This is a genomic window from Rhodococcus sp. IEGM1339 (genome assembly GCF_050321925.1).
Taxonomy (GTDB): domain Bacteria; phylum Actinomycetota; class Actinomycetes; order Mycobacteriales; family Mycobacteriaceae; genus Rhodococcus; species Rhodococcus pyridinivorans.
On the sequence record NZ_JBNQFT010000001.1, the window covers coordinates 228,579 to 285,541 of the forward strand.

Here is a 56,963-nt window from a genome sequence, read left to right on the forward strand (position 1 = left end):
ATCGTCGAGTTGTTCCGCGCCGTCCCGGTGCTGATCCTGATGATCTTCGCCTACCAGGTGTTCGCCGAGTACCGCGTCTTCAAGTCCGGATATCTCGCGCTCGCGGCGGTCATCACCGGCCTGACCCTGTACAACGGCTCGGTCATCGCCGAGATCGTGCGCGCGGGCATCCGATCGCTTCCGCGTGGTCAGAGCGAGGCCGCCTACGCGATCGGCATGCGGAAGAACCAGCTCATGCGACTGATCCTGCTGCCGCAGGCCGTGACGGTCATGCTCCCGGCAATCGTGTCGCAGATGGTGATCGCGCTCAAGGACTCCGCGCTCGGCTACCTCATCGGCTATGTCGAAGTGGTGCGTTCCGGCCAGCAGCTCGGCGCGTTCTTCCAGAACTACCTGCCGTCGCTGCTGGTGGTCGCGGCGATCATGATCATCCTCAACAGTGCGCTGACACAGTTCGCGATCTGGCTCGAGAAGCGTCTGCGATCCGGGAAGCGGAAGAAGGGTGCCGTGGCGGCCGAAGAGCCGCAGACGATGCCCACGATGTCGGTGCCAGGCCTGGACCTGAGCGGCGAGGGCCGCAAGTAACAGCAGCACTGCGGTTGCGAAGTTCGCAGTCGAGCCCAGGCGTTTCGCAGTCGGGCTCAGTCGTGCGGGAGGTCGCTCGCGTCGGCACCGAACGTCGCGAGTTCTTCCCGCACGACATCGAACGCCATCCCCTGCGCGTAGCCGCGCCGGGCCAGCATCCCGACCAGCCGCCGCACCAACTTGTCGCGTTCGGCCGCGATCTCGCGCCGATCCCCTTCGGTGGGCAGCGGCGGCTGGGTGCGGAGCTTCTTGCGGACCAGTTCGACCGCCCGTTCCCGTTCGTCGGCGGTGTCGATCTGTTCGAGGGCAGCCGCCGCGTCGTCGGCGTCGATTCCCTTGCGGCGCAGTTCGAGTGCGATCGCGCGCTTACCCTTCCCCGCGTGCAGATGCCGTGAACGTGCCCACTGGTTGGCGAAATCCGCGTCGTCGATCAACCCGACCTCGGTGAGACGGTCGAGGGCACGTTCGGCGACGTCGGACGCGAACCCCTTCTGCTCGAGCTTCGTCGCGAGCTCGGATCGGCTGCGTGCCCGATCGGTCAGCAGACGGAGACAGACGTCCTTGGCCTGCGCTTCGGTGCCGCCGCCGGGCAGTTCCTGCTCGGTGCGAGCCGAGCGCCGCCGTCCGCGTCGTTCGCGCCGAGCGTCGGGGCGTCGTTCCTCGGAGTCGTCCATGACGCGCACAGTAGCCGGACGCACCGACAGCGCGGCCGGGTGCGGATACGCCACGGGGGCACGGACGACGTGCGTCCGTGCCCCCGTGGGCGGTGACTAGAAGTCGACCGGCTCCTCGACATCACTCGGATCGGTGAGAACGGCACCGATGCCGAGCTTCTCCTTGATCTTCTTCTCGATCTCGTCGCGCACATCGGTGTTCTCGAGCAGGAACTTGCGGGCGTTCTCCTTGCCCTGCCCCAGCTGGTCGCCCTCGTAGGTGTACCAGGAGCCGGACTTGCGGATGAAGCCCTGCTCGACACCCATGTCGATGAGCGAGCCCTCCTTCGAGATGCCCTGGCCGTACAGGATGTCGAACTCGGCCTGCTTGAACGGAGGCGAGACCTTGTTCTTGACGACCTTCACGCGGGTGCGGTTGCCCACCGCGTCGCCGCCGTCCTTGAGCGTCTCGATCCGGCGCACGTCCAGACGCACGGAGGCGTAGAACTTCAGCGCCTTACCGCCCGTGGTGGTCTCGGGCGAGCCGAACATCACGCCGATCTTCTCGCGCAGCTGGTTGATGAAGATCGCGGTGGTGCCGGAGTTGTTGAGCGCACCGGTCATCTTGCGCAGTGCCTGGCTCATCAGGCGGGCCTGGAGACCGACGTGGCTGTCGCCCATCTCGCCCTCGATCTCGGCGCGGGGCACGAGCGCCGCGACCGAGTCGATGACGATGATGTCGAGCGCACCCGAGCGGATGAGCATGTCGGCGATCTCGAGGGCCTGCTCACCGGTGTCGGGTTGGGACACGAGCAGGGCGTCGGTGTCGACACCGAGCTTGCGCGCGTAGTCCGGATCGAGGGCGTGCTCGGCGTCGATGAACGCCGCGATGCCGCCGGCGGCCTGCGCGTTGGCGACCGCGTGGAGGGCCACCGTCGTCTTACCCGAGGATTCCGGGCCGTAGATCTCGATGACGCGCCCGCGCGGCAGGCCGCCGATACCGAGAGCCACGTCGAGTGCGATCGACCCGGTGGGAATGACTGCGATGGGCGGACGGACGTCCTCGCCCAGGCGCATCACCGAGCCCTTACCGAAGCTCTTGTCGATCTGCGCGAGGGCGAGCTCGAGCGCCTTCTCGCGGTCGTGAGCCTGTGCTGCCATCTTGGTCCCCTTAATAGAATCTCGTCCTTGTTGTCGACGACGTTAGAACCTGGCACCGACAAGTTCGCTGTCGCGACCGCGGAAACGCCGTATCTGTGGATGGAATCACCACCTGTGGACAACCCACCCGGCGTTCCCAGCATAGCCGAACACGTGTTCGAAATCCGGTCGCTTCGTGTACGCCAGGAATGGTCTCATCCCGGTCGGACAGAAAATCGATTCCGGCATCTACTCCTGCACCGATTCCGGTCGGGAACAGCCCCGACCGGCTCCGCGGCTACCGCCGCACGGGTGGGACGTCGAACTCGTCGCAGAGAGCGCGCCATACCTCCCGGGGCTCCTGTCCCGCCTCGATCGCCTCGGCCGCCGTCCGTCCACCGAGCGAAAGCAGCACGTGATCGCGCAGCAGGGCATCGCCGTGCATCTGTCCGAACTCGTCCCGGACCACCTCGTAGAACTCCGTCAACCGCACCCCGACCACGGTAGTCGCGCGCGGTGTGGCGCGACAGTCAGTCCGCTGCGGCCTCGCACACCGCGACCGGATCCTCCACGTCGCCGGCACCGTCCGCGGCCGCACGAGCCGCGGCGGCGAAGTCCGGCGACGACAGCACGGTGTCGATCGCGGAGCGGACCGCATCCGCGTCGAGCGGACGCACCACCACCGCACTCCCCTGCCGTGCGGCGCGGTTCGCCAGCTCCCACTGGTCGCCGCCCCCGGGAACGATCACCGCCGGAACCCCCGCACTCAGCGTCTTGGCGAGCATCCCGTGCCCACCCCCGCACACGACGACATCGGCCTGCCGGAGCAGGACGTCCTGCCTGCCGCGACCCGAGACGGCCCAGCTGGGGAGCGACTGCGGCGGAGGGTCGAGCATCGTCGCGGCGACTCGCATCCCGGCCCCGTCGAGTGCGTCGCAGACCGTCTCGACCATCCCGGTCACGCCGGTGACCGCGGTCGACGGCGCGACCATCACGAGAGGTCCGTCCCCTGGCGGCGGATCGAGGATCTCCACGGTGGGTTCCCACAGCAGCGGACCGACGACGTGCGCGTGCCCGGGCCAGTCGGGACGTGGCACCTCGAGTGCCGGCAGGGTGGCGATCAGCCGGGCCCGGGGCCCGGGATCGCGCGCCGGCAGACCGATCCCGACGCGTGCGGCAGAACGCTCGCGCTCCCCCTGCCGCAGCGATCTCGCGGTCATCGCTCGCAACGCGGCATCCCTCAACCGGCCCCGCACGCCCCTGCCCACATCGAGACCGCTGCCGATCGGCGGGAGCCCGCGCGACGGCAGGTACAACGGGTGCGGCGAGAGCTCGACCCACGGGATCCCCAGGCGCTCGGCGGCCATCCCTCCGCCGGCGGTGAGCACGTCCGCCACGACGAGGTCGGGTAGCAGGGCCCCGAGATCCGGGAGCATCTCGCTCGCGATATGGGCGGCGCGGGCGTGGATCTTCGCCCCCGCGTCGCCGTCGTCGTCCCCGAGCCGGGGCGCCAGCCCCTTCAACTCAGCGAACGTCACACCGGGCAGCTCGAGGCCGAGCCATCGTTCGCCCGTGAGGACGACCGCGTCGTGCCCGGCATCCGCGAGCCGCAGCGACAACGCGATCGCCGGAATCGCATGACCCGCATCGGGCCCGGCCACCACCGCCACTCGCACGCGCACAGCCTGCCACAGGCCACCGACGGCGGGACGCTTCCTATCCCGCGAAGGTGTACAACTCGAACCCGGAGGCGCGCTCGGCAGCGAATCCCGGCAGCGGCGCCGATGCGCGCTCCACCTGTTCGCGCGCTTGTGCCTCCACCGGCCTGTCGTCGAGAGCCTGCAGGTACAGACGGTGCGCCGCGAGGGACTCGACTGCCAGTTCGACCGTATCGGTCACGTCCACCGCGTGGGTCGGAGGCGAACCCGGACACACGGCAGCCCATCGCACGCCGTGCCACGGTTCCAGACCGCGTTCGGTGAGTTCCGGGAAGATCCATTCGTTCGCGGCATCGGAGACGGCGTCGAGGACGCTGATCCCGAGCGCCCGATGGTCGGCACTGTTGACCCAGCCGGGCCGGGGCGACAGCCCGAACGCGAGCGTGACCACCATCTCAGGACGATGACGTCGGATGGCGGAAGCGATGTCGCGACGGAGATCGAGACTCGGGACGAGTCGACCATCCGGGTGCCCGAGGAACTCGACGGTATCCACTCCGACGATCCGCGCGGACTCGCGCTGCTCCGATTCCCGCACCGGTCCGCTCTTCTCGGGCGGCAGACCGGCGATGCCCGCCTCGCCACTGGTGGCCAGAACGTAGGAAATCTCCTTGCCCTGTCGGGTCCACCGCGCGATCGCCGCCGCCGCGCCGTATTCGATGTCGTCCGGGTGGGCGACGACGACTAGTCCGCGTTGCCAGTTCTCCGGTACCGCCTCCACAGCTGCCCCCTTCGTCTACAGACGTGTCAGGTCGTGCTTGTCACCTCCCGATACTGCCTTGTACAGCAGGTATCCGCCGAAGATCACGGCGCCGAGTACGAGAAAGCCGAACAGGTTGTCGAGCAGGGCGCCGAGGACGGCGAGACCGACCCACACCACCGCGACGATTCCTACGATCTTCCAGAACATTGGGTACTCCCACCCTCGATGCCGACCTCTTCCGAGTCGGACTCCGTTTGCTCGGTACGCCTCGATCCTGACAGCTCGAGCAATGAAAAACAGCAGGTCAGCGCAGATATCAGGGAAAGATCAGGGGACACCCGGAGGCGCACCCCGGTGTGGCCCACGGGCACCCGGAGACGGGTCGGTGACCCGCGGCACGCCGGTACGGCTTAGGCTCTACGGGTTCGCCGTCCATACCAGAAGGCTGAGTAACCGTGTCCTCGTCCCCCCGTATCCCCGCGCGCGACCTCGCGCAGATCGCCGTCTTCGCCGCCCTGATCATCGCCCTGGGACTGCCCGGTCAGATCAGTATCGGATCGTCCGGCGTGCCCATCACGCTGCAGACCTTGGGCGTGATGCTCGCGGGTGCACTGCTCGGCGCACGCAAAGGTGTCCTGTCGGTGCTCACCGTGATCGTGCTGGGGCTGGCGCTGCCCGTACTCGCCGGCGGGCGCACGACCCTCACCTCGCTGGCAGGTCCCACGGTGGGCTTCCTCATCGGCTGGATCCCTGCCGTCGCCGTGATCGGCTGGCTGAGCATGAAGATGCTGCCGCGATACCGCACGTTGCCCGGTGTGGCCGTCAACGTCCTCGGTGGCATCGTCGTCCTCTACGCCTTCGGTATCGCAGGCATGGTCCTGCGCACGGATCTCACGGTGTGGGCCGCCGCCGCGGCCAACGTCACCTTCCTGCCGGGCGATCTGGCCAAGGCGGTCGTCGCCGCAGCGGTCGCCGCCCAAGTGCATCGCGCCTATCCCGCACTGGCGGCACCGCGCATCGCGCACCGCCCCGCTGCGGATCCCGCGCACTGACGCCGTCCGACCGTCGATGAGCGAGATCCGATTCCGGGAGGTGCGGCACGCCTACGGCGACCGCACCGTCCTCGACGGGGTCGACGTGGTCCTCACCGAACGACGCGTCGGCATCGTCGGAGCGAACGGCAGCGGCAAGTCGACGATGGCGCGCATGATCAACGGCCTGCTCGTCCCGTCGTCCGGCTCGGTGACCGTCGACGGCCTCGACACGGCGCGCAAGGGCCGGGAGGTCCGCAAGAAGGTCGGATTCGTCTTCACCGACCCGGACCATCAGATCGTCATGCCGACGGTCGCCGAGGACGTCGCCTTCTCGCTGCGACGCAGCGGACTCGGCAAGGAGGAACGCGAAGCCCGGGTAGGGCAGGTCCTCGCCGACTTCGGGCTCGCGGGGCATCACGACCACCCCAGCCACCTGCTCTCGGGCGGCCAGAAGCAGTTGCTCGCGCTCGCCGCGATCATGGTGACCGACCCGGCGGTGCTCGTCGCGGACGAACCGACGACCCTGCTCGACCTGCGCAATACGAAGCTCATCGCGCGCACCTTCGCGAGCCTTCCGCAGCAGGTGATCGCGGTGACCCACAATCTCGAACTCCTCGTGGACTTCGATCGTGTGCTGGTGGTCGACTCGGGGCGGGTCGTCGCCGACGACGAACCGGCGTCCGCGCTCGCGTTCTACCGGAATCTGATCGGGTGAACACGTTCGGCCTCTACCATCCCGGACGCTCCGTCCTGCACCGGCTTCCGGCGGGAGCGAAGCTGCTCGCGGTCGCAGCACTGATCCTTGCGCTGACCCTGTGGATCCGGCAACCCTGGCAGGTGCTTCCCGCCCTGGCCTTGGCCGTGCTCGCGTATGCGGCCGCGCGCGTACCTCCGCGTCTGGCGGTTGTGCAGCTGCGGCCGCTGGTGTGGATGCTGGCGATCATTGCAGCGTTCCAGGTGCTCGTGGCGGGGTGGGAACGGGCGGTGGTGATCTGCGGGTCGCTGCTCGTGGCGGTCGCCCTGGCCGCCCTGGTGACCCTCACGACGCGGACCACCGACATGCTCGACGCGATCGTGCGGGCGGCCCGTCCCCTCGCGCGCGTCGGGGTCGATCCCGACCGGGTGGGACTCGTGCTGGTGATGACCGTCCGCGCGATCCCGCTGATCGGCACCGTGGTCACCCGCGTGACCGAGGCACGCAAGGCGCGCGGTCTCGGATTCTCGTTGCGGGCGCTGGTGGTTCCGGTGGTGGTGGGAGCCCTCCGCACCGCGGAGGCGATGGGCGAGGCCCTCGCCGCTCGCGGTGTCGACGACTGAGAGGTGTCGACGACCGACGTGTTCGGCTCGCGGTGTCGATGATGGGGGTGTTCCACCCCTCAGGGGTGGTAACGCTGCTCGATCTGCCCCAACTCGCGCCAGGACTGCGCCCAGCTCTCGAGTTTGTCGGACGTGGCGATCAGTTCGGCGCGTCGCTGGTCGAGCATCGCCAGCGACCGGTTACCCTCGGCGGTCGCGGCGAGGCGTGCTGCGGCGGCGACGAGTTCCTCGAACTGGTCGACACCCGTCCCGAGACGCTCGCCCGCGTCGACGATGGCCGCGGACAGATGGGTCTTGGCGGCCGCACTGCCCTGCGCGGCGGATTCGAGGGCAACGACGTCCTCGACGACGGCATCGAGTGCGGATGCGGCTGCGCGGGCCGCGTCGTCGATCTCGGTGAGGTCGTCGGGAGCCACGGAGTTCGACCGCACGAGCACACCGAGCAGGCGCCGCAGGCTCTCCTCGTTCGCCGCGAGGCGTTCCATCGGGGCGCGGGCGACCGAACCGGCCGGTGGCAGCGACCGGCGGCGCGGCGGCGGTGGGGGCAGCGGCACCGCATCGAGGCGACGGAAGGTACGGACGGCGAGGACGGCAGGCACTGCGAGAGCCGCCGTCGCTCCCCCGGCCGCGACGAGCGTCCATTCGGGAGCCGACGCGACGGCCAGGGTCGCGGTGCCGATCGCCGTGGTGCCCGAGCCGGCACCGAAGAAACTGGCACGCCGACGCGCGCGACGCTTCTTACGCCGCAAGCGGGCGGCGGGATCGCGCCAGCGGCGCGCGGCCTCCATCGCGTTGCCGGTGGCATCGCGGAACGCAGAGACGACCGAACCGGGGATGTTCCCGGTCCGGTCGTCTCCGGAGACGTTCACGGCGGATCAGTTCCGAGGCGTGCGGATCAGCGGCCGGTGGTACCGGCAGCGTTCGGGGGCTCTTTGCGCGTGTCGACGGCAGGGTTGGCGGGGGTGCCCGGAAGCGCCTCGCCCTTCATCGACGCCCGGATCTGCTCGAGTCGGCTGTGACCGGCCATCTGGACGGTGGCCTGCTGAACCTCGAGCATGCGGCCCTGCACCGAGTTCTGGGCGAGCTCGGCCGAACCGAGAGCGTTGGCGTAGCGACGCTCGATCTTCTCGCGGACGGCATCGAGGCTCGGAGTGGTGCCCGGAGCTGCGAGGGTCGAATCCATCGAACGCAGCGACTCGCTCACGCGCTCCTGCATCTTGGCCTGCTCGAGCTGGCTGAGCAGCTTCGTGCGCTCTGCGACCTTCTGCTGCAGCGCCATGGCGTTCTGCTCGACGGCCTTCTTGGCCTGCGCGGCGGCCTGGAGCGACTGGTCGTGCAGCACCTTGAGGTCCTCGACGGACTGCTCGGCGGTGACGAGCTGTGCCGCGAAGGCCTCGGCCGCGTTCGTGTACTGGATCGCCTTCTCGGTGTCGCCCGCCGCCGTGGCCTGGTCGGCCATCATGACGGCCTGGCGGGCACTCGCGTTGAGCTTCTCCACCTCGTCCAGCTGACGGTTGAGCTTCATCTCGAGCTGACGCTGGTTACCGATAACGGAGGCCGCCTGCTGCGAGAGTGCCTGATGCTGACGCTGCGCGTCCTCGATCGCCTGCTGAATCTGGACCTTCGGATCGGCCTTCTCATCGATCTTCGAGTTGAAAAGCGCCATCAGGTACTTCCAGCCCTTGACGAAAGGATTAGCCATGGGTGTGATCCTGCCTCCATCTGGTACGCCGCGCCGAACGCGACCCGGTACGCGGCCCTCGCGCCCCGGTTCGAAGATCGCCGGTCCGCTGCTACCCCCGACGACCCACCTGCCCCGGCCGGGTCCGTGCACGCACCACGCCCCGGCTCGATGTCGCTTACGACCGTATCCGGCGAGACCGGCACGGTTCGTGATCCATGTTAGGCGGCTGCCAGCGCCTGTGCGGCGGGTGCAGGGATCACCATGCGCGGCTCCTGCGCGAGCAACCCGGGCTCGGCGGTGGCGCCGTCGTCGGACCGCTCGGCCGGTGCCGTGTCGGCTGCGGTGGTCTCCATGTCCGTGCGACGGTCGAGGCCGTCCGCCAGCAGACCGCTCACATCGAACAGCACGTCGGACAGCGGGACCTCCAGTGCATCGCAGATGGCCGCGAGCAGTTCGCTCGAGGCCTCCTTCCTGCCGCGCTCGATCTCCGAGAGATAGCCGAGGCTGACCCGGGCGCTGCTGGAGACTTCGCGCAGGGTGCGGCTCTGCGAAACACGGGTGCGCCGAAGGCTGTCACCGAGTGCCTCACGCAACAACAGCGCCATCCCATCCTCCTTCGTCCGTCGTGCCGACACCTCGTCAACGCACGACGACGCTGCGAGGTTCCCGCAGATCGATCGGACCTCGATACCGCGGTGTCCAGACATTACAACGCCGACGGCGGTTGCAGACGCCCGAGTAGTCCCGACACAGCGTAGTCCCGACACAGCGGTGTCGACCGCACCGAGCCGGATCCCGCATGTCCCGCCCCGTGGTTACCGGGCGTCCTCGCCCACCGTGCGGCCGTCGCCCGGCGTGTCCTGGGCAGCGGCGCCCTCCCCCGCGGCGCCCTCCCCCGCGACGTCCACCCCCGCGACGTCCACCCCCGCGACGTCCACCCCCAGGACGTTCACCCTCGGGACGTCCTCCGCACGGGCGGTCTCGCTCTCGCTCCGGCGCACCCCGGTACGCAGCCGGATCGCCTGGACCACGTAGTCGAGTCCCGTCACCACCGTCAGGGCGACCGCCAGGATCATCAGGCCGATCGCCACCGGCGCCACCGATTCGGGCAGCGGCAGCAGGTAGACACCGATGGCGAGCGTCTGCACCAGCGTCTTGAGCTTGCCACCGCGACTCGCCGGGATCACGGCGTGCCGGAGCACGGCGAACCGCAGGGCGGTGATCCCCAGCTCCCGAGCAGCGATGATCCCGGTGACCCACCACGACAGGTCACCGAGCATCGACAGCCCGACCAGCGCGGCACCGATGAGGGCCTTGTCGGCGATAGGATCGGCGAGTTTGCCGAAATCGGTGACGAGACCGTGCTTTCGCGCAAGTTGACCGTCGATCCGGTCGGTGATGGCGGCGATCGCGAAGACTCCGGTCGCCGCGAGCCTCCACCCGATGTCGTGCCCGTCGCCGACGAAGAGCAGCACCAGGAAGACCGGTACCAACGCGATCCGACCCACCGTCAAGATGTTGGCGATGTTCCACAACGGCACCGGATCGTGCGGGCTCCCGGCGTGCGGTCCCGGTGCGGCGCCGCTCCCGCCCGACGCGGTGACATGCTGGCGGGGCGTGCTCATGTGCCCCACAATATCGGTAGCCGCACGCGCTACTGTTCACCGCATGACGACACCGCCGACGAACCACGACTCGAACGATCGAATGGTCGTACGGCGCGCCCGAACCTCCGACGTGCCCGAGATCAAGCGGCTCATCGACATCTATGCGGGCAGGATTTTGCTCGAGAAGAATCTGGTGACCCTGTACGAGGCCGTCCAGGAGTTCTGGGTGGCCGAACTCGGGGGTCGGGTCGTCGGGTGCGGGGCCCTGCACGTGCTGTGGTCGGATCTCGGCGAGGTGCGCACCGTGGCCGTCGACCCGTCCGTCAAGGGCCACGGCGCAGGTCACCTGATCGTCGAGCGCCTCATCGAGGTCGCCCGCGAGCTCGAGCTGGAACGACTGTTCGTGCTCACCTTCGAGGTGGAGTTCTTTGCGCGGCACGGTTTCACGGAGATCCAGGGGACTCCGGTGACGGCCGAGGTCTATGCGGAGATGTGCCGGTCGTACGATACGGGCGTCGCGGAGTTCCTGGACCTGAGCTACGTGAAACCGAACACGCTCGGGAACACCCGGATGCTCCTCACCCTCTGATCGAGACCCACGAAAGCGAGGCCCGCATGGCCCTGTTCGCCGTCGAGTACACCTATTCGGATGCGACCGCCTCGGCGCGCGACGAGCACCGCCCGAAGCACCGAGCATGGCTCGGCGATCTCGTCGAACAGGGCATCGTGCGGGCGACCGGCCCGTGGACCGACGGTTCGGGTGCGCTCATCCTCGTCGACGTGGCCGACGAGGCCGCGGCGCGCGAACTGATGGCCCAGGACCCGTTCGCGCAGCGCGACCTCGTCGATGCCGTGCGCATCACCGGGTGGAACCCGGTGATGGGCGTGTTCAACTCCTGACGGATTCCTTCTCACCGCGCGTCTCGAGCAGGCTGGCCACCGTCGTCACGGCCAGCACTCCGACGATCACGATCAGGGACACGCCGGTGGAGATCTCCGGGACGGCGACGTGCTCGCCGCCGTTGATCCAGCCGAGCGTGTTCTCATGCAGGGCGTGGAGCACCAGCTTCACGCCGATGAACGCGAGGATGATCGACAGTCCGTAGGACAGGTAGACCAACCGCTCGAGCAGACCGCCGATGAGGAAGAACAGCTGGCGCAGGCCCATCAGCGCGAAGGCGTTCGCAGTGAACACCAGGTACGGCTCGTTGGTCAGACCGTAGATCGCGGGGATCGAGTCGAGCGCGAAGAGGATGTCGGTGAAGCCGATCGCGACGAGCGCGAGCAGCATCGGCGTGACGAACTTCTTGCCGTCGATGCGGGTGACGAGGCGGTCGCCGTCGTACTCGTCGTGCACCGGCAGGAACTTCCGGGCCAGCTTGACCATCCGGTTCTCCGAGATGGCCTGCGGGTCCTCACCGTGGTCGCGGATGAGCTTGACCGCCGTGTAGATGAGGAAGAAGCCGAACAGGTAGAACACCCAACTGTAGGCGTTGATCGCCGCGGCACCGACCGCGATGAAGGCTCCGCGCATGACCAGCGCCAGCACGATGCCGATGGTGAGGACCTTCTGCTGGTACTCACGGGGCACCGCGAAGGTGGCCATGATGATGACGAACACGAAGAGGTTGTCGACCGACAGCGCCTTCTCGGTGATGTAGCCGGCGAAGTACTCACCGCCGTAGGTCGGTCCCCAGACCGCGAAGACGATCACGCCGAAGAGGATCGCGATGGCGACGAAGACGGCCGACCAGAAACCGGATTCGCGCAGTGTGGGCGCGTGCGGCTTGCGGACGTGGGCGAAGAAGTCGAAGATGAACAACCCGATGATGACGGCGATCGTGATCAACCAGGTAGTCAGGTTTACGTGCATGGGCACATAGGCCTTCCGGTAGGTATGCGTACCTGCCGGAGGTCTCTCCCGCCCGGACTATCGCCGGACCGACGGCCCCGGGACGGCATCGGTGCCGAACGTGTTGACGAGACCGCCGCGGATCTGGGGATACTCCCCTCCACAGCTCCCACGATTGTGCCACACATCGTCACTTACCGCCGGAAGGCAACAGGGACGGCCGGTCGAACGGGCATGTCTCACTGCTCTGCGGCAGGCACTTCCACCGGATCCCCGCCGCCACGGATCGAGTACAGCAGGCCGTCGAGTTCCTCGGGTTTGACCAGCACCTCGCGGGCCTTGCTGCCCTCGCTCGGCCCGACCACGCCTCGGGTCTCCATCAGGTCCATCAGGCGACCGGCCTTGGCGAAGCCGACGCGGAGCTTGCGCTGCAGCATCGACGTCGAACCGAACTGGCTCGTGACGACGAGTTCGACGGCCTGCAGGAAGACGTCGAGGTCGTCGCCGATGTCGGGGTCGACGTCCTTCTTGTCGCCGGCCTTCGGGGCGGTGACGCCCTCGTTGTACTCGGGTTCGGCCTGGTTCTTGGCGAAGTCGACGACCCCTGCAATCTCCTCGTCGGTGATGAACGCACCCTGCAGGCGGATCGGCTTGCCCGCACCCATCGGCAGGAACAGTCCGTCGCCCATACCGATGAGCTTCTCGGCACCGGGCTGGTCGAGGATGACACGCGAGTCGGTGAGCGAACTCGTCGCGAACGCGAGTCGCGAGGGCACGTTCGTCTTGATGAGACCCGTGACGACGTCCACCGAGGGTCGCTGGGTGGCGAGCACGAGGTGGATGCCCGCGGCGCGGGCCTTCTGGGTGATGCGGACGATCGCGTCCTCGACGTCGCGTGGGGCCGTCATCATCAGGTCGGCGAGCTCGTCGACGATGGCGAGGATGTACGGATACGGCCGGTACACGCGCTCGCTACCGAGCGGTGCGGTGATCTCCCCCAACTTCACCTTCGTGTTGAAGTCGTCGATGTGGCGCACGCGGTTGGCCTGCATGTCCTGGTAGCGCTGCTCCATCTCCTCGACGAGCCAGGCCAGTGCCGCCGCGGCCTTCTTCGGCTGCGTGATGATCGGCGTGATCAGGTGCGGGATGCCCTCGTAGGGCGTGAGCTCGACCATCTTGGGGTCGATGAGGATCATCCGCACCTCGTCGGGCGTCGCGCGGATGAGCAGCGACACGAGCATCGAGTTGACGAAGCTCGACTTACCGGAACCGGTCGAACCGGCGACCAGCAGGTGCGGCATCTTCGCGAGGTTGGCGGAGACGAAGTCGCCCTCGATGTCCTTGCCGAGACCGATGACGAGGGGGTGATGGTCGCGGCGGGTCGACGGTGCTGCGAGCACGTCCGACAGCCGCACGAGTTCGCGGTCGGTGTTGGGGACTTCGATGCCGACGGCGGACTTGCCCGGGATCGGTGCGAGCAACCGGACGTTGTCGGTCGCAACCGCATACGCGATGTTGCGGGCGAGCGCGGTGATCTTCTCGACTTTGACGCCGGGGCCGAGTTCGACCTCGTAGCGGGTGACGGTCGGGCCACGGGTGAAGCCGGTGACCGCGGCGTCGATCTTGAACTGTTCGAGGACCTCGGTGATCGCCTCGATCATCTGGTCGTTCGCAGCCGACCGCGTCTTCGGCGGGTCGCCCTTGGTGAGCAACTCCAGCGAGGGAAGCGTGTAGTCGCCTTCGACCTCGCGGTCGCGGACGAACGTCTCGGCAGGTTCCGGCTCGGAGGTCTGGTCGACGACCTCGGGTACCGGGGCGGCCTTCGGCTTCTTGCGGGCGGGAGCCGGGGCCGGCGCTGCGGCCGGGGTCTCGGCTACCGAGGGCACCTCCAGTGTGGCCGGCGGTGAGGCGGGCGCCTCGGGTTCGGATGCGCGGTCGTCCCACAGCGGGAGCACCTCGGTCTTCGCGTCGCCGTCGAACTCGTCAGGCGGGTAGTTCTCCACCGGGGTACGCCGGCGGCGGGACCGCTTGGGGGCGGGCGGCTCGTCGATCGGGTAGCCGTCGGCGTCGAACATCGGCGGCTCGTCGTAGCCGTAATCGTCGTCGTAGTCGCCGTACTCGTCGTCGGCGCGGTAGCCGAGGCCGAAGTAGTCGCGGAACAGTTCGGGCAGCTCCCGCACCGTGGTGCCGGTGAGCAGCAGGATCCCGAAGCCCGCCGCGAGGAGCATCAGCGGCACGGACAGCCAGACGGTGAGCCCGGAAGTGAGCGGGCCGCCCACGGCGGCACCGACGAAACCGGCCCCTTCCGAGCGGCCCTCCGCGTCGGTGGGTGAACCGGAGGCGACGTGCCACAGGCCCAGTGCGGGGAGACCGACGAGCAGTCCGCCGACGACGAGCCGGGGACGGATCTCGGGATGCGGTTCGGTGCGCATGAGCGTCACCGCGATGCCGACCGCGACAAGCGGAAGGACCGCGCTCGCACCACCGGTTATGGCGCGGACGGCCGTCTCGACCCACTCCCCCACCGGGCCGCCGACGCCGAACCACACCGTGCCGGCGATGATCACACCGATGGAGATCAATCCGAGCGCGATGCCGTCGCGACGGTGTCCGGACTCGATCTCGGTGGCGCGACCCATCGTGCGGGTCGTGGCTCCGACAGCGCGGGCCGTCATCATCCAGCCGGCGCCGACGGTGCGGCCCACGGCGGTGAGGATCCCCCCGGAACTGCGCCGGGGACGAGCGGGCGCGGGGCGTCGACTCGCGGCCGGAGCGCGACGTGCGGTGCCGCCGCTGCGACGGTTCGCGGTCGAGGCCGCGGCGCGCGGCTTGCGCGCAGGGGTGGACCGGGTCGATCCGGACGCCTTCGTCTTCGCGGTCGATCTGGTCTTCGAGGTGGAGGCACCCGCGCTGCGAGCACGGGAGGTGTTGCCGCCCGAGCCCCGCGCCCCCGTCCGCGACCGAGAGGTCGTAGACGACGTTCCGCGGCTGCCCGACGACTTTCCTGCCATATCCGCCAGGGTAGCCGCACGGACCTCTCATGAACCATCAGCAACACGGGTACCGGTCGGCGGCACTGGTCACACGCCGTCCGGGCGAGCGCTCACAGGCCGCGTTTCGATCCCGCCAGTTCGGAGACCGCCGACTCGTCGCCCTCGATCTCGAGCCGCACCTGGTCGCGGCCGAAGGCGTGCAGCACGAGTTCGGACGGTTCGCCGCGCAGCACGACGGTGCGCGGACCGCGCTTGCGCAGGGCGACCCGCTCGCCGGAACCGGACCTCTCGAAGATCACCGTGACGTCGCATCCGCCGTAGCTGTTGCGTCCGATCATCCGCGCGATGCGCCAAAGCTGGTCCTGATCGTCCGCCGACAGCGTCCGCGGCTCCCATCCGGGCTGCGCGCGGCGCACGTCCTCATGGTGCACGAACATCTCCGCCGCGTTGGCGACGGCGTCGAACAGGAACATCGGCGACCACTTCGGCGGGCCGGAATCGACGTCGGCGAGCACGTGTGCCCACTGTCGGTCGGTGGCGGAGCGTCGCACCTTCTCCGTGTGATCGGCCAGTGCCGGGACGACGATGCCGGGCATCGCGTCCACGCGGCGCTCGCGGACGAGCAGGTGCGCGGCGAGATCCCGGACCGTCCAGTCGCCGCAGAGCGTCGGCGCGTCGGGTCCGACCTCGGACATGGTGCGGACGAGGGCATGTCGTTCGCTTCGGGCGAGGCTCATTCCGCCACTCTAGCGATCACCCCTGCCCTCGCCCATCGCGCGAGCCCGCGTGTTCGGCGGGCCCGCGCGGACCGCAATCAGGAGACCGGGATCACCGTGGGCACGATCATCGGGCGACGACGATAGGTCTCGGCGACCCAGCGGCCGACGACCCGGCGGATGCCCTGGGCGATGCGATGGGTCTCCGTGACCCCTTCGGCAGCGAGTTCGTTGAGCGCCTTGTCGACGAGCTGCGCCGCCTCGTCGAGTGCGTCCGGGTCGTCGGAGAAACCGCGACCGGAGACCTCCGGGGTGCTCACCGCACGGCCGGTCGCGGCGTCGACCGCGACTGAGATGGAGATGAAACCACCCTCGCCGAGGACGAGACGATCGGACAGCGTGGACTCGCCCACGTCGCCTACCGACAGGCCGTCGACGTAGACGTGACCGACCGGGACGCGCCCGACGATTTCCGCGAGTCCGTCGACCATGTCGACGACCACACCGTCCTCCGCGAGCACGATCCGCTCGCGGGGAACACCCGTGGCCTCGGCCAGTGCGGCGTTCGCCCGCAGGTGGCGCCACTCGCCGTGGACGGGCATCGCGTTGGTGGGTCGCACCGCGTTGTAGAGATACAGCAGCTCGCCGGCCGACGCGTGACCGGAGACGTGCACCTTCGCGTTCTGCTGGGTGACGACCTTCGCGCCGCGCTTGGCCAGGCCGTTGACGACCGCGAACACGGAGTTCTCGTTGCCAGGGATCAGCGACGACGCGAGGACGACGAGGTCGTCGGCCCGGATGTTGATCTGCCGGTGCTCGCCGCGCGCCATCCGGGACAGCGCCGAGAGCGGTTCGCCCTGCGAACCGGTGGAGACCAGCACGACCCGGTCGTCGGGCAGGCTCGCGGCGGTGTCGATGTCGACCTCGAGGCCGTCGGGCACGTTCAGGTAGCCCAGATCCTGCGCGATCTGCATGTTGCGGACCATCGACCGGCCGACGAACGCCACACGCCGGTTGTAGCGCTCGGCGACGTCGACGATCTGCTGGATGCGGTGCACGTGGCTCGCGAAGGACGCGACGATCACCCGGTTGGCGGCCTTGCCGATGACGGTGTCGAGCACTCCGCCGATCTCGCGCTCCGGTGTGACGAAGCCGGGGACCTCGGCGTTCGTCGAGTCGACGAGGAACAGGTCGACACCCTCGTCGCCGAGGCGGGAGAAGCCCGCGAGGTCGGTGAGACGGTTGTCGAGCGGCAGCTGGTCGAGCTTGATGTCGCCGGTGTGCAGCACGATGCCCGCAGCGGTGCGGATCGCGACGGCGATCGCGTCCGGGATGGAGTGGTTGACCGCGAAGTACTCGCACTCGAACGGACCGTGCGAGGTGGTCTGCCCCTCGACGACCTCGACGAGGTTGGGACGCTGGCGGTGTTCGCGGCACTTCGCCGCGACGAGCGCCAGGGTGAACTTGGACCCGACGACCTGGATGTCGGGGCGCAGGCGCAGCAGGAACGGCACGGCACCGATGTGGTCCTCGTGGCCGTGGGTGAGGACGATCGCCTCGACGTCGTCCATCCGGTCCTCGATGTACCGGAAGTCGGGCAGGATCAGGTCGACGCCCGGCTGCTGGTCCTCGGGAAAGAGCACCCCGCAGTCGACGACGAGCAGCCGGCCCTGGTGCTCGAAGACCGTCATGTTGCGGCCGATCTCGCCGATACCGCCGAGCGCGACGACCCGCAGACCGTCGCGAGGAGCCTTCGGCGGCAGACCCAATCGCTCGGTGGGATCGACGATGCGGGCGTCCGGACGCTGGGGGTTCGCCGAGTTCTGCGCGACACGCCGCGGAACGCGGGCGGGCGGACCGGCGTTGCGGGTGGCGCGGCCCCGGCCGCGTGCGGGGCGGCTCATCACAGCACCCCCGCAGCCTGGAGATCCGCCGCGAGAGCGTCGATCTGCGCGGTCACCGGGGCGACCTGCGGCAGACGAGGCTCTCCGACGTCGATGCCGAGCAGCCGCAGGCCGGCCTTCGAGGCGCTCACGCCGCCCAGCCGAGCGACGGCGCGATAGATGGGCACCATCGACAGATTGATGCGGCGGGCGAGTTCGAGATCGCCGGCTTCGAAAGCGGTGTGCAGTTCGCGCAGGCGACCGGGCACGAGATGGCCGATGACGCTGACGAATCCGACGGCGCCGACGGACAGCCACGGCAGGTTCAGGGGGTCGTCGCCCGAGTAGAACTTCAGGTCGGTGGTACCGATCAGCTCGGCGCCCGCGTTCAGATCGCCCTTGGCGTCCTTCACCGCGACGATCCGGGGGTGCTCGGCGAGCAGACGCAGTGTGTCGGTCTCGATCGGCACGACGGATCGAGGTGGGATGTCGTAGAGCATGACCGGCAGATCGGTCGCGTCGGCCACCGCGACGAAGTGGGCGTAGAGGCCGGCCTGCGGGGGCCGCGAGTAGTACGGGGTCACCACGAGCAGGCCGTGTGCACCGGCTCGCGCGGCGTCGCGGGCGAGCTCGACGCTGTGGGCGGTGTCGTTGCTGCCGGCCCCGGCGATGATCTTGGCGCGGTCGCCGACGGATGCGAGCACGGCCCGCATCAGCTCCATCTTCTCGTTCTCGGTCGTCGTGGGCGATTCGCCGGTCGTACCGGCGAGAACCAGTGCGTCACAGCCACCGTCGACGAGGTAGTTCGCCAGACTCACGCCCGCATCCACGTCGAGCTTGCCATCGGCAGTGAACGGGGTCACCATCGCTGTGGCGACGGTGCCGAACGGAAGCTCGACAGCAGTTGCGGAATCACCGTTGGTCATGGTCAGAAGGCTACCGCGTGGCAGGGCCGGCTCGACACATGCCTGCCCCCCGAAGACGGATCACAGATCGGTGTAGCGGTCGATCAGAGGTCGGTCGCAAGCGTGGGAGCTGCGATCTCGCTGCCGTCGGCCAGCTTCGTGATCGCGAAGTCCGAGAACGCGTTCGGTGCGGCATCCGCGAGCTGACGCACACATTCGACGGCGAGACGCCGGATCTCGACGTCGGCATGTTCGGTCGCGCGCATGGCGACGAAGTGACGCCACGATCGGTAGTTTCCGGTGACGACGATGCGGGTCTCCGTGGCGTTGGGGAGCACCGCCCGGGCGGCCTCCCGGACCTGCTTGGCGCGCAACGGACCGGCGGGAAGATGCGAGAGCTTCTCGTCGAGCGCCGCCAACAGCGCCACATACGCCTCGCGGCTGCGCTCCGCGGCCGCGAAGAACAACTCCTCGAGTTCGGCATCGCCCGCAATCGCGGGCGGAACCACCACGGGCACCTCACCGTCGGCGACGAAACGCTGCGACAGCTGCGAGAACGAGAAGTGCCGGTGCCGGATCAGCTCGTGCGTGCACGAACGGGAGATGCCGGTGATGTAGAAGGTCGCCGTCGCGTGTTCGAGAACGGACAGGTGCCCCACGGTGAGCAGGTGACGGAGATATCCGCCGTTCGTCGCGGTGCGGGGGTTGGGCTTGGACCAGCTCTGGTAGCAGGCGCGACCGGCGAACTCGACGAGCGCTTCGCCGCCCTCGGCGTCGGTGTCCCAGTCGACGTCGTCGGGGACGTGGAACTCCGTCGTGGCGATGAGCCGGACCTTCGGAACGGCGGGTTCGGGCGCCATCGTCTCCTCCTCGCCTCGGTCGTCGCGCATCCTCCGGACGCGCCGTCTCTTCCGTCCGCACACTAACGCGCCTCGACCTGCGACGATCGATGACATCACGATGACACCTTGCGTGACATCATCGGTGACGTCACACTGGCGTCATGGACATCGACAAATACACGTCCGCCATCACGGACTCCGTGATCTCCGCAGCCGAACTCGGCGACGAGCAGACCCGACGCACCGCCGCAGCCCTCGCGACCGCCATCGCCGCACCCGTCCGCCTCGCGGTCCTGGCAGCACTGTCCGACGTGGCCAACGAGATCAGCGACGAACTCGGCGACCGCACCGTCACGGTGCGCCTCGACGGCACCGATGCCGTCCTCGCCGTCCACAGCGAACCCGCTCCCCCGCACGAGGATCCGACGCCGTCCTTCGAGGAGATGACGGGCGACATCAGCCGGGTCACCCTGCGCCTCGTCGAACAGATCAAGACCAAGGCCGAGGAAGCGGCGCAGCAGAGCGGAGTGTCACTCAACTCCTGGATGGCGCAGGCGGTACAGGGCGCCCTACGGGAGCAGATGCGCTATCAGCGCCGCGCCGACGAATGGCGCCGTCAGGGTGGCTGGGCGAAGCCCACCCCGCCCGCACCCACCGAGCCGCAGCCGTCCGACCCGAGCGACACCGCGGGCCCGGACGACGCCGCCGGCCGCAACGACACTGCGGGCCCCGACGACACGAACCCGCGCAGCGACGCGTAAGGCACCTCACCGCACGATAGAGTGCCGACGCACACAATCGGGCGACGCGGAGGGCGCATGGCAGTCAGCAGCACCAGGAGTTTCGACATCGACGCAACCCCGGAGCAGGTGATGGCCGCGCTCGCCGCGGTCGAACGCCTGCCCGAGTGGTCGTCGACCCACAAGTCCGTCACCGTCGAGTCCACCCACCCCGACGGACGACCCCACCGCGTACGGATGACCGTCTCGATCGTCGGCATCACCGACGAGCAGGTCGTCGAGTACTCCTGGAACGGCGACGAGTCGATGTCGTGGACCCTGGTGGAGAGCAGCCAGCAGCGCCAGCAGGACGGCGCCTACACCCTCACCGCCAAGGGATCCGGCACGACGGCCGAGTTCTCACTGACCATCGATCCGAAGGTCCCCATCCCCGGATTCCTCGTGCGGCGCGCCGAGAAGATGGCCCTCGAAACCGCCGGAAAGGGCCTCAAGTCGTTCACGGAGAAGAACTTCCGCTGACGTCAGATGTCACCGGCCGCGGTCGCCGCGACGATGGCGCCGAGCTCGTAGCACTGCTCGCGTACCTTCGCGTCGACCGGTCCGGTGATCTCGAGATCGGCAGCAGCCTGCACGAGACCCAACCCGGTGGTCAAGCGCCGAACCGACGCCACAGCGCCGGCGGTGTCGTTGTTCCCGTGCACCCACAGACCGTAGGGACGGCCGGCCACGGCATCGAGACACGGGTAGTAGACCGTGTCGAAGAAGTGCTTGAGCGCACCCGACATGTAACCGAAATTGGCTGTCGTGCCGAACAGGAAGCCGTCGGCGGCCAGCACATCGGGCACCGTGGCGCCCAGCGCGGGGACCACCCGGACGGTGACACCCGTGATCTCCGGGTCCCGCGCTCCCTCCAGGACGGCTTCGAGGATCTCGCGAGTCGGCGGCGAGGGGGTGTGATGCACCACCAGCACTGTGCGGGATCCGTCCTCGCGCCCTGCCTCGCCCGCCCCTGCCCGGTCTTCCACAGCCTCGTCCGTCACATCAGCAGGCTGCTGCACCATCTCGAGGTTGTCAAAGCCGCTCGCCGGTTCAGGAACCGGCGTGGCCGTCCCGTTCGAGCTTCTCGAGCGCAACGGCTCGGCGCATCGTCTCCCGCGCACGACTGCGGTCGCCCGCATAGTCGTAGGCGCGTGCGAGCCGGTAGGAGTTGCGCCAGTTGTCGGGGTCGGCTTCCCATTCCTGCTTCACGGTCGCGAACAGTTCGTCGGCGGCGTCCCGCTCGATCCGGCCCGACGGCATGCGAGGCAGATCGTCGATGTCGAGTTCGAGGCCTTCGTCGTGGATCCGCCGCGCGAGGTGCTGATGCTGCAGCCCTGCGCGGAGGGTCGCGTAGACGATCCAGGCTCCCACGATCGGGAGAATGAGGATGCCGATCCCGAGACCGATCGCCGCGACCTCACCGGACCGGACCAGTTCCAGGCCGGTGGAGCCGAGCAGAACGAAGTAGAACCCCAGCGCCACCACGATGAACGCAATGGGGACGAGGACCTTGAGCGAGCCGGTTCTCACAGGTCGAGGAGGGGATCGATTCCGACGGTCAGACCCGGTCGCTTACCGATCTCCCGCACACCGAGCAGCACGCCGGGAGCGAAGGAGGAACGGTCGATCGAGTCGTGCCGAATGGTGAGGGTCTCGCCCTGGGTGCCGAGCAGCACCTCCTGGTGAGCGACGAGGCCGGCGAGACGCACGGAGTGCACGCGGACACCGTCGACGTCACCGCCGCGCGCACCGTCGAGTTCGGTGGTGGTGGCGTCCGGACTCGGAGCCACACCGGCCTCGGCGCGGGCCTGCGCGATCAGACGGGCGGTGCGGTAGGCGGTGCCGGACGGGGCGTCGGCCTTGTTCGGATGGTGCAGCTCGATCACCTCGACGGAATCGAAGAACCGGGCGGCGGCCTGAGCGAAGCGCATCGACAGCACGGCACCGATCGCGAAGTTCGGCGCGATGAGCACGCCCACCTCGGGGCGGTCGGCGAGCCAGCTCCGCACGCGATCCAGCCGCTCGTCGTCGAAGCCGGTGGTTCCGACCACGGCGTGGATGCCGTTCTCGACGAGGAAGTGCAGGTTGTCCATGACGACGTCGGGGTGGGTGAAGTCGACGACCACCTGGGTCTGCGAGTTCACGAAGGCGTCGAGGCTGTCGCCCTTGTCGACGGTGGCGACGAGCTCGAGATCGGACGCGGCGTCGACGGCGGCGCAGATCGCCTGGCCGACCTTGCCGGCAGCACCGAGTACACCCACCCGAACCTTTGTTGCATCCACTTGCGTCGTCACGCCCTTTCGTTGCCGTCTCCCCCGGAAATCCTACGCAACCACCCGTAGACGTCCCGAGCGGGTCGAACGCCACCTACTGCTGCGCGCAGAGCGCGTCGAGCCACAGAGCGACCGCCGAACGGATCTCGTCGACGCACGCCGTGTCCGAATCCGAGGATGTATGGGCACGAGCGCCGTGGGTGCGGTCGAACAGAACTCCTTCGAGCAGGGTCACCAGATCGCGCCCCGCGGTCTCGGGGTCCGGCGCACCGAGCTCCCGCACGAGATCGGTGGCCGCGGAGATCGAGAACATGCAGGCCGCGAGCGCCTCGGCAGCCTCCGGTTCGAGGCGCGCGTCGGGCGCGAGCGCGTAGCGAGCCAGCACATCGGTGCGACGCACAGTGAGCAGGCGTTCGAGATAGCGCGCGATCAGGTCGGCAGGAGGGCTCGGGTCGCCGGTCGTGTCGTCGAACAGCGCGGCGAAATCCGCGCGCGACCGTTCGGCGAGGCGGGTGATCGCAGCCGAGACGAGCGCGTGGCGGGTGCGGAAGTAGTAGGAGGTCGATCCCTTCGGCAGGCCGAGGTGCACGTCGACGCCCGTGTGCGTCACCGCGTGGTTGCCACCGCGGGCGGCGAGTTCGAGGGCGGCATCGCTGATGGCCGTGCGCCGGGAGGGACGTTCGGGTGAAGTCGTCACTCTACGATGATAGAGTAACGGCCGTGAGGTTGCGCCGACGCAGAAACCGCATGTCGCCGAACACCGCCTCGTCGAACCCCGTCCCCCGCACGGTCTTCGAGGACGCCTCGCGCAGCCGGGGGTTCGTGCTCGATCCCGCGCAACACGACGCTGTCGAACAGCTGTGTCATCCCGAGCGCCCGAACGTCTACCTGTGGGGCCCACCCGGACGCGGCAAGAGCTGGCTCGCCGACGTGTACTTCTCGGCCTATCCCGGACGGAACAAGCTGCGCGTCCACTTCCACGAGTTCTTCCGCGACCTGCACGTCGAGCTGCGACGGCACCGCTTCGATCTCGACGCCGCACTCGATCACCTGATCGGCCGCGCCGAACTCGTGTGCTTCGACGAATTCCACGTCCACGATCCGGCGGACGGCACGTTCGTCGCCCGGCTGTTCCCCGCACTGCTCGCTCGCCGCACGCGTCTCGTCCTGACCTCGAACTATCCTCCACGCGACCTGCTCCCCAACCCGCTCTTCCACGACGGCTTCGTCCCGACGATCGAGCTCGTCGAGCGGAGCGCGACCATCGTTGCTCTGGACGGTCCGCGCGACCACCGGCTCGGCTCCGATCATGCGAAGGGATTCGCATCGGGGATCTGGGCCGTCTCCCCGTCCGATCCGCAGCTACGACGGCTCGGTCTCGAGCGGCCGGCACCGGTCGAACATCGGGTTCTGCGCCCGGCGGGGCGTCCGCTCCGCGCCCTACGGGCCGAGAAGGACTGTCTCTGGTTCGATTTCCGCGATCTCTGCGGGCATCCCACGGCTCCGGCCGACTATCTGGCGCTCGCGGCGGACCACTTGTTCTGGGTCGTCGACAAGATCCCGGATCTGACGACCGTGGGTCGCGAACCCGCGCAGCGGTTCGCCAATCTCGTGGATGTGCTCCACGACCGCGACGTGCGGGTCGTGTTCGTCTCGGAGGTCGCGGCGTCGGAACTCGCTGCCGCGGTGGGACCCGTCGCGCACGACATCGGACGCCTCCGGAGCCGACTGGCTCAGCTGAGGACGATTCAGGACACGAGCGCGCGCACCGACGCCGGAAGATCACGCGTGCGCCGGTAGGGGCCGGCGACGGCGACCGCGAACGGCCGGTGCAGCAGGTCGGCTGCCACGCTGCGCACCTCCTCGGTGGACACCGACGAGATGCGTTCGAGGGTCTCAGTGATGCCCCAGTGCTGCCCGTAGCTCAGTTCGCTGCGGCCGATCCGGTGCATGCGCGCCCCGGTGTCCTCGAGTCCGAGCACGAGACCGCCGCGCAGCGACCCCTTTGCGCGAGCGCATTCCGCGTCGGTGATGCCGTGTTCGGCCACGTCGGTGAGCACCTCACGGACCACCGCGGCGACCTCACCGAGATTGTCGGGCTGGCAGCCCGCGTACACGGATAAGGCGCCGGTGTCGGCGAAGGTGTCGGTGCCGGAGTACACCGAGTAGGCCAGGCCCCGCTTCTCGCGCACCTCCTGGAACAGGCGCGAACTCAGCCCACCGCCGACGGCTGCGTTGAGCACCGACAGCGCCCAGCGACGCCCGTCGTGCCGACCGAAGGACCGCACGCCGAGCGTCAGGTGCGCCTGCTCGTTGTCGCGCTCGACGATGCTCATCGTCGGCGCAGTGCGCAGTTCGAGCCGTCCGTCGCGGCAGGGCGCAGGGGTGGCCGCGTCGTCCAGGTGACCGGCGAAGGCGCGGCGGACCAGTTCGACGGTGTGCGCGTGGTCGACGTTGCCGGCGACCGCGACGACCATCCGCGGCGGGGTGTAGCGGCGCACATGGAACGAGTGCAGCTGGGTCCGGGTCATGGACTCGATCGACTCGACGGATCCGATGATCGGCCGGCCGATGGGGTGATCGCCGTACAGCGCGGTGAGCAGCGAGTCGCCGAGCAGATCCTCCGGATCGTCGTCGCGCATCGCGATCTCCTCGAGCACCACCTGACGCTCGACGTCGACGTCCGCGCTCAGGCACCGGCCGCGCAGGACGACGTCGGCGACGACGTCGACGGCGATCGGCAGGTCGTCGTCGAGGACGTGCGCGTAGAAGCAGGTGTGTTCCTTGCTGGTGAACGCGTTGAGCTCTCCCCCGATCCCGTCCATCGTCTCGGCGATGTCGAGAGCGGTACGCGTCGGGGTCGCCTTGAACAGCAGGTGCTCGAGGAAGTGGGCGGCGCCTGCGACCGACGGTTGTTCGTCGCGGGATCCGACACCGACCCACACGCCGACGGCCGCCGAGCGCACTCCCGGGACGTGCTCGGTGACGACCCGCACTCCCCCGGGAAGGACCGAGCGGCGGACGCCGGTGGCCGCGACGGGTGCGGGGGTCGAAGCGTCGTTCTTCACGTGGGAACTGGAAGCCATGGGGATCTTCGGTGGTCCTGACAAGGTCGGAGGGCGCGGAACATTTCACAGTACACCGGGACTGTCCCCCACCATCGGTCGCGCTCACCACCCCCGTCGTTGCGGTTGCGAACCCACGAGCCGGCCGGGACGTGCCTCCTCGCGGCTGCGGTAGACGATGTACGGCCGGAACAGGTATCCGACGGGGGCACTGAAGGCGTGGACTAGGCGGGTGAACGGCCATATCGCGAAGAGCACGAGGCCGATCAGCGCGTGCAGCTGGAAGCTGAACGGCGCCTCCACCATCAGGTCGCCGCGGGGTTGCAGGACCCAGATCGACCGGAACCACGGCGAGACGGTCTCCCGGTAGTTGTGTTCCTCGCCCACGACACCCGACCCCATCAGCGTGGTGGCGAGACCCGCCACGATCGCGGCGACGAGCACGACATACATGACCTTGTCGTTGAGAGTGGTGGCGCTGAAGACGGGACCGCGGGTGCGACGGCGATACACGAGCAGGGAGATGCCGACGAGCGTCGAGACACCCGCGATCGTGCCGAGCGTGATGGCCTGCACGTGATAGGCGTGCTGACTCAATCCCACGGCGTCGGTCCACGACTGCGGGATCACCAGGCCGATGACGTGGCCGACGATCACGACCAGGATCCCGAAGTGGAACATGGGGCTCGCGATGCGCAGCAACCGCGCCTCGTACAGCTGGGACGAACGGGTGGTCCATCCGAACTTGTCGTATCGGTACCGCCACCAGGTCCCCACCGCGACGATCGCGAGCGTCACGTACGGCACCACGTCCCAGAAGATCTCTCCTGCACTCATGATTCCGGAACTCCTCGCCGGGGCGGCACCGTCAGGGTGAAGGGCTGCAGACCGATCGACTCGCGGGGCGGTCCCGCCTGCGCGAGGCGCCGGGCCCGTTCCTCGTCCCGGGCGGTGACCGGCGGGAGCGTCGCGCACACGGCCGCGACGACCTGCGCGTACGCCGAGCCGGCCTCGTGCAGGGAGGTGTGCAGCACGTCGAGGGCCACCCGATACCGGGTGAGGAGTTCCTCGCCCGCGGCGGGATCCACGGTGGCCGCGAATTCGAGGACGACCGGCAGATGGTCGGGTGATTCGTGGGCGGGCGGCTCGACGCCCGAGGCGCGGTAGGCACTCGCGAAGGCGTGCATCTCGGCGCCGCGATTCCGGGTGTCGCCCGCGGTCCAGTAGGTCAGGTACATCGTCGAGCGTCGCCGCAGGTCGAAGGTCTCGACGTACCGCTGGGCCAGGACGAGCAGATCCGGTTCGTCCAGTGCGCGGATCGCCGTCCCCAGCATGTCCTGCTCGGGACCGGTGATGTGGTCGACGAGCTGCCCGGCGACGTCCAGCCGTCCGGCGTGTCCGGCGTCGGGATAGGCGAGCAGCAGCGACGCGGCCTGACGGACGAGGCGACGGTGCAGGGCGCGATCGACGCCGGCGCGCCGTGGACGCAGCAGTCTCATTGCTTCTCCCCCCTCGTGTCGTGACCGCCCGGGAACATGCCCGTCGGTACGCCCTTGCCGTCCCAGTTCAGGAGGTTCACCCGCGACGGGTTCGACGCGTTCGCCGCCATCCCCTCACTGGTCTGCCGCTGTGCGAGGGCGTGGAAGGTCTCGACCGCCACCGGGACCGGGACGCCGCTGGCCTCCCCGAACGGACCCGACTCGTACATGCCGGGGCCACCTTCGTAGGACAGCGCGCAGTCCGTCGCCGACTCCTCGAGCCGATGTCCTTCGGCCGCGTAGGCGGTCGGGATGACGTACCGCTCGTCGTACTTGGCGAGCGCGAGGAGCCGGTACATCTCGTAGATCCGTTCCTCGGTCATGCCGACGGCCTCGGGGATCTCGGGGCGGGTCTCGCGGCCGAGATTGATGTCGCGCATGTAGGAGCGCATCGCGGCGAGTCGTCGCAACACCGCCTCGACCGTCGCGGTGTCCCCGGCGGTGAAGAGTTCCGCGAGGTACGCGATGGGGATGCGCAGGGCGTCGAGGGCGCCGAACAGGTTGCCGATGTCCTCGCCGTCGTGTCCCTCCCGGCTGACGGCGTCGACGACCGGTGACAGCGGTGGCACGTACCAGACCATCGGCATCGTCCGGTATTCCGGATGCAGCGGCAACGCGACCCGGTACGTGCTGATCAGGTCGTAGACCGGGGACCGTTGCGCGGCCTCGATCCACTCGTCGGAGATGCCCTCGGCGCGGGCGCCGGCGATCACCTCGGGGTCACGGGGGTCGAGCAGCAGGCCGCGTTGCGCCTCGTACAGGTCGGTGTCGTTCTCCACCGATGCCGCCTCCAGGACCCGATCGACGTCGTAGAGGACCAGACCGATGTACCGGAGCCTGCCCACGCATGTCTCCGAACACACGGTCGGCAGCCCCACCTCGACCCGCGGGTAGCAGAAGGTGCACTTCTCGGCCTTCCCGGTCTTGTGGTTGAAGTACACCTTCTTGTACGGGCATCCGGACACGCACATCCGCCAGCCGCGGCACCGGTCCTGGTCGACGAGGACGATGCCGTCCTCCGACCGCTTGTACATCGCGCCGGACGGACACGACGCCACACACGACGGGTTGAGGCAGTGCTCGCAGATCCGCGGCAGGTAGAACATGAAGGTCTGCTCGAACTCGAGCTTGATCCGGTCGCCGACCTTCTTCAGGATCGGGTCGTCGGGCACGATCGCCGGTGAGCCACCGAGGTTGTCGTCCCAGTTCGCCGACCATTCCACCTTCATCGGTTCACCGGAGATGAGGCTGCGCGGCGAGGCCACCGGGACGTGGTCGCCGAGCGGGGCGTTCGTCAGGTTGTCGTAGTCGTAGGTCCACGGTTCGTAGTAGTCGTGGATCGACGGCATCTTCGGGTTCGAGAAGATGCGGGCGAGTTTCGCGAGGCGTCCACCGTCGCGGAGACGCAGCCGTCCCTTGGTATCCCGGACCCAGCCACCGCGCCAGCGTTCCTGGTCCTCGTAGGTGCGCGGATAGCCCTGGCCCGGCCGGGTTTCGACGTTGTTGAACCACACGTACTCGGTGCCCGACCGGTTGGTCCACGCCTGTTTGCAGGTCACCGAGCAGGTGTGGCATCCAATGCACTTGTCGAGGTTCATCACCATCGCGAGTTGTGCCATGACCTTCACGATCGCCTCGCTTCCTGCTCACGCATCAGTAGACGACCTCCTGGGATCGGCGACGCACGATCGTCACCTCGTCGCGCTGGTTGCCCGTCGGGCCGAGATAGTTGAACGCGTAGGCCGTCTGCGCGTATCCACCGGCCAGGTGGCTCGGCTTGATGAGGATGCGGGTCAGCGAATTGTGGATGCCGCCGCGGCGTCCGGTGGTCTCGCTGCGCGGGACGTCGATGACGCGGTCCTGGGCGTGGTAGACGAACACCACCCCTTCGGGCATCCGGTGCGAGACGATCGCCCGGCACACCACGACACCGTTGCGGTTGACGGCCTCGACCCAGTCGTTGTCGCTCACCGAGATCTTTGCGGCGTCGGCCGGCGACATCCACATCGTCGGCCCGCCCCGGGACAGCGACAGCATGAACAGGTTGTCCTGATATTCCGAGTGGATCGACCACTTCGAGTGCGGGGTCAGGTATCTCACCGTCAGACCGACACCGTCGCCGGAGCCGACCGCCTGTTCGCCGAACAACCGCGACATGTCGAGTGGGGGCCGGTAGACCGGGAGCTGCTCCCCGAGCTCTTCGAGCCAGTCGTGGTCGACGTAGAAGTGCATCCGGCCCGTCAACGTGTGGAACGGTTTCAGCTCCTCGATGTTCATCGTGAACGGCGCGTACCGGCGACCTCCCGTTTCGCTCCCGGACCATTCCGGGCTCGTGATGACCGGTACGGGACGGGCCTGGGTGTCGGCGTAGGTGATCCGCCGTTCCTCGCTGCCCTCCGCGAGGTGCACGAGTCGCCGTCCGGTGCGTTTCTCCAGTTCACGGAAACCCTCGACGGCGAGCCTGCCGTTGGACGTGCCCGACAGCGCGAGGATCGTGTCGGCCATGCGTTCGGCGGTGGTGATCGCCGGACGTCCCTGTCCGGCACCGGAATCCATCACGCCGAATCTCTGTGCCAGTTCGGCGACCTCACGGTCCGGCCGGGTCACGACGCCCTTGGTGTTCAACCCGAGGGACTCGACGAGCGGACCGAGCGTCGCCCACTTCTCCGCGATCGCACCGTAGTCCCGTTCGACGACGGTGAGCGGACCCATCGTCCTCCCCGGAACCGGCACCTCGCCGGTCGAGCGCCAGTCCCGCTCGGTGCCGGACGGATACGCCATCGCTGCGGGCGTGTCGTGCTGCAGTGTCCCCATCACGATGTCGGTGCGGGTTCCCAGGTGGGTCCGGGCGAGGGTGCTGAAGGTCTGCGCGATGGCGCCGAAAGCGTCGTAGTCCGAACGGGTTTCCCAGGGCGGATCGACCGCTGCGGTGAAGGCGTGGATGTAGGGGTGCATGTCGGTGCTCGACAGGTCGCCCTTCTCGTACCAGGTCGCGGCGGGCAGGACGATGTCGGAGAACAACGTTGTCGAGGTCATGCGGAAGTCGATCGACATGAGCAGGTCGAGTTTTCCTTCGGGCAGGTCGTCGGGCCACGCCACCTCACCGGGCCGCAGGCCGGGGGCCGTCGGCTCGGCCTGCACGTTGGAATCGGTGCCGAGCAGGTGCCGCAGGAAATACTCGTTGCCCTTGCTGGACGAGCCGAGCAGGTTCGACCGCCACACGCTGAGCACGCGCGGCCAGTTCCGCGGGTCGTCGGGGTCGGTCACCGACAGTTTCAGTTCACCCGAGGCGAGTTGCTGCGCGACGTGCTGCGGGATCTCCCGTCCCGCCGCCCGTGCCTGTTCGGCAATCTCGTGGGTGTTGCGGTCGAACTGGGGATAGAAGGGTGTCCAGCCCATGGCGACCGCGGACGCCATGACGTCCATCGTGTGCTTGTCGCGGAAACGACCTCGTCCCAGCGGACTGGCCAGCGCGTCGGCACGGTAACCGTCGTAGCGCCACTGGTCGGTGTGCACGTACCAGTAGGAGGTGCCGGCCATCTGGCGAGGTGGGCGAGACCAGTCCGTCCCCATCGCCATGGCCGCCCATCCCGTGACGGGACGGCACTTCTCCTGGCCGACGTAGTGCGCCCACCCGCCTCCGTTGCGTCCCATGCAGCCGGTGAGCATGAGCAGCGCAAGTACGGCGCGATAGGTCGCGTCGCCGTGGAACCACTGGCAGATGCCGGCCCCCATGATGATCATCGAACGCCCGCCCGACTCCTCGGCGTTGCGGGCGAACTCCGTCGCGATCCGGATCGCCTGGGCCGCGGGCACCCCGGTGAGGGCCTCCTGCCAGGCCGGGGTGTACGGCGAGCCCGGGTCGTCGTACCCGCTCGGCCACTGCCCGGGCAGGTCGAGCTCCGGACGGTTCACCCCGTACTGCGCGAGCATCAGGTCGAAGACGGTGCACACGAGGTGGTCCCCGATCCGACGGACCGGCACGCCCCGTTCGATGCTTTCACCGTGCCCGTCGACGGTGTCGAAGCTCGGCAGGTACACCGCCGCGGTCTCGCCCGCTCCCCCGCCGCGGGGCGCGACCGTCAATGTCGGGACGAGGTCGCCGAGTTCGAGATTCCACTTTCCGATGCCGTCGTCGCCGTAGCGGAAGCCGAGGGAGCCCGGGGGTACGACGACGGTGTCGGTCGCACCGTCGACGAAGACCGGTTTGAAGGCCGCGTTCTCGACGCTGTGCCCGAGATCGGCGGCGGTGAGGTTCTTGCCCGGCACGAGCCTTCCGTCGCGTTCCTCGACCCGCACGAGGAAGGGCAGGTCGGTGTACCGGCGCACGTAGTCGACGAAGAACGGCACGCGCTGCCGCACATAGAACTCGGTGAGGAGCACGTGGCCCATCGCCATCGCCAGGGCACCGTCGGTACCGGCCGCGCACGCCATCCACTCGTCGGCGAACTTGGTGTTGTCGGCGTAGTCCGGACTCACCGAGACGACCTTGGTGCCGCGGTAGCGGACCTCCGTCATCCAGTGCGCGTCCGGGGTGCGGGTGACGGGCACGTTCGAACCCCACATCATCAGGTAGGAGGCGTCCCACCAGTCCCCGGACTCGGGTACGTCGGTCTGATCGCCGAAGACCTGCGGCGACGCCACCGGTAGGTCGGCGTACCAGTCGTAGAACGACGTCATCACGCCGCCGAGCAGTTCGACGAACCGGGATCCGGCGGCGAAGGAGACCATCGACATGGCGGGGATCGGCGAGAAGCCGGCCACCCGGTCGGGTCCGTACTCCTTGATGGTGTGGACGTGCGCGGCGGCGATCATCTCGGTGGCCTCGGCCCACGTGACGCGCACCAGTCCGCCCTTGCCGCGGGCACGCTGGTAGCGGCGGCGCCGTTCGGGATCGTTCTGGACGTCGGCCCAGGCGAGCACCGGATCGCCGAGTCGCTGCCGCGCCTCCCGGTACATCTCGACGAGCAGCCCGCGCGCGTACGGATAGCGCACGCGCGTCGGCGAGTAGGTGTACCAGGAGAAGGCCGCGCCGCGCGGGCATCCGCGCGGTTCGTACTCAGGACGGTCGGGACCGACTGTCGGATAGTCGGTTTCCTGGGTCTCCCAGGTGATGATGCCGTCCTTGACGTAGATCTTCCACGAGCACGAGCCGGTGCAGTTCACCCCGTGGGTCGAGCGGACGACCTTGTCGTGGCTCCAGCGGTCCCGGTAGAAGATGTCGCCCTCGCGGCCACCGCGCCGCGTGACCGTGCGTGTGTCGTCGGACTGCTCGCCGGAGGTGAAGAACCGTCCGCCGCGCACGAGCAGTTCCTCGATCCGGTTCCCGACTCCGGCGGTGTCCGTCACGGCTTCTCCTCACGTACGTCGCGGGTTCCGGATCGTGCGACAGGGGGCGGTTCATGGACGTGCAGCCGAAATGCGGTGTAGAACAGGCACACCAGTGCCGTCGCCGCGAGCAGGAGCAGACCGACGGTGTAGTCGTTGCCTTCGGCGTCGTAGGTCGCGCCCATCACCAGTGGCGGGAAGTAGCCGCCGAGCCCACCGGCAGCGGCGACGATGCCGGTGACACTGCCCACTGTGTGCGCCGGGGCGCGGCGCGCCACCCACGCGAAGACACCGCCGGTGCCGATGCCGAGGAAGATCGCCATTGTGATGAACGTCAGCGCCGACCACAGGTCGGGCGGGGGCTGGAAGGTCGCGATCACCGCCATCACGGCGGTGCCGGTGAACGAGGCCAGGACCACGTATTTCGGCGGCACCCGGTCCGACAGCGCTCCGCCCACGGGCCGGGCGAGGACGGCGGCGAGCGCGAAACCCGCCGTGCGCGTACCGGCGTCGACGGCGGAGAAGCCGTAGATCGTCTTGATGTAGGTGGGCAGATAGTTGCTGAACGCCACGAATCCGCCGAACACGACCGCGTACAGGAACGACATCTCCCAGGTCACACCGAGTTTCGCCGCGGCTGTCAGTTTGGGCAGCACCGGGTCGGTGTTGGGACGGAAATCGGGAGCATTGCGCATCACCAGGATGCACACCACGGCGGTCACGGCGAGGGCGGCCGCCACGACGATGTGGGTGGGCACCAGCCCGAACCAGTTCACGAAACGCGGGGTGAAGAAGGCCGACAGGGCCGTGCCCACCATGCCCGCCCCGAACACGCCGGTCGCGAAGCCGCGGCGGGCGGGTTCGTACCAGTTGTTGGCGAACGGGATCCCGACCGCGAAGATCGTGCCGGCGATGCCGAGGAAGAACCCGCAGACCAGGAGCAGCGGATAGGAGCCGGCCTCGGCGGCGAATCCGACCGCGACGACGGGAACGATCGACGACAGCGAGACGGCGATGAACATCGCCCGTCCGCCGTACCGGTCCGTCATCGCCCCGACCGCGATGCGGCCGAGGGAGCCCACGAGGATCGGCGTGGCCACCAACATCGACGCTTCCGCGCTGCTGAGCGACATGTCGGTGGCGTAGGTCGTCGACAGCGGCCCGATCATGTTCCAGGCCCAGAAGTTGATGGCGGACACCCAGGTTGCCAGAGCAAGATTCGCTCCGCGCAACCTCCCGAGATCCGCCTGCATGCCCGTTCTCACATACTCAGGGAACCATTCCCGGGCGCGGTCCGGACCCGGTTCGGCGGAACCTCACCCGGATGACATCCGGCCGTTGCACCCCGGTAACCATGGTCTGCCGGAAACGCCGCACCCGTGGTGCCCGACCGGATGTCGGGCGCCACGGGTGCGGGGTTCACGCGCCCACCGGGAACCGGCAGGCGGGTGGGGTGATCAGGACTCGGCGTTCTCGCCGGTCGCAGCAGCCTCGGCCGACTCGTCCTCGACGGGGACGAGGCTGATCTTGCCGCGGTTGTCGATGTCGGCGATCTCGACGCGGATCTTCGAACCGACGTTCACGACGTCCTCGACCTTGGCGATGCGCTTGCCGTTGCCGAGCTTGCTGATGTGCACCAGGCCGTCGCGGCCGGGGAGCAGGGAGACGAACGCTCCGAACGCCGTGGTCTTGACCACGGTGCCGAGGAAGCGCTCGCCGACCTTCGGCAGCTGCGGGTTGGCGATGGCGTTGATCTTGTCGATCGCGGCCTGCGCGGACGGGCCGTCCGCTGCACCGACGTAGACGGTGCCGTCATCTTCGATGGAGATGTTGGCGCCGGTCTCCTCGGTGATCGAGTTGATCATCTTGCCCTTGGGGCCGATGACCTCACCGATCTTGTCCATCGGGACCTTGATGGTGGTGATTCGCGGAGCGAACTCGCTCATCTCGTCGGGCGTGTCGATGGCCTCGGCCATGACCTCGAGGATCGTGGCGCGGGCATCGTGGGCCTGCGAGAGCGCACCGGCGAGGACCTGCGACGGGATACCGTCGAGCTTGGTGTCGAGCTGCAGGGCGGTCACGAAGTCCTTCGTGCCGGCGACCTTGAAGTCCATGTCGCCGAACGCGTCCTCCGCACCGAGGATGTCGGTGAGGGCGACGTAGCGGGTCTCGCGGGTACCGTCCTCGAGCTCGATCTCGTCGGAGACCAGGCCCATCGCGATGCCCGCGACGGGGGCCTTCAGCGGCACACCGGCGTTGAGCATCGACAGGGTCGAGGCGCACACCGAACCCATCGAGGTCGAGCCGTTGGAGCTCAGGGCCTCGGATACCTGACGGATCGCGTAGGGGAACTCCTCCTGGCTCGGCAGAACCGGGATGAGCGCGCGCTCTGCGAGGGCACCGTGGCCGATCTCGCGACGCTTCGGGGAGCCCACACGACCGGTCTCACCGGTGGAGTACGGCGGGAAGTTGTAGTGGTGCATGTAGCGCTTGCTGGTCTCGGGGCCGAGCGAGTCGACCTGCTGCGCCATCTTCACCATGTCGAGCGTGGTGACACCCATGATCTGGGTCTCGCCACGCTCGAACAGCGCCGAACCGTGAGCGCGCGGCACCACGGCGACCTCGGCCGAGAGCGCACGGATGTCGGTGACACCGCGGCCGTCGATGCGAAACTGGTCGCGCAGGATGCGCTGGCGCACGAGCTTCTTGGTGAGCGAGCGGAAGGCTGCGCCGATCTCCTTCTCGCGACCCTCGAAGTTCGGGGCGACCTGCTCGAGCACCTCGACCTTGATCTCGTCGGTGCGATCGTCGCGCTCCTGCTTGCCGGCGATGGTGAGCGCCTCGGCGAGCTTCTCCCCCGCGGCGGCCTCGACCGCGGCGTAGACGTCGTCCTGGTAGGCCGGGAACAGCGGGAAGTCGCCGGTCGGCTTGGCCGAGGCGGCGGCGAGCTGCTGCTGTGCGATGCACAGGCGCGCGATGAACGGCTTGGCGGCCTCGAGGCCCTCGGCGACGATCGTCTCGGTCGGTGCCTGCGCACCACCGTCGACGAGCGCGATGACGTTCTCGGTCGCCTCGGCCTCGACCATCATGATCGCGACGTCCGCGGTGTCGGGGTTGTCTCCCCCACCGACGATGCGACCGGCGACGACCATGTCGAAGACGGCGTTCTCGAGCTGCTCGACGGTCGGGAACGCGACCCACTGGCCCGACTTGTTGTCGTCGGAGACGATGAGCGCGACACGCACGCCACCGACCGGGCCGGAGAACGGCAGGCCGGCGAGCTGGGTGGAGGCCGACGCGGCGTTGATCGCGACGACGTCGTAGAGGTCGTTCGGGTTCAGGCTCAGAACCGTGACGACGACCTGGATCTCGTTGCGCAGACCGTCGACGAAGGACGGGCGCAGCGGCCGGTCGATCAGACGGCAGGTCAGGATCGCGTCGGTGGAGGGGCGTCCCTCCCGACGGAAGAACGAGCCGGGGATGCGACCCGCGGCGTACATGCGCTCCTCGACGTCCACCGTCAACGGGAAGAAGTCGAACTGGTCCTTGGGCTGCTTCGAGGCGCTGGTGGCCGAGAGCAGCATGGTCTCGTCGTCGAGATAGGCGACGACCGAACCGGCGGCCTGGCGTGCGAGGCGGCCGGTCTCGAAACGGATGGTGCGGGTGCCGTAGGCACCGTTGTCGAGCGTTGCGGTGGTCTCGTAGACCCCTTCGTCGATCTCGACTGCGGTAGTGCTTGTCATCTGTATGTCTTCTCTTCCCTCTTCGTCTTCGCCGTACCCGCGCGGGCGCCGCGACCCCCGTGGCCACGGCTGCGCACCGACTCACGGAGGCGGTCGTCGATCGAAACCCTCCGGCGGATTCGGGATACGACACCCGACGGGACCGGAAGGTCACTACCGAGGACCGACACCGTCGGTGCATACGGATCATCACCATTGGAGGCGATGGAAGTCGCCGGCCGAACCGGCACAAACACCGACAGCCAACGAGGCCCAGTGTAGTGGGTACCCCGTCGGCTGCCGGAAAAGATCAGCGAATGCAGATCAGGTCGTGTCCTGTCCGCGTCAGCGACGCAGACCCAGACGCTGGATGAGCGAGCGGTAACGCTCGACGTCGACCTTCTCGACGTACTTCAGCAGGCGGCGACGACGACCGACCAGCAGCAGCAGGCCGCGGCGGGAGTGGTGGTCGTGCTTGTGCTGCTTGAGGTGCTCGGTGAGGTCCACGATGCGCTTGGTGAGCAGTGCCACCTGCGCCTCGGGGGAGCCGGTGTCGGTCTCGTGGAGGCCGTACTCGCCGAGGATCTGCTTCTTCTGTTCGGTGGTCAGAGCCACTGGGTCACTCCTGTACAACTGACGTCCGCGTGACGGTAGACGGACCGGAGTCCGCCCGGTACGGCCACCGCGAACCGCAGCGCGCACCGACGGTCCAGCCTATCAGAGCCGACTTCGGCCGCCGAACCACGATCGGGTTCAGCGCCGGCCGGCACCCGCGCGGCCCACCGCGGCCGACACCTCGGCGAAAACCTGGTCGAGCAACTCGACGTACCGGTCGATGTCGCGGTCGGGACGGAGGTCGTCCCGCGCCGGGGCCAGGACGGTGACCGCCGAGCGCCACGGGCACCGCCGCGTACTCCGAGGGCAGATCCTCCCCGCGCTCGCGGTAGCGCTCCATCGCGAGCGACACCGTCGTCGACGGCGAGGTCGACCTTCACCCAGTAGGGATAGTCCAGTGAGCCCGGCGCGTCGGCGATCCGACGTGCCAGAGCACTGACCAGGTGCATGCGGGAGGCGAAGAACGACAGAATCGACTCGCGGTCCGGGGTGCGCCCCCCGGTCCTCGGAGAAGACGGCGGACAAGACCTTTTTCGTACCGAACTCGCAGTTTCGTTCGTTCGGACGACACCGGACGGTCGACGGACACCCACGTCATTCGAGAGTCGGTGTCACTCGAAGTCGGTGTCACTCGAAGTCGGTGTCACTCGAAGTCGGTGTCACTCGAAGTCGGTGTCACTCGAAGTCGGTGTCACTCGAAGTCGGTGTCACTCGGAGTCGGTGTCACTGGGGAGTCTTCGTGAGAACCTCTCGCGCCCGTTCGGCGTCACGGTGCATCGCGGAGATCAACGCTTCCACGGAATCGAACTTCTCCATGCCCCGCAGCCGCTCGACGAAGTCGACCGCCACGTGCTGGCCGTAGAGATCGGCCTTCTCGTCGAGGACGAACGCCTCCACCGTGCGCTTGCGTCCGGAGAAGGTCGGATTGGTGCCCACCGACACGGCTGCGAGGTAGCGCTGACCAGCTGTGAGTCCCTCGACGGGAGAACCGGAGTCGAGCACCGTGAACCAGGCCGCGTACACGCCGTCGGCGGGGATCGCCGCGTAGATCGGCGGTGCGACGTTGGCGGTCGGGAATCCGAGTCCGCGACCGCGACCGTCGCCGTGCACGACCACGCCTTCGACCCGGTGCGGGCGACCGAGTGCGTCCGCGGCCGCAACGACGTCCCCGGCGTCGACGCACGAACGAATGTAGGTCGACGAGAACGTCACGGCGTGCTCGGCGACCAGCGTGAGCCCCTGCACCGCGAACCCGAAACGCTCACCGATCGAGCGCAGCATGTCGACGGTGCCGGCCGCCTTCTTTCCGAAGGTGAAGTTCTCCCCCACGACCACCTCGGCCACGTGCAGTCGCTCGACGAGGATCTCGTGGGCGTACCGCTCCGGCGAGAGCTTCATGAATTCCGGGGTGAACGGCATGACGCAGAAAACGTCGATACCGAGTTCCTCGGCGAGCTCGGCGCGTCGCGCGAGGGTGGTCAGCTGCGCCGGGTGGCTGCCCGGGCGGACCACTTCCATGGGGTGGGGATCGAAGGTCATGAGCACGGCGGCCACACCGCGTGCCCGCGCGGCCTCGACGGCACGCGCTATGAGCTGCTGATGGCCGCGGTGTACGCCGTCGAACACGCCGATCGTGAGTACACACCGACCCCAGTCCGCAGGAATTTCGTCCAGACCTCGCCATCTCTGCACATCGGCAGCCTACGGCCCGTGAGCGGGTCGGGCACGCCCGGATGGCTCCCGGAGCGCCCCACATGACGGTGACGGCTCGGCGAATGCATAATTTCGGTGTGCCGAACTTTTCGTCGAGAGCCCACAGAACACAGTCCGTATCCTTCCGCGCCGGTCGCATGATCGCCGCCTTCGCGGCCACGGCCTGCGCCGCCGCCCTCGCGGCATGTTCGACCACCGGTTCCGCCGACGATCGGCCCCTGGTCCTGACCACCTTCACCGTCCTCGCCGACATAGCGCGCAACGTCGGCGGCGACCACGTGCGGGTCGAGTCCATCACCAAGCCCGGCGCCGAGGTCCACGGCTACGAGCCCACGCCGGGCGACCTGCGGTTCGCGACCGAGGCCGACCTCGTCCTCGACAACGGACTCGGTCTCGAGCAGTGGTTCGAACAGTTCGTCGCCGATGTCGACGCCGAGCACGTGGTCGTGAGCGAGGGTGTGGACCCACTGCCGATCGGTGAGGGCGCGACGACGGGTCCCTACAACCCCCACGCCTGGATGTCCCCGCTCGCCGCCCGCGTCTACGTCGACAACATCGCCGCGGCACTGGCCGACCTCGCCCCCGAGCACGCGGACGACTTCGCGGCCCGCGCCGAGGCGTACAAGGCCGAACTCGACGGTCTCCACACCGAACTCGTCACCGCCCTCGACAGCGTGCCCGCCGACCGGGGCGCACTCGTCACCTGTGAGGGCGCGTTCAGCTATCTCGCGCGCGACGCCGGGCTGCAGGAGGCCTATCTGTGGCCGGTGAACTCCGACCAGCAGGGCACCCCGCAGCAGATCGCCCGGACCGTCGATTTCGTGCGCACCAACGAGGTTCCGGCGGTGTTCTGCGAATCGACCGTCTCGGACAAGGCGCAACGGCAGGTCGCGGCCGATACCGGAACGGAATTCGGCGGAATCCTCTACGTCGATTCGCTCTCCGAGGCGGACGGTCCCGTCCCCACCTACCTCGATCTGCTCCGACACGACATCGACGTCATCACGACGGGACTGAGGCCATGACTTCGACACTCGACACACCGGCACTGTTCGTCGACGACGTGACGGTGCGCTACGACACCCTCCTGGCCCTGCAGAACGTCACCCTGAAACTCGCACCCGGCCGCGTCTGCGGACTCGTGGGAACCAACGGCTCGGGTAAGTCGACGCTGTTCAAGACGATCATGGGTCTCGTGCGACCCACCTCGGGTCGCGTCACCATCGGCGGGACGACCACCGCCGTGGCGCGTCGCCGCACGCAGGTCGCCTACGTGCCGCAGTCCGAGGCCGTCGACTGGAACTTCCCGATCGGCGTGCGCGACGTCGTCATGACGGGCCGCTACGGCCACCAGGGCTTCCTGCGCCGCCCGCGCCCCGCCGACCACGAGGCCGTCGACGCCGCGCTCGAACGCGTGGGCATGACCGCGTTGTCCGGCCGGCAGATCGGGCAGCTCTCGGGCGGCCAGCGCAAGCGTGTCTTCGTGGCACGGGCGATCGCGCAGGGCTCGCCGCTGCTGCTGCTCGATGAGCCGTTCGCGGGGGTCGACACCACCACCGAGCACGCGCTGACCGTCGTCATCCGCGAACTGGCGGCGAGCGGCCACGCGATCCTCGTCGCCACCCACGATCTTGCAGGTCTGGCGGAACTGTGCGACGAGGCGGTACTGCTGCAGCGGCGCGTGCTGGTGCACGGCTCCCCCGAGGAGGTCCTCCTCCCGGAGAACCTCGCCCGCGCCTTCGGCGCTCCCCCACCTGCGAACGGTGGACGAGCCGAGGACGTCGCACGGGAGACATACGCACAGGAGGCCGGACGATGATCGACGTGCTGATCGAACCCCTGCAGTACGGCTTCATGCAGCGCGCGCTGCTCGTCGCGGTCGCCGCGACGATCGTGTGCGCGCTGCTCAGCTGCTGGCTCGTGCTCATCGGCTGGTCGCTGATGGGCGACGCGGTCTCGCACGCCGTGCTGCCCGGTGTCGTCCTCGCCTATCTGGTGGGGGTGCCGTTCGCGCTCGGAGCCCTCGTCTTCGCCGGCATCGCCGTCGCGTTGATCTGGCTCGTCCGCGGCACGAGCCGCGTCAAGGAGGACGCCACCATCGGCATCGTCTTCACGACACTGTTCGCCCTGGGCGTGGTGCTGATCTCGAAGAACCCGAGCCAGATCGACCTGCACCACGTGCTGTTCGGAAACCTGCTCGGGCTCGCGACGGGCGACGTCTGGCAGGTGTCGATCCTGGCGGCCGTCGTGCTGGCCGTCCTCGTCGCGAAGCGCCGCGATCTGACGCTGTTCGCCTTCGACCGCGTCCAGGCGCACACCCTCGGCCTGTCCCCCGCCGCGCTGTCGGCGTTGCTGTTGTCGCTGCTCGCGGTGACGATCGTCAGCGCGCTGCAGGCGGTCGGCGTGATCCTCGTCGTCGCGATGCTCATCATCCCCGGCGCGACCGCCTATCTGCTCACCGACCGGATGGCCCGGATGCTGGTGATCGCACCGGTACTCGCAGTGATCGCCTCGGTGGTCGGTGTGTACACGAGCTACTACACCGACGCCGCGACCGGCGGCGTGGTGGTGCTCGCCCAGGCCGTGGTCTTCACCCTCGCGTACCTGTTCGCTCCGCGTCAGGGTGTCGTCACCCGGCTCGTGATGCGTCGCCGCGCGCCGGAGGGCGAAAGGACCAGCGAGCCGACGGAGAGCGTGATTCCCGGGTGACGGTTACCTAAGCTGGACGCGTGCCTGAGAGTAACGAGACCACCGCGACCGAGCTGCTGTCCTCGGTCGCACAGGACTATCTCAAGATCATGTGGACGGTCCAGGAGTGGTCCGGGGAGAAGATCTCCACCAAGCTGCTCGCCGAGAAGCTGGGCGTGTCGGCGTCCACGGTGTCCGAAGCGGTACGCCGCCTCGCGGACCAGGGACTCGTCGACCACGAGCGCTACGGCGCGATCTCCCTCACCGACGAGGGCCGGCAGGCCGCCGTGGCGATGGTCCGGCGCCACCGCCTCATCGAGACCTTCCTGGTCCGCGAGCTCGGCTACGGGTGGGACGAAGTGCACGACGAGGCCGAGATCCTCGAGCACGCCGTCTCCGAACGGATGGTCGCAGCGATCGACACCAAACTCGGTCATCCCGAACGCGACCCGCACGGCGACCCGATCCCGGCGCCCGACGGCACGATCCCGTCACCACCCGCCCGCGCCCTGAGCGAGTTCAACGACGGCGACCACGGCCGCGTGGCCCGCATCTCCGACTCCGACCCCGCGATGCTGCGCTACTTCGACGAGGTCGGGATCGCCCTCGACACCGACATCACCGTGCTCGAACGTCGCGACTTCGCCGGAACCATCTCGGTCCGGTTGGGCCGGACCGAGGGCCGCACGATCGATCTCGGTCACCCGGCGGCGGAAGCGATCTGGCTCGTCTGAGCCGGCTGCGATCCGGACCGTCCGAGCCCGCTCACATGTTGGAGGGGCGCACCACGAACACCGCCGCAGCCCGCTTGCACTTCTCCTGCAGCAGCGCCGCGGCCCGACCCTGCGCATCCACGGCGCCGTAGACGCCGTGGATCCCGACGGGCTCGAGCCAGCGGCCGTTCGCGAGCAGCCCCACCTCCTCGTCGCTGATGGTGCGGCACTCGAAGGCCGTGCGCACGGCCGCGTCGATGTCGAGGCTCGGCGTCGGGTCGTCGGCGAGCTGTTCGAGCGTGCGGGCATGTTCGAGGCCGAACGGGCCGACCTTCGTGCGACGCAGCGCCGTGAGATGACCGCCCACTCCGAGGGCCGCGCCGAGATCGCGTGCGAGCGCCCGAATGTAGGTGCCGGACGAGCAGTCCACGTCGACGTCGACGTCCACGAAGCCGCTCCCGGGCACATCGCGGCGGGCGAGGACGTCGAACCGCGAGACCGTGACCGGCCGGGCCTTCAACTCGACCGCCTCCCCCTCGCGCATGCGGGCGTAGGCGCGCTTGCCGTCGATCTTGATGGCGCTGACGCTGGCGGGCACCTGCTGGATGTCGCCTGTCAGCGCGGCCACGCCCTCGCCGATCTGCTCGTCGGTCACGTGCGTCGCATCGGTGGTCGCGACGGTCTCGCCTTCCGCGTCGTCCGTGACGGTGCTCTGCCCGAGACGGATCGTCGCGGTGTACGACTTGGTCGTCAGTGCGAGCAGCCCGAGCAGCTTGGTGGCGCGCTCGACGCCGAGGACGAGCACGCCCGTCGCCATGGGGTCGAGAGTGCCCGCGTGCCCGACCTTGCGGGTGCCGAGCAGTCGGCGGCAGCGCGCCACCACGTCGTGGCTCGTCATGCCGGCGGGCTTGTCGACGACGAGCAGGCCTGCGCGGGCGAGTGCCGGATGTTCCTGCGGGGGTGCGGCGTCGTTCATCAGCGCACCGTGATCGCGGTGAGGACGAGACCGTCGGCGATGAGCCACCGTCCGTCGAAGCCCGTCAGCGGCTGCCCGTCGAGGGTGTCGCCGGGGACGAGCAGTCGCGAGTGGAAGGTGCCGGTGACCACGTCCGAGGTGGTGTCGCGCTCGAAGGTGATGTGGGCGTCCTCGAAGCCCAGCCACCTCTTCGTCAGCGGGAACCACGCCTTGTAGGTGGCCTCCTTGGCGCAGAACAGCAGACGGTCCCAGTGCAGGTCGTCGCCGGCCGAGGCGAGCCACTCGCGTTCGGGTTCGAGGCTCACCGCGGGCAGCACCCCGTCGGGGAGCACGTCGTGCGGTTCGGCGTCGATGCCGAGCGATCGGATCTGCAGCGAATAGCCCAGCACGGCACCGCGATAGCCGTCGCAGTGGGTGAGGCTGCCGACGACGCCGCGAGGCCAGACGGGATCGCCCATCTCTCCGCGCAGTACCGGCGCGGGGTCGACGCCGAGGGTGCGCATGGCCTGGCGGGCGCAATGACGGGCACCGGCGAACTCGCGGCGCCGCTTCTCCACGGCCCGCGCCACGAGCGGCTCCTCCTGGGGATGCGGCCGCAGTCCCGGTGGGTCCTCGAACAACTCGGCTGCAGCGATGCCGTCCGGCACGATGCGCCCGATCAGCGCGCCGCGCGTGTCCGTCTTCTGCCCGGTGTCCGGTTCGGTCACCGCAACTCCTTCTCTCGTTGAGCCCGCATCTTCTCGGCCTCGGCTTCCATCTCGGGGGTCACGGTGAAATGACCGCCCCACTTGTTCAGGCTGCCCGGCGGATACTCCGGGACGGGGAGGATCTGCCGCAGGGGCTGCTCCGGCATGCCGCGTCGCTGCCATTCGCGCGGGTAGCCGACCGAGACCTCCTCGAAGCGCACCCCGTCGTAGTAGGTGGTCCGCGGGATATGCAGGTGGCCGTACACGCTGCACAGCGCCCGGTAGCGCAGGTGCCAGTCGGCCGTCTCGGTGGTACCGCACCACAGGGCGAACTCGGGGTAGAACAGCATCCGCGTGGGTTCGCGCACCAGCGGGAAGTGGTTGATCAGCACGGTGGGCAGGGCGGGGTCGAGCGAGTCGAGACGGGCGCGGGTCTGATCCACGCGTACCCGGCACCAGGTGTCGCGCGTGATGTACGGATCCGGCTTCAGCAGGAACTCGTCGGTCGCGACGACGTTGCGTTCGCGCGCGAGCGCGAGCCCGTCCGCCTTCGTCGTGGTGCCCTCCGGCAGGAACGAGTAGTCGTAGAGCAGGAACATCGGCACGAGCACCACCGGCCCGTCCTCGCCCTCCCAGATCGGATACGGATCCTCGGGGGTGAGCACGTCGAGTTCGCGGCACATCGTGACGAGATAGTCGTAGCGCGCGACCCCGAACATCTGCACGGGGTCCTTGGCGGTCGTCCACAGTTCGTGGTTGCCGGGCACCCAGATCACCTTCGCGAACCGGCTGCGGAGCAGCGACAGCGCCCACCGGATGTCGTCGGTCTTCTCCGACACGTCGCCCGCGACGATCAACCAGTCGTCGGGCGACTCCGGATACAGGTCCTCGGTGACCGGCCGGTTGCCCCGATGGCCCACATGGATGTCGCTGATCGCCCACAGCTTCGCTGCCACGCACTAACCTCCCGACTCGTCCTGGATGCGCACCTGCCGGTCCGCGCCCGTCACCGCCCATCGTCCCGAGAGCGTGCGCCACACGACGGCGATCATCCGGAACACGATGAACACCGTAAGCCCCGTCCAGATACCCGCCAGACCCCAGTCGTACGCGAGCGACAACCAGATCAACGGCAGGAAGCCGAACAGCGCCGAGGCCAGCGTCGCGGTGCGCAGGAAGGCGGCGTCCCCCGCACCGAGGAGAACACCGTCGAGTGCGAAGACGATTCCCGCGAGCGGCATGATCGCGACGAAGAACCACCACGCGACGCCGATCTGGTCGAGCACCTCGGTATCGGTGGTGAACAGATCAGGAATCACATCCTTCCCCGCCACGAAGACCACCGCGAGGACGACGGCGAAGACCACCGACCACGCCGACAACCGCCACGCCAGGCGAGTCGCGCCCCGGCGGTCGGCCGCACCGAGCGCGGCGCCGACGAGGGCCTGCGCAGCGATCGCCAGCGAGTCCAGGGTGAGGGTCACGAAGGTCCACAGTTGCAGCACGACCTGATGACCGGCCACCGCGGCCGCACCGAAACGCGACGCCACCGCCGCCGCGGACAGGAAGCAGGCCTGGAATGCGAGGCTGCGCGCGATCAGGTCACGTCCGAGCCGCAACTGTGCCCCGATCACGGCGGGTCGCGGTCGCAGCGGAACCCCGGACCGCAGCAGCGCCACGACGAACAGGACGGCCGTCACGGACTGCCCGATCACGTTGGCGATGGCCGAACCGACGAGTTCCCACCGGGGAGCGCCCAGCAGTCCGTGGACCAGTACCGGGCACAGCACCGCCGACAGGGCGAGGCCGGCGATGACGAATCGCAGCGGCCGCATCGTGTCCTGGACGCCGCGCATCCAACCGTTCCCGGCCAGGCCGACGAGGATCGGGGGAGCCCCGAACAGCGCGACGCGCAGCCACGAGACGGCGGCGTCGGCGATCTCGGCATCGCCGGCGAGCAGCCGCGCGACGGGGCCGGCCAGCGCCTGGCCGACGAGCAGGATCGCAAGTCCGACGATCATCGCGAGCCAGGTCGCCTGCACGCCCTCGCCGACAGCGTCGTCGTGCCGGTCCGCACCGTGGAAACGCGCCGCGCGCGCGGTGGTGCCGTACGACAGGAAGGTGAGCTGGGTGCTCACCTGCGCGAGGATCAACCCGCCGATCGCGAGACCGGCCAGGGGCAGCGCCCCCAGCCGGCCGACGACGGCGATGTCGAACAGCAGGTAGAGCGGTTCGGCCGCGAGCACCCCGAGGGCGGGAAGGACGAGCCCGAGGATCCGCCGTCCGGTGACGTCGGAAGCGTGTGAGCCGCCGGGCGTCTCAGAGGCGCGTGAGCCGCCGGGCGTCTCAGAGGCGCGTGAGCCGCCGGGCGTCTCAGAGGCGCGTGAGCCGCCGGGCGTCTCGGAGGCGGGCGACCCGCCGGACGCAGTCAACCGAGCACGCCGCGCAGGGCGGCGACGATCCGATCGGTGTCGCCGTGGGCGGTGTACCCCGCCGCCAGGCGGTGTCCTCCGCCGCCGAGTGCGGTGGCGACGGCGGACACGTCCACCGAGGTCTTCGCGCGCAGCGAGACGGTCCACTCCTCGGGAGCGACCTCCTTGAACACCGCGGCGACCTCGGCCTCGGCGGTGGTGCGCACGATGTCGATGACGCTCTCGATCTCCTCCGGACCGAGATGCGCGGAGTCGGCGCGCCGGACGAAGGCGTAGACCAGTCCCCTGCCCTGAGCAGCGTCGCGTTCGAGTGTGGCGGTGGCCAGCACCGACGACAGCATCGGCAACCACCCGAAGGGATGGGTGTCGAGCAGGGCCCGCGTGATCGACGTGCCGTCGATACCGGTGGCGAGCAGGCGCTCGGCAAGTCCGTGGGCCTGCGGGCGACCCCAGCGGAACGATCCGGTGTCGGTCACCAGTCCCGCGTACAGGCAGTGCGCGAGTGCGGCGTCGATCTCGACACCCCACACGTCGAAGAGGTCGGCGAGCACCATCGCGGTGGCCTCGGACTCCGGGTCGACGAGGTTGTGGGTGCCGAACCGCGTGTTGGACAGGTGGTGGTCGATCACCAGGACGTTCGGAGCGGTCTTCAGACGGTCGCGCAGGACACCGAGACGGCCCGCGGTACCGCAGTCGACGGTCACCACGAGATCGGCCTCACGGCGTACCTCCGCGACCGGCGTGACCAGGTGTGCGCCCGGCAGCGACCGCATCGAGTCCGGCATGTTCGCGGGCGAACCGAACGCGACCTGCACGGTGACACCGCGTCGCTCGAGCGCCAGCCCGAGGGCCAGCCCGCTGCCGAGGGTGTCGGCGTCGGGGTTGATGTGGCACAGCACCGTCACGGTGGCCGCCGCGTCGAGCAGTGCGGCGGCACCGTGCAGGTCGACGGATCCTGCCGGGCCGGACGGGACGCCGGCATCGTCCCGGTGCGACGGGACCACCGGAGGAGTCGGGTCGGGCACCGGTGCGTTATTCGTCGTCGTCACCGGCGTCGCGCTCACGGGATTCCTTGTAGGGATCGGCATCGCCGGCCGGAACGGCGCCCTCACGGGCGCGTGCGACCTCGTCGTCGGCCGCGCGAGCGCGCGCGAGGAGTTCCTCCATGTGCCGTGCCGTGTCGGGCACGGTGTCGGTGACGAACGTCAGCGTCGGGGTGAACCGCACACCGGTGCCGGCGCCGACCTTCGAGCGGAGCACGCCCTTGGCCTTCTCGAGGCCGGCAGCAGCCGCCTCGTGATCGGGTTCGGTGTTCAGATCCGCGCCCCGGACCGTGTAGTAGACGGTGGCGTCGTGCAGATCCGCGGTGACCTTCGCGTCGGTGATCGTCACGAACTCGAGGCGCGGATCCTTGATCTCGAGGTCGATGGCGGTGGCCACGATGGTGGCAATGCGCTTCGCGAGTCGGCGAGCCCGTGCTGGATCGGCCATGTCGTTCGTTCCCTTCTGTAGCCGCCGGCAGGCGGCCTGTCGTGCGGCCGGGATCAGTCATCGGGCCCGTACAGCCTGCGTCTGACCGACAGCAGGTCGAGTTCGGGCCGCTGGGCGACCAGCCGCTCACACTTGTCCAGTATCTCTCCGACGTGCGCGAGGTCGGGGGCGACGACCGCCACACCCACCTGCGCCCGGCGGTACAGATCGTGTTCCCCGGTTTCGGCGGCGGACACCCCGAGCCGGCGCAGTTCTGCGACCACCGGACGGATCGCCGATCTCTTCTGCTTGAGCGAATGCACGTCGCCGAGCAGCAGGTCGAGTTCGAGCGCTCCCAGATACATTCGCTTCTCTCCTCGAGGACACTCCGGTCGGCCGTCCGGTCGGCTCCGTGCCGGCCGGGTCGGGCGTCCCGACACACCCGTGGCGGCGAACGACGAATCGTTCACCGCCACGGGTGCGGGTGGATCAGTCGCGCGGCTTCTCGCGCAACTCGTACGCCTCGATCACGTCGCCGACCTTGATGTCGGAGTAGGTGATCGTCAAACCGCACTCGAAGCCCTCGCGGACCTCGGTGACGTCGTCCTTCTCGCGGCGCAGCGACGAGATGGTGACCGTCTCGGCCACGACGTTGCTGTCGCGGATGAGGCGGGCCTTCGCGTTGCGCTTGACGATGCCGGACTGCACGAGGCAACCCGCGATGTTGCCGACCTTCGACGACTTGAAGATCGCGCGGATCTCGGCGCGGCCGAGCTCGACCTCCTCGTAGATGGGCTTGAGCATGCCCTTGAGGGCCTTCTCCACCTCGTCGATCGCCTGGTAGATGACCGAGTAGTAGCGGATGTCGACACCCTCGCGGTTCGCGAGCTCGGTGGCCTTGCCCTCGGCGCGGACGTTGAAGCCGATGATCACGGCGTTCGACGCGGCAGCGAGGTTGACGTTGGTCTCGGTGACGCCACCGACACCGCGGTCGATGACCCGCAGGCGCACCTCGTCGTCGATCTCGATACCCATGAGCGCCTCTTCGAGGGCCTCGACGGTACCCGAGTTGTCGCCCTTGAGGATGAGGTTGAGCTCGTTGTGCTCCTTGAGCGCGGCATCGAGATCCTCGAGGCTGATGCGCTTGCGGCTACGTGCTGCGAGCGCGTTGCGCTTGCGGGCATTACGCCGGTCGGCGATCTGACGCGCGATGCGGTCCTCTTCGACGACGACGAGGTTGTCCCCGGCGCCGGGCACCGACGTGAAGCCGACGACCTGGACCGGACGCGAAGGCAGTGCCTCGAGCACGTCCTCGCCGTGCTCGTCGACCATGCGGCGCACGCGGCCGTAGGCGTCGCCGGCGACGATCGAGTCGCCGACCCGCAGAGTGCCGCGCTGGATGAGCACCGTGGCCACCGGACCGCGACCGCGGTCGAGGTGCGCCTCGATGGCGACGCCCTGCGCCTCCATGTCCGGGTTGGCCCGCAGATCGAGCGCTGCGTCGGCGGTGAGCAGCACCGCTTCGAGCAGCTGGTCGATGTTGAGGTTCTGCTTCGCGGAGATGTCGACGAACATGGTGTCGCCGCCGTACTCCTCCGCCACCAGCCCGTACTCGGTGAGCTGCTGACGGATCTTCTGAGGGTTCGCACCCTCCTTGTCGATCTTGTTCACCGCGACCACGATCGGGACATCGGCGGCCTGTGCGTGGTTGATCGCCTCCACCGTCTGCGGCATGACGCCGTCGTCGGCTGCGACCACGAGAATCGCGATGTCCGTCGCCTTCGCGCCGCGGGCACGCATCGCGGTGAACGCCTCGTGACCCGGGGTGTCGATGAAGGTGATCAGGCGATCTTCACCGTTGAGGTGCGTCATCACCTGGTAGGCACCGATGTGCTGGGTGATGCCACCGGCCTCACCCTCGCCGACGTTCTCCTTCCGGATCGTGTCGAGCAGGCGGGTCTTGCCGTGGTCGACGTGACCCATGACGGTGACCACCGGCGGACGCTGCTGGAGGTCTTCCTCGCCGCCCTCGTCCTCGCCGTACTGGATGTCGAACGACTCGAGCAGCTCGCGGTCCTCATCCTCGGGCGAGACGACCTGCACGACGTAGTTCATCTCCGAGCCGAGCAGCTCGAGGATGTCGTCGTTCACCGACTGAGTGGCCGTGACCATCTCACCGAGGTTGAACAGCGCCTGCACCAGGGCCGACGGGTTCGCGTCGATCTTCTCGGCGAAGTCGGACAGCGATGCGCCGCGAGCGAGACGGATGGTCTCGCCGTTGCCACGCGGCAACCGCACGCCGCCGACCGACGGCGCCTGCATCGAATCGTATTCCTGCCGCTTCTGCCGCTTCGACTTACGACCACGACGCGGAGCGCCACCGGGACGACCGAACGCGCCGGCTGCACCGCCGCGACCGCGTCCACCGCCACCGCCACCGCCACCGGGGCGACCGCGGAAACCACCGGGAGCACCTGCACCTGCAGGTGCGCCGCCACCGGCGCCGCCACCGCGGTAGCCGCCGCCGCCACCACCGGGACGTCCACCGGGAGCTCCGCCCGGACGACCCGGACGACCGGATGCGGCCGGACGCGCAGCACGCTGCGGCATCGCACCCGGGTTGGGACGCGGGGGCATCGAACCCGGGGACGGACGGGGACCGCCCTGTCCGGGCGCGGGGCGGGGACCGCCCTGTCCGGGAGCCGGACGCGGACCGGCCTGGCCGGGTCCGGGACGCGGGCCACCGGGGCCTGCTGCGGGACGTCCCTGTCCGGGCGTGGGGCGGGGGCCGCCCTGTCCCGGGGTAGGACGCGGTCCGCCCGGGCCGGGGCGCGGGGCACCCGGACGCGGAGCGGGACGCTCGGCCGGAGCCGAGGAGTACGGGTTGTTACCGACGCGCGGGGTCTTCGGACCCGGACGCGGACCGGCCGGCTTGGGGCCGGGCTTGGCCGCGGGAGCCTGCGGCGTCGCGCTGGGAGCCTGAGCAGCCGGGGACTGCGGTGCCGCCTGGGCAGCGGGGGCCTGCGGCGCGGGAGCCGCGGGCTCCTCCGGTGCCGGAGCGGGCTTGGGAGCAGCCGGCTTCGGTGCGCCGGGCTTCGGACGCGCGGTCTCGGCCGCGGGGGCCGGGCTCGCAGGGGTGGGCCGGGGACCCGGCCGGGGGGCACCGGGCTTCGGTGCGGGGTTGGGTGCAGCCTTCGCGGCTGCATCGCCTTCGGTCTTACCGAACGATTCGCGCAGTCGACGCGCGACCGGCGGTTCGACGGTCGACGACGCGGACTTGACGAACTCGCCCTGTTCCTTCAGGCGTGCGAGTAGTTCCTTGCTGGTGACACCGAGTTCTTTCGCCAACTCGTGCACGCGGGCCTTGCCTGCCACTGCTCTCCTCACTGATGAGGTCGAGCGGCCGACTGCCCGCACGACCTCGGGTTATCTCCGATGGACGTTCATCGCTGGTGCTTCACGGTGTGCTCATGAGTGTTCGTGCCTGTTCTTCTCAGAGTGCGATGTCACTGTTGGTGTTCCTCGTCGTCGTTCCCACGATCGTCGTACCCGGCCGAGGCCGACTCGATGCGTCCGTGATCACTGTGCCGTGGACCCGACCAGCTGATCCAGCGCTGTGGTGTCCGGATACCCGGTCACGCGCAGTGCCCTGCCGAATGCTCGACGCCGAACCGCCAGGCCCAGACATTCCGGGTTGGGATGCAACCAAGCACCTCGCCCGGGAAGCCTGCGTCGGGGATCGGGAATCACGGCGAAACCTGACGGTTCCTTCTCGCGCGCCACCATCCGGAGCAGTTCGGCAGTCAGCGTTCGCTGCCGACATCCGACACAGGTCCGCACCGTAGTGGCGCGTTCCCCGCCGGTCGAGGACAGGTCATGCTGAACCATCGACCACTGTACCGCTGATTTGCCCGGAATCCCGCATCCCACTCCTACGCGCCTGTCGAGCCGCCGCGCGAATCGTCGTTCCCGGCCGGTGCCGCGTCGCTGCGGATGTCGATCCGCCAGCCGGTCAGCCGGGCCGCGAGCCGGGCGTTCTGCCCTTCCTTGCCGATCGCGAGGGACAACTGGAAGTCGGGAACGACCACCCGGGCGGCGCGCGCGTCGGGGTCGACGACCGTGACCGACACCACCTTCGACGGCGACAGTGCGTTGCCCACGAACTTCGCGGGGTCCTCGTCGTAGTCGATGATGTCGATCTTCTCCTCGCCGAGTTCGCGCATCACGTTGCGCACCCGCTGCCCCATCGGGCCGATGCACGCACCCTTGGCGTTGAGGCCGGGGACGGTCGAGTGCACGGCGATCTTCGAGCGGTGCCCGGCCTCGCGAGCGACGGCGACGATCTCCACCGACTCGTCGGCGATCTCCGGGACCTCGAGGGCGAACAACTTGCGCACCAGATTGGGATGTGTCCGCGACAGGGTGATCTGCGGGCCGCGCTGTCCGCGGGAGACGCCCACGACGTAGCACTTGATGCGGTCGCCGTGCTCGTAGGACTCCCCCGGCACCTGCTCGGCCGGCGGGATCAGTCCCTCGGCGTTGTTCGTCTCGCCGCCGATCTTCACGACGACCATGCCGCGGGCGTTGGCACGCGAGTCGCGCTGCACGACGCCGCTGACGATCTCACCCTCGTGGGTCGCGAACTCACCGAAGCGCTGTTCGTGCTCGGCGTCGCGGATGCGCTGCATGATGACCTGACGCGCGGTGGTCGCCGCGATCCGGCCGAAGTCCTCGGGAGTGTCGTCCCACTCGGCGATCAGGTTGCCGTCGGCGTCGCGCTCCTCGGCGAGGACCTGGATGGCGCCGGTCTTCGTGTCGACCACGACCCGCGCGTGCGGCTGGTGTCCGTCGACGTGCCTGTACGCCGTGAGCAGGGCCGTCTCGAGCGTCGCGATCAGCTCGTCGAACGGGATGTTCTTCTCCGCCTCGAGCATGCGCAGGGCGGCGATCTCGATATTCACTTGTCCACCTTCGTTTCGTTCGTCTCGTCGTGGTCGTCGCTGCCCGTCTCGTCCTCGGGCCCTTCGGCCAGCTCCCCGGCCGCGACCCGGCCGTCCGGAACCCCGCCCGCGAGCTCGAGTTCCCTCGGTGGCGGCGGGGAGAACTCCACCTCCACCACCGCTCTGCGCACCGCCGAGAGCGGGACCGAACGCACGACCGGCCCGGACCGATCGGGCAGGACGAGCCTGATCTCGTCGCCGACGAGCTCGCCGATGCGTGCGACGAGGGTCTCGTCGGCCAGTTCCACCTTCGTCTTGCGACCCTGAGCGCGCCGCCAGTGGCGGGGCTCGGTCAGGGGCCGGCCGATCCCGGGGCTGGTGACCTCCAGGACGTAGGGCGACTCGCCGAAGTCCGAGACTCCGTCGAAGGCCTCGGAGACGATCCTGCTCAGGCGGGCCGCCTCGTCGAGACCGAGACCTGCGTCGCTGTCGACGAGGAGGCGCACCGTACTGTGCTTTCCGGCGGCCGTGACCACCACGTCCTCGAGGTCGTATCCCTCTCTGGCGAGCAGATCGGAGACGAGCTCGACGATCCTCTCCGGGGGCGGCACAGGCATGGCGGGCGGGCTCCTCGTTCAGTTGTGGTCGCAGCGGACAGCGGGCCGGAACGGATGCGTACCGGCAGACATCAAGCCTAACCCGCGTCTCCTGCTGCTGTGACCAGGGCGGCGTCCTTCGTCGGACGACGCGACTGGCAGGATGGTCCGGTGCCGATGCCACTCGACCGTCCCACCGTCTCCCGACGAACCCTCCTGCGATGGTCGTCGGTCGCCGTCGGTGGATTCGGAATCACGACGATCACCGCGTGCGGCGCCTCCGACGAGGATGCCGCCGAACCGGATCCGCTGGCGGGTCAGGCGACGCGCGCCCGCACCGACGCAGCGATCGCGACCGCGCTGGTCGCGCGGGCGCCGGAGCTGTCCGCGCCGCTCACCACGATCGCGGCCGAGCGGACCTCCCACGCCGACGCGCTCGAGGCCGAGATCGCCCGGATGGAGGGCGCCACCACGAGTTTCACTCCCCCGTCGACCACCGTGACCACTCCCACCGGTGAGCTGCCGACCGTCGAGGCGCTCCGTGAGCGGTTGAACCGGTCGCAGCGCGAAGCCGCCGACCTCGCACGCACGCTCTCGGGTTACCGCGCGGGTCTGCTCGCCTCGATCAGCGCCTCCTGCGCCGTGCAGACGGCGGTGATGTTGCCGTGAGCTCACCCGAACTCGGTTCCGAACAGCAGGCCCTCGTCGACGCCCTCGAGGCCGAACACGCGGCGGTCTTCGGATACGGCGTGGTCGCGGCCTTCGCGGATCCCGCCCGCGCGAACGCCGTGGCGGAGGACACCGCAGCGCACCGCGCACGCCGTGATGCAACGATCGAGGCGTTGCGCGCCGCGAGCGTCGAGCCGCCGGTCGCGGCACCCGGTTACACCGTGCCGTTCCCGGTGATCGACGCCGCGTCCGCCGCGCAGCTCGCCGAACAGATAGAGAGCGACACCGCGGTCGCGTGGCGGTCCGTCGTCGAACGGGCACGCAGCGAGGCCACCCGCGCCACGGCCGTGGACGCACTCACCGAGGCGGCCCTGCGGGCGGCGCGGTGGCGGCAGAGCCGCGGAGTCGTGCCGTCGGTGGCCTTCCCCGGTCAACCTTGATCCGGTCGGCCTCGATCCGGTCGACTCCGAAGCACGGGTCACCCGGTCACGACCGCCAGCGCGAAGCCGTCCCAGCCCTTCGATCCGACGGTCTGCAACGCCGTCGCGTCGAGGCGCGGTTCGCGGGCGAGCAGTTCGAGCACGTCCCGCGACGCGCGGACCCGTTCGTCGTCGCTGCCCTGATCGACGATGGCCCCTGCCCGCACCACGTTGTCGACGACGATGACGGTGCCGGGTCGCGACAGCCCGAGCGCCGCGCGCACGTAGTTGCTGTTGTTCTCCTTGTCGGCGTCGATGAACACCAGGTCGAAGGGATCCTCGTCGACCAGGCCCGGCAGCGAGTCCAGGGCGGGGCCGACTCGGATGTCCACACGGTCACCGACGCCGGCGCGGTCGAGATTGGCGCGGGCCACCTCGGCGTGCTTGCGCTCGTATTCGAGGGTGACCACCCGGCCGGACTCCCCGACGGCCCGGGCAAACCAGATGGTCGAGTATCCGCCGAGGGTGCCGATCTCCAGGACCCGGCGGGCACCCCGGATCCGTGCGAGCAGGTGCAGGAACTTGCCCTGCGGCGCGGACACGTCGATGGGCGGCAGTTCCGCTGCGGCGTTCGCCTCGAGCGCTGAGCTCAGCGCAGGATCGTCGCCGATCAGCACGTCGGTGAGGTAGTTGTCGGTCGCACTCCAGTTGTCGGCCATGCACCTCATTGTGGTTCGGCGCGCAGCGCACCACGGCGACTTCTGCCACATACGCCGGTGCCCCCGCGACGGCAGGTCGCAGGGACACCGGGTTCCGCCTGTATCGGCGAATAAGAGCGTCAGCGGTTGACGATGCGCTGGACGACCTCACCGATCGGCAGTTCGTCGGCCTCGCCGGAGAAACGGTCGCGGACCTCGACCTTGCCGTCGGCGAAGCCGCGGCCGACCACGACGACGAGCGGCATGCCGAGCAGCTCCGAGTCCTTGAACTTCACGCCGGGCGACGCCTTGCGGTCGTCGAGGAGCACCTCGAGGCCGGCGTTCGAGAGTTCCTCGGCGAGGTTCTCGGCGCCTTCGCGGGCCTGCTCGTCCTTGTTGGCGATGACCAGGTGCACATCGAACGGTGCGATCTCCGACGGCCAGCGCAGGCCCTTCTCGTCGTGCTGCTGTTCGGCGACCACCGCGACGAGGCGTGACACGCCGACGCCGTAGGAGCCCATCGTGGGGCGGACGGGCTTGCCGTTCTCGCCGAGGACGTCCACCGCGAAGGCATCGGTGTACTTGCGGCCGAGCTGGAAGACGTGGCCGATCTCGATGCCGCGGGCGGAGAGGAGCGGGCCGGCTCCGTCGGGCGACGGATCGCCGTCGCGCACCTCGGCGGCCTCGATCGTGCCGTCCGGGGTGAAGTCGCGACCTGCGACCAGCCCGAAGACGTGCTTGCCCTGCTCGTCGGCGCCGGTGATCCAGCTGGTGCCGTCGACCACGCGGGGGTCGACGAGGTAGCGGACACCGTTGGCGAGCAGCGCCTTCGGGCCGATGTAGCCCTTGACGAGGAAGGGATTGGCCTCGAAGTCGGCGTCGGTGAGCAACTCGACCTCGGCGGGTTCGAGCGAGGCCTCGAGGCGCTTGTCGTCGACCTCGCGGTCGCCGGGGATGCCGATGCCGAGCAGCTCCCACTCGCCACCGGGCTGCCGGACCTTGACCATGACGTTCTTGAGCGTCTCGGCCGCGGTGACCTCCCGGCCGAGGACCTCCGACGCCGCGGCGACGAGCGAGGCGATCGTCGGGGTGCCGGGGGTATCGCGCACGACCGCCTCGGGCTGTCCGTCGATCGGCAGCGGTTCCGGCGCGAGCGTCTTCACCGCTTCGACGTTCGCCGCGTAGCCGGATTGGAGGCACCGCACGTAGGTGTCCTCACCCGCAGGCGAGTCGGCCAGGAACTCCTCGGAGGCGCTGCCACCCATCGCACCGGAGGTGGCCGAGACGATCACGTACTTCACGCCGAGACGCGCGAAGATGCGCTCGTAGGCGTCGCGGTGCGCCTTGTACGAGTCGGCCAGGCCCTCGTCGGTGAGGTCGAAGCTGTAGGAGTCCTTCATGACGAACTCGCGACCGCGGAGGATGCCGGCGCGGGGGCGCTCCTCGTCGCGGTACTTCGTCTGGATCTGGTAGAGCGTGACCGGGAAGTCCTTGTAGGAGTTGTACTCGCCCTTGACGGTGAGCGCGAAGAGCTCCTCGTGGGTGGGTCCGAGGAGGTAGTCGCCGCCCTTGCGGTCCTTCAGCCGGAACAGGCTGTCGCCGTACTCCGTCCACCGGTTGGTGGCCTCGTAGGGTTCGCGCGGCAGCAGCGCGGGCAGAGCGATCTCCTGCGCTCCGATGGAGTTCATCTCCTCGCGCACCACCCGCTCGATCTGCCGCAGCACCCGCAGCCCCAGAGGCAGCCACGAGTACACACCTGGCGCGATTCGTCGCACGTATCCGGCTCGGACCAGCAGCTTGTGGCTCGCGACCTCGGCGTCGGCCGGGTCGTCTCGGAGGGTGCGGAGGAACAGGTGCGACATGCGGGTGATCACGACCGTGCAGCCTACCGTGGCCACCTTCCGCGACATCGGTACGGTTACCGGTTGTGCTGGTGCTTCTCCCCCCTTCCGAAACCAAGTCCGACGGCGGCGACGGCGGACCGCTCGATCTCGCCGACCTGTCGATGCCG

Annotated in this window: 57 protein-coding genes and 1 pseudogene (2 of these 58 cut by a window edge); 16 read left to right on the forward strand and 42 right to left on the reverse strand. The window is 68.9% G+C overall.

The features are described from left to right. Positions 1-585, forward strand: partial view of an amino acid ABC transporter permease gene (locus ACQR3U_RS01095; RefSeq protein ID WP_006551295.1) — the 3' portion only. The gene continues 324 nt to the left of window position 1, outside the view; the window shows 585 of its 909 coding nt (coding positions 325-909); the start codon falls outside the window, past its left edge; its stop codon occupies positions 583-585. Between the two features lie 56 nt (positions 586-641). On the opposite strand, the gene recX is transcribed toward ACQR3U_RS01095, so the two are convergent. The 6 genes from recX to ACQR3U_RS01125 all read right to left on the reverse strand — a co-directional run bounded on the left by recX (position 642) and on the right by ACQR3U_RS01125 (position 5,006). After that, on the reverse strand, positions 642-1,259 hold the full coding sequence (recX, locus tag ACQR3U_RS01100) for a recombination regulator RecX (protein WP_033096537.1): 618 nt from the start codon (positions 1,257-1,259) through the stop codon (positions 642-644). 96 nt (positions 1,260-1,355) lie between these two features. Further along, on the reverse strand, positions 1,356-2,399 hold the full coding sequence (recA, locus tag ACQR3U_RS01105) for a recombinase RecA (protein WP_006551292.1): 1,044 nt from the start codon (positions 2,397-2,399) through the stop codon (positions 1,356-1,358). A 277-nt stretch (positions 2,400-2,676) separates the two neighbouring features. Further along, a complete protein-coding gene (locus ACQR3U_RS01110; RefSeq protein WP_006551291.1) occupies positions 2,677-2,871 on the reverse strand; it encodes a DUF3046 domain-containing protein in 195 nt (64 codons plus the stop codon). 37 nt (positions 2,872-2,908) lie between these two features. Then, positions 2,909-4,054: a glycosyltransferase gene (locus tag ACQR3U_RS01115; protein WP_193903622.1), complete on the reverse strand. Its 1,146-nt coding sequence runs from the start codon at positions 4,052-4,054 to the stop codon at positions 2,909-2,911. A gap of 40 nt (positions 4,055-4,094) precedes the next feature. Next, positions 4,095-4,817 carry a PIG-L deacetylase family protein gene (locus ACQR3U_RS01120; protein ID WP_006551288.1) on the reverse strand — a complete coding sequence of 241 codons (723 nt, stop codon included), beginning with the start codon at positions 4,815-4,817 and terminating at the stop codon, positions 4,095-4,097. Positions 4,818-4,832: 15 nt separating this feature from the next. Next, positions 4,833-5,006, reverse strand: coding sequence for a hypothetical protein (locus ACQR3U_RS01125; RefSeq protein WP_006551287.1), 174 nt, complete (start codon positions 5,004-5,006; stop codon positions 4,833-4,835). A 248-nt stretch (positions 5,007-5,254) separates the two neighbouring features. Between ACQR3U_RS01125 and ACQR3U_RS01130 the strand changes: the two genes are divergently transcribed. Genes ACQR3U_RS01130 through ACQR3U_RS01140 form a run of 3 tightly spaced genes read left to right on the forward strand, consistent with a single transcriptional unit; the run spans position 5,255 to position 7,150 of the window. Then, positions 5,255-5,851: a biotin transporter BioY gene (locus ACQR3U_RS01130; protein ID WP_006551286.1), complete on the forward strand. Its 597-nt coding sequence runs from the start codon at positions 5,255-5,257 to the stop codon at positions 5,849-5,851. Positions 5,852-5,867: 16 nt separating this feature from the next. Then, on the forward strand, positions 5,868-6,548 hold the full coding sequence (locus ACQR3U_RS01135) for an energy-coupling factor ABC transporter ATP-binding protein (protein ID WP_094980562.1): 681 nt from the start codon (positions 5,868-5,870) through the stop codon (positions 6,546-6,548). Beyond that, positions 6,545-7,150, forward strand: a complete 606-nt coding sequence (locus ACQR3U_RS01140; protein WP_230809500.1) for an energy-coupling factor transporter transmembrane component T — start codon at positions 6,545-6,547, stop codon at positions 7,148-7,150. The genes ACQR3U_RS01135 and ACQR3U_RS01140 overlap by 4 nt, the downstream gene beginning before the upstream one ends. Positions 7,151-7,209: 59 nt before the next feature. Here the strand turns inward: ACQR3U_RS01140 and pspM are convergent, their stop codons facing one another. The 4 genes and pseudogenes from pspM to pgsA all read right to left on the reverse strand — a co-directional run. Beyond that, positions 7,210-8,019: a phage shock envelope stress response protein PspM gene (gene pspM, locus ACQR3U_RS01145; protein ID WP_006551284.1), complete on the reverse strand. Its 810-nt coding sequence runs from the start codon at positions 8,017-8,019 to the stop codon at positions 7,210-7,212. A 26-nt stretch (positions 8,020-8,045) separates the two neighbouring features. Further along, on the reverse strand, positions 8,046-8,852 hold the full coding sequence (gene pspA / locus ACQR3U_RS01150) for a phage shock protein PspA (protein ID WP_006551283.1): 807 nt from the start codon (positions 8,850-8,852) through the stop codon (positions 8,046-8,048). Between the two features lie 200 nt (positions 8,853-9,052). Then, complete coding sequence (locus tag ACQR3U_RS01155; RefSeq protein WP_006551282.1) at positions 9,053-9,439, reverse strand: helix-turn-helix domain-containing protein; 387 nt, start codon at positions 9,437-9,439, stop codon at positions 9,053-9,055. 369 nt (positions 9,440-9,808) lie between these two features. Continuing rightward, positions 9,809-10,459: pseudogene (gene pgsA, locus ACQR3U_RS01160) on the reverse strand (CDP-diacylglycerol--glycerol-3-phosphate 3-phosphatidyltransferase); the annotation flags it as partial. A gap of 43 nt (positions 10,460-10,502) precedes the next feature. Here pgsA and ACQR3U_RS01165 point away from each other — a divergent pair. Together ACQR3U_RS01165 and ACQR3U_RS01170 are read left to right on the forward strand one after the other, a co-directional pair. Continuing rightward, positions 10,503-11,030: an amino-acid N-acetyltransferase gene (locus ACQR3U_RS01165; RefSeq protein ID WP_228045020.1), complete on the forward strand. Its 528-nt coding sequence runs from the start codon at positions 10,503-10,505 to the stop codon at positions 11,028-11,030. 26 nt (positions 11,031-11,056) lie between these two features. Next, positions 11,057-11,341 (forward strand): YciI family protein, encoded by a 285-nt coding sequence (locus tag ACQR3U_RS01170; RefSeq protein WP_033096530.1) that lies wholly within the window; start codon positions 11,057-11,059, stop codon positions 11,339-11,341. On the opposite strand, the gene ACQR3U_RS01175 is transcribed toward ACQR3U_RS01170, so the two are convergent. The 6 genes from ACQR3U_RS01175 to thyX form a co-directional block, all read right to left on the reverse strand. Further along, positions 11,331-12,314 carry a TerC family protein gene (locus tag ACQR3U_RS01175; RefSeq protein ID WP_230809502.1) on the reverse strand — a complete coding sequence of 328 codons (984 nt, stop codon included), beginning with the start codon at positions 12,312-12,314 and terminating at the stop codon, positions 11,331-11,333. The genes ACQR3U_RS01170 and ACQR3U_RS01175 overlap by 11 nt on opposite strands. A gap of 218 nt (positions 12,315-12,532) precedes the next feature. Continuing rightward, on the reverse strand, positions 12,533-15,304 hold the full coding sequence (locus ACQR3U_RS01180; protein ID WP_230809503.1) for a DNA translocase FtsK: 2,772 nt from the start codon (positions 15,302-15,304) through the stop codon (positions 12,533-12,535). A gap of 92 nt (positions 15,305-15,396) precedes the next feature. Further along, positions 15,397-16,023 (reverse strand): TIGR03085 family metal-binding protein, encoded by a 627-nt coding sequence (locus ACQR3U_RS01185; protein WP_033096529.1) that lies wholly within the window; start codon positions 16,021-16,023, stop codon positions 15,397-15,399. 77 nt (positions 16,024-16,100) lie between these two features. Further along, entirely contained in the window at positions 16,101-17,906 is a 1,806-nt protein-coding gene (locus ACQR3U_RS01190; protein ID WP_230809504.1) for a ribonuclease J, read from the reverse strand. Next, positions 17,906-18,811 carry a 4-hydroxy-tetrahydrodipicolinate synthase gene (gene dapA, locus ACQR3U_RS01195; RefSeq protein WP_006551247.1) on the reverse strand — a complete coding sequence of 302 codons (906 nt, stop codon included), beginning with the start codon at positions 18,809-18,811 and terminating at the stop codon, positions 17,906-17,908. Before dapA ends, ACQR3U_RS01190 begins: the two co-directional genes overlap by 1 nt. Before the next feature lie 83 nt (positions 18,812-18,894). After that, positions 18,895-19,650, reverse strand: coding sequence for an FAD-dependent thymidylate synthase (gene thyX, locus ACQR3U_RS01200; RefSeq protein ID WP_024100675.1), 756 nt, complete (start codon positions 19,648-19,650; stop codon positions 18,895-18,897). Positions 19,651-19,793: 143 nt separating this feature from the next. Between thyX and ACQR3U_RS01205 the strand changes: the two genes are divergently transcribed. Continuing rightward, positions 19,794-20,393: a hypothetical protein gene (locus tag ACQR3U_RS01205; RefSeq protein WP_230809505.1), complete on the forward strand. Its 600-nt coding sequence runs from the start codon at positions 19,794-19,796 to the stop codon at positions 20,391-20,393. A 57-nt stretch (positions 20,394-20,450) separates the two neighbouring features. Beyond that, positions 20,451-20,891 carry an SRPBCC family protein gene (locus ACQR3U_RS01210; protein ID WP_230809506.1) on the forward strand — a complete coding sequence of 147 codons (441 nt, stop codon included), beginning with the start codon at positions 20,451-20,453 and terminating at the stop codon, positions 20,889-20,891. Positions 20,892-20,893: 2 nt separating this feature from the next. Here ACQR3U_RS01210 and ACQR3U_RS01215 read toward each other — a convergent pair whose 3' ends face one another. The 4 genes from ACQR3U_RS01215 to ACQR3U_RS01230 all read right to left on the reverse strand — a co-directional run bounded on the left by ACQR3U_RS01215 (position 20,894) and on the right by ACQR3U_RS01230 (position 23,381). Next, complete coding sequence (locus tag ACQR3U_RS01215) at positions 20,894-21,397, reverse strand: flavodoxin family protein (RefSeq protein ID WP_051424906.1); 504 nt, start codon at positions 21,395-21,397, stop codon at positions 20,894-20,896. Positions 21,398-21,461: 64 nt separating this feature from the next. Beyond that, positions 21,462-21,941 (reverse strand): hypothetical protein, encoded by a 480-nt coding sequence (locus ACQR3U_RS01220; protein ID WP_071934816.1) that lies wholly within the window; start codon positions 21,939-21,941, stop codon positions 21,462-21,464. Beyond that, a complete protein-coding gene (dapB, locus tag ACQR3U_RS01225) occupies positions 21,938-22,693 on the reverse strand; it encodes a 4-hydroxy-tetrahydrodipicolinate reductase (RefSeq protein ID WP_170318494.1) in 756 nt (251 codons plus the stop codon). Before dapB ends, ACQR3U_RS01220 begins: the two co-directional genes overlap by 4 nt. Positions 22,694-22,778: 85 nt before the next feature. Continuing rightward, on the reverse strand, positions 22,779-23,381 hold the full coding sequence (locus ACQR3U_RS01230) for a TetR/AcrR family transcriptional regulator (protein ID WP_064060421.1): 603 nt from the start codon (positions 23,379-23,381) through the stop codon (positions 22,779-22,781). Between the two features lie 23 nt (positions 23,382-23,404). Here ACQR3U_RS01230 and zapE point away from each other — a divergent pair, with 23 nt between their 5' ends. Next, complete coding sequence (gene zapE, locus ACQR3U_RS01235) at positions 23,405-24,484, forward strand: cell division protein ZapE (RefSeq protein WP_024100669.1); 1,080 nt, start codon at positions 23,405-23,407, stop codon at positions 24,482-24,484. On the opposite strand, the gene ACQR3U_RS01240 is transcribed toward zapE, so the two are convergent. From ACQR3U_RS01240 to ACQR3U_RS01280, 9 genes are all read right to left on the reverse strand, one after another. Beyond that, positions 24,433-25,770 carry a M16 family metallopeptidase gene (locus ACQR3U_RS01240; RefSeq protein WP_230809507.1) on the reverse strand — a complete coding sequence of 446 codons (1,338 nt, stop codon included), beginning with the start codon at positions 25,768-25,770 and terminating at the stop codon, positions 24,433-24,435. The genes zapE and ACQR3U_RS01240 overlap by 52 nt on opposite strands. Before the next feature lie 84 nt (positions 25,771-25,854). Continuing rightward, a complete protein-coding gene (narI, locus tag ACQR3U_RS01245; RefSeq protein WP_006551257.1) occupies positions 25,855-26,586 on the reverse strand; it encodes a respiratory nitrate reductase subunit gamma in 732 nt (243 codons plus the stop codon). After that, a complete protein-coding gene (gene narJ, locus ACQR3U_RS01250; RefSeq protein ID WP_230809508.1) occupies positions 26,583-27,248 on the reverse strand; it encodes a nitrate reductase molybdenum cofactor assembly chaperone in 666 nt (221 codons plus the stop codon). The genes narI and narJ overlap by 4 nt, the downstream gene beginning before the upstream one ends. Further along, positions 27,245-28,915: a nitrate reductase subunit beta gene (gene narH, locus ACQR3U_RS01255; protein WP_064060416.1), complete on the reverse strand. Its 1,671-nt coding sequence runs from the start codon at positions 28,913-28,915 to the stop codon at positions 27,245-27,247. Before narH ends, narJ begins: the two co-directional genes overlap by 4 nt. A gap of 25 nt (positions 28,916-28,940) precedes the next feature. After that, complete coding sequence (locus ACQR3U_RS01260) at positions 28,941-32,636, reverse strand: nitrate reductase subunit alpha (protein WP_230809509.1); 3,696 nt, start codon at positions 32,634-32,636, stop codon at positions 28,941-28,943. Then, positions 32,633-33,868, reverse strand: coding sequence for a nitrate/nitrite transporter (locus ACQR3U_RS01265; RefSeq protein ID WP_269572316.1), 1,236 nt, complete (start codon positions 33,866-33,868; stop codon positions 32,633-32,635). The genes ACQR3U_RS01260 and ACQR3U_RS01265 overlap by 4 nt, the downstream gene beginning before the upstream one ends. A 204-nt stretch (positions 33,869-34,072) precedes the next feature. Then, positions 34,073-36,358 (reverse strand): polyribonucleotide nucleotidyltransferase, encoded by a 2,286-nt coding sequence (locus ACQR3U_RS01270; RefSeq protein WP_006551262.1) that lies wholly within the window; start codon positions 36,356-36,358, stop codon positions 34,073-34,075. 324 nt (positions 36,359-36,682) lie between these two features. Continuing rightward, complete coding sequence (rpsO, locus tag ACQR3U_RS01275) at positions 36,683-36,952, reverse strand: 30S ribosomal protein S15 (protein WP_006551263.1); 270 nt, start codon at positions 36,950-36,952, stop codon at positions 36,683-36,685. 723 nt (positions 36,953-37,675) lie between these two features. Continuing rightward, the gene (locus tag ACQR3U_RS01280; protein ID WP_006551264.1) at positions 37,676-38,644 is read right to left on the reverse strand and encodes a bifunctional riboflavin kinase/FAD synthetase; all 969 of its coding nucleotides are present in this window, start codon (positions 38,642-38,644) and stop codon (positions 37,676-37,678) included. Between the two features lie 158 nt (positions 38,645-38,802). Between ACQR3U_RS01280 and ACQR3U_RS01285 the strand changes: the two genes are divergently transcribed. From ACQR3U_RS01285 to ACQR3U_RS01300, 4 genes are read left to right on the forward strand one after another with little or no spacing between them, the layout of a single operon-like run. After that, entirely contained in the window at positions 38,803-39,690 is an 888-nt protein-coding gene (locus ACQR3U_RS01285; protein ID WP_230809510.1) for a metal ABC transporter substrate-binding protein, read from the forward strand. Beyond that, a complete protein-coding gene (locus ACQR3U_RS01290; RefSeq protein ID WP_230809511.1) occupies positions 39,687-40,484 on the forward strand; it encodes a metal ABC transporter ATP-binding protein in 798 nt (265 codons plus the stop codon). Before ACQR3U_RS01285 ends, ACQR3U_RS01290 begins: the two co-directional genes overlap by 4 nt. Continuing rightward, positions 40,481-41,374: a metal ABC transporter permease gene (locus tag ACQR3U_RS01295; RefSeq protein ID WP_006551267.1), complete on the forward strand. Its 894-nt coding sequence runs from the start codon at positions 40,481-40,483 to the stop codon at positions 41,372-41,374. The genes ACQR3U_RS01290 and ACQR3U_RS01295 overlap by 4 nt, the downstream gene beginning before the upstream one ends. Positions 41,375-41,394: 20 nt before the next feature. Then, complete coding sequence (locus ACQR3U_RS01300; RefSeq protein ID WP_006551268.1) at positions 41,395-42,087, forward strand: metal-dependent transcriptional regulator; 693 nt, start codon at positions 41,395-41,397, stop codon at positions 42,085-42,087. Between the two features lie 31 nt (positions 42,088-42,118). Here ACQR3U_RS01300 and truB read toward each other — a convergent pair whose 3' ends face one another. The 11 genes from truB to rimP all read right to left on the reverse strand — a co-directional run bounded on the left by truB (position 42,119) and on the right by rimP (position 53,187). Beyond that, a complete protein-coding gene (truB, locus tag ACQR3U_RS01305) occupies positions 42,119-43,042 on the reverse strand; it encodes a tRNA pseudouridine(55) synthase TruB (protein ID WP_230809512.1) in 924 nt (307 codons plus the stop codon). Beyond that, positions 43,042-43,704 carry a 4'-phosphopantetheinyl transferase Npt gene (gene npt / locus ACQR3U_RS01310; protein WP_024100661.1) on the reverse strand — a complete coding sequence of 221 codons (663 nt, stop codon included), beginning with the start codon at positions 43,702-43,704 and terminating at the stop codon, positions 43,042-43,044. The genes truB and npt overlap by 1 nt, the downstream gene beginning before the upstream one ends. Before the next feature lie 41 nt (positions 43,705-43,745). Continuing rightward, positions 43,746-44,684, reverse strand: coding sequence for a metallophosphoesterase family protein (locus ACQR3U_RS01315; RefSeq protein WP_064852538.1), 939 nt, complete (start codon positions 44,682-44,684; stop codon positions 43,746-43,748). Positions 44,685-44,687: 3 nt separating this feature from the next. After that, complete coding sequence (locus ACQR3U_RS01320) at positions 44,688-46,004, reverse strand: MATE family efflux transporter (protein WP_051424905.1); 1,317 nt, start codon at positions 46,002-46,004, stop codon at positions 44,688-44,690. A 152-nt stretch (positions 46,005-46,156) separates the two neighbouring features. Beyond that, positions 46,157-47,164, reverse strand: a complete 1,008-nt coding sequence (locus tag ACQR3U_RS01325; protein ID WP_372477509.1) for a DHH family phosphoesterase — start codon at positions 47,162-47,164, stop codon at positions 46,157-46,159. 28 nt (positions 47,165-47,192) lie between these two features. Beyond that, positions 47,193-47,651, reverse strand: coding sequence for a 30S ribosome-binding factor RbfA (gene rbfA, locus ACQR3U_RS01330; protein WP_006551274.1), 459 nt, complete (start codon positions 47,649-47,651; stop codon positions 47,193-47,195). A 53-nt stretch (positions 47,652-47,704) separates the two neighbouring features. Next, positions 47,705-47,995, reverse strand: a complete 291-nt coding sequence (locus ACQR3U_RS01335; protein ID WP_230809513.1) for a DUF503 domain-containing protein — start codon at positions 47,993-47,995, stop codon at positions 47,705-47,707. A gap of 124 nt (positions 47,996-48,119) precedes the next feature. Beyond that, positions 48,120-51,005, reverse strand: a complete 2,886-nt coding sequence (gene infB / locus ACQR3U_RS01340) for a translation initiation factor IF-2 (protein ID WP_230809514.1) — start codon at positions 51,003-51,005, stop codon at positions 48,120-48,122. A 204-nt stretch (positions 51,006-51,209) separates the two neighbouring features. After that, a complete protein-coding gene (locus ACQR3U_RS01345; protein WP_082937703.1) occupies positions 51,210-51,518 on the reverse strand; it encodes a YlxR family protein in 309 nt (102 codons plus the stop codon). A gap of 44 nt (positions 51,519-51,562) precedes the next feature. After that, entirely contained in the window at positions 51,563-52,591 is a 1,029-nt protein-coding gene (gene nusA, locus ACQR3U_RS01350) for a transcription termination factor NusA (protein WP_006554228.1), read from the reverse strand. After that, positions 52,588-53,187 carry a ribosome maturation factor RimP gene (gene rimP / locus ACQR3U_RS01355; protein WP_033096519.1) on the reverse strand — a complete coding sequence of 200 codons (600 nt, stop codon included), beginning with the start codon at positions 53,185-53,187 and terminating at the stop codon, positions 52,588-52,590. The genes nusA and rimP overlap by 4 nt, the downstream gene beginning before the upstream one ends. 150 nt (positions 53,188-53,337) lie before the next feature. Here rimP and ACQR3U_RS01360 point away from each other — a divergent pair, with 150 nt between their 5' ends. Next, entirely contained in the window at positions 53,338-53,835 is a 498-nt protein-coding gene (locus ACQR3U_RS01360) for a hypothetical protein (protein WP_006554230.1), read from the forward strand. Next, positions 53,832-54,275: a ferritin-like domain-containing protein gene (locus ACQR3U_RS01365; protein WP_006554231.1), complete on the forward strand. Its 444-nt coding sequence runs from the start codon at positions 53,832-53,834 to the stop codon at positions 54,273-54,275. The genes ACQR3U_RS01360 and ACQR3U_RS01365 overlap by 4 nt, the downstream gene beginning before the upstream one ends. A gap of 38 nt (positions 54,276-54,313) precedes the next feature. On the opposite strand, the gene ACQR3U_RS01370 is transcribed toward ACQR3U_RS01365, so the two are convergent. Then, positions 54,314-54,973, reverse strand: a complete 660-nt coding sequence (locus tag ACQR3U_RS01370; RefSeq protein WP_230809515.1) for an O-methyltransferase — start codon at positions 54,971-54,973, stop codon at positions 54,314-54,316. Positions 54,974-55,092: 119 nt separating this feature from the next. After that, positions 55,093-56,826, reverse strand: coding sequence for a proline--tRNA ligase (locus ACQR3U_RS01375; RefSeq protein ID WP_230809516.1), 1,734 nt, complete (start codon positions 56,824-56,826; stop codon positions 55,093-55,095). 53 nt (positions 56,827-56,879) lie between these two features. Here ACQR3U_RS01375 and yaaA point away from each other — a divergent pair, with 53 nt between their 5' ends. Beyond that, on the forward strand, positions 56,880-56,963 hold the 5' portion of the coding sequence (yaaA, locus tag ACQR3U_RS01380; protein ID WP_230809517.1) for a peroxide stress protein YaaA. Its footprint extends 660 nt past the window's final position; the window shows 84 of its 744 coding nt (coding positions 1-84); the start codon lies at positions 56,880-56,882; the stop codon falls past the right edge of the window.

Excerpts from the sequence above, each read along its gene's own strand:
- ACQR3U_RS01155 (WP_006551282.1), bottom strand. The coding sequence starts at position 9,439 with ATGGCGCTGTTGTTGCGTGAGGCACTCGGTGACAGCCTTCGGCGCACC.
- ACQR3U_RS01170 (WP_033096530.1), top strand. The coding sequence starts at position 11,057 with ATGGCCCTGTTCGCCGTCGAGTACACCTATTCGGATGCGACCGCCTCG.
- ACQR3U_RS01190 (WP_230809504.1), bottom strand. The coding sequence starts at position 17,906 with ATGAGCCGCCCCGCACGCGGCCGGGGCCGCGCCACCCGCAACGCCGGT.
- ACQR3U_RS01370 (WP_230809515.1), bottom strand. The coding sequence starts at position 54,973 with ATGGCCGACAACTGGAGTGCGACCGACAACTACCTCACCGACGTGCTG.
- recX (WP_033096537.1), bottom strand. The coding sequence starts at position 1,259 with ATGGACGACTCCGAGGAACGACGCCCCGACGCTCGGCGCGAACGACGC.
- narI (WP_006551257.1), bottom strand. The coding sequence starts at position 26,586 with ATGAGTGCAGGAGAGATCTTCTGGGACGTGGTGCCGTACGTGACGCTC.
- ACQR3U_RS01335 (WP_230809513.1), bottom strand. The coding sequence starts at position 47,995 with ATGTATCTGGGAGCGCTCGAACTCGACCTGCTGCTCGGCGACGTGCAT.
- thyX (WP_024100675.1), bottom strand. The coding sequence starts at position 19,650 with ATGGCGCCCGAACCCGCCGTTCCGAAGGTCCGGCTCATCGCCACGACG.
- ACQR3U_RS01180 (WP_230809503.1), bottom strand. The coding sequence starts at position 15,304 with ATGGCAGGAAAGTCGTCGGGCAGCCGCGGAACGTCGTCTACGACCTCT.
- narJ (WP_230809508.1), bottom strand. The coding sequence starts at position 27,248 with ATGAGACTGCTGCGTCCACGGCGCGCCGGCGTCGATCGCGCCCTGCAC.
- ACQR3U_RS01295 (WP_006551267.1), top strand. The coding sequence starts at position 40,481 with ATGATCGACGTGCTGATCGAACCCCTGCAGTACGGCTTCATGCAGCGC.
- dapA (WP_006551247.1), bottom strand. The coding sequence starts at position 18,811 with ATGACCAACGGTGATTCCGCAACTGCTGTCGAGCTTCCGTTCGGCACC.
- ACQR3U_RS01285 (WP_230809510.1), top strand. The coding sequence starts at position 38,803 with ATGATCGCCGCCTTCGCGGCCACGGCCTGCGCCGCCGCCCTCGCGGCA.
- ACQR3U_RS01165 (WP_228045020.1), top strand. The coding sequence starts at position 10,503 with ATGACGACACCGCCGACGAACCACGACTCGAACGATCGAATGGTCGTA.
- ACQR3U_RS01135 (WP_094980562.1), top strand. The coding sequence starts at position 5,868 with ATGAGCGAGATCCGATTCCGGGAGGTGCGGCACGCCTACGGCGACCGC.
- rbfA (WP_006551274.1), bottom strand. The coding sequence starts at position 47,651 with ATGGCCGATCCAGCACGGGCTCGCCGACTCGCGAAGCGCATTGCCACC.
- pspA (WP_006551283.1), bottom strand. The coding sequence starts at position 8,852 with ATGGCTAATCCTTTCGTCAAGGGCTGGAAGTACCTGATGGCGCTTTTC.
- ACQR3U_RS01240 (WP_230809507.1), bottom strand. The coding sequence starts at position 25,770 with ATGGCTTCCAGTTCCCACGTGAAGAACGACGCTTCGACCCCCGCACCC.
- ACQR3U_RS01210 (WP_230809506.1), top strand. The coding sequence starts at position 20,451 with ATGGCAGTCAGCAGCACCAGGAGTTTCGACATCGACGCAACCCCGGAG.
- ACQR3U_RS01205 (WP_230809505.1), top strand. The coding sequence starts at position 19,794 with ATGGACATCGACAAATACACGTCCGCCATCACGGACTCCGTGATCTCC.
- ACQR3U_RS01345 (WP_082937703.1), bottom strand. The coding sequence starts at position 51,518 with ATGGTTCAGCATGACCTGTCCTCGACCGGCGGGGAACGCGCCACTACG.
- ACQR3U_RS01185 (WP_033096529.1), bottom strand. The coding sequence starts at position 16,023 with ATGAGCCTCGCCCGAAGCGAACGACATGCCCTCGTCCGCACCATGTCC.
- ACQR3U_RS01265 (WP_269572316.1), bottom strand. The coding sequence starts at position 33,868 with ATGCAGGCGGATCTCGGGAGGTTGCGCGGAGCGAATCTTGCTCTGGCA.
- ACQR3U_RS01270 (WP_006551262.1), bottom strand. The coding sequence starts at position 36,358 with ATGACAAGCACTACCGCAGTCGAGATCGACGAAGGGGTCTACGAGACC.
- ACQR3U_RS01290 (WP_230809511.1), top strand. The coding sequence starts at position 39,687 with ATGACTTCGACACTCGACACACCGGCACTGTTCGTCGACGACGTGACG.
- recA (WP_006551292.1), bottom strand. The coding sequence starts at position 2,399 with ATGGCAGCACAGGCTCACGACCGCGAGAAGGCGCTCGAGCTCGCCCTC.
- rimP (WP_033096519.1), bottom strand. The coding sequence starts at position 53,187 with ATGCCTGTGCCGCCCCCGGAGAGGATCGTCGAGCTCGTCTCCGATCTG.
- ACQR3U_RS01125 (WP_006551287.1), bottom strand. The coding sequence starts at position 5,006 with ATGTTCTGGAAGATCGTAGGAATCGTCGCGGTGGTGTGGGTCGGTCTC.
- ACQR3U_RS01175 (WP_230809502.1), bottom strand. The coding sequence starts at position 12,314 with ATGCACGTAAACCTGACTACCTGGTTGATCACGATCGCCGTCATCATC.
- truB (WP_230809512.1), bottom strand. The coding sequence starts at position 43,042 with ATGAACGACGCCGCACCCCCGCAGGAACATCCGGCACTCGCCCGCGCA.